This window comes from Streptomyces sp. NPDC032822, assembly GCF_055578825.1.
The window spans coordinates 55,702-112,908 of sequence record NZ_JBVIOL010000019.1 but is presented as its reverse complement, the minus strand read 5'-3'; the positions used below and the strand labels follow the sequence as shown (position 1 = coordinate 112,908).

Genomic DNA, 57,207 nt, shown 5'->3' with positions numbered 1-57,207 from the left:
AGGAACGCGGCGCCCGCGAGCAGCACCAGCAGCCCGCCGGTGATCGCCAGCGCGATCCCGATGCCGCCGGAGCCGCCCTCGGCCGTGGCGGACGCCACCGGCTTCGACGAGGCGTCCGAGGAGTCACTGGTGCCCCCGGCCTCCCCGGAGGCGTTCGCACCCGGCTGGGCGCTCGACCGCGCGGCGCTCTTGGGCGGCACCAGCTCGCCCACCGGAGTCACCTTGCCGGCCGCCTTGAAGCCCCAGTCGAAGAGCCGGGCGGTCTCCTTGTAGATCTCGTTGTGCTCGTCCTTCTCCGGGTTCATCACGGTGACGAGCAGCACCTTGCCGCCGCGCTCGGCGACACCGGTGAAGGTGGCGCCCGCGTTGGTGGTGTTGCCGTTCTTGACGCCCGCGATGCCCGGGTAGACGGTGACGTCGGAGTCGCCGGTCAGCAGCCGGTTGGTGTTCTGGATCTCGAAGGAGCTCCGGGTCTTCTTGCCCTTTTTCTTCTTCGTCTCGCCCGGGAACTTCGCCCTGACCGTCGAGCTGTACTCGCGGAAGTCCTTCTTCTGCAGCCCGGAGCGGGCGATCAGGGTCAGGTCGTAGGCGGAGGACACCTGGCCGGGCTCGTCGTAGCCGTCGGGGCTGACCGCGTGCGTGTCGAGGGCCTGGAGCTCCTCGGCGTGCTCGTTCATCTCCTTGACGGTGTTGGCGACGCCGTCGTTCATCGCCGACAGGACGTGCACGGCGTCGTTGCCGGAGCGCAGGAAGACGCCGAGCCACAGGTCGTGGACCGTGTACGTCTCGCCCTCCTTTATCCCGACCATGCTGGAGCCGGACCCGATGCCGGCCAGGTCGGTGGGGAGGACCTTGTGCTTCTCGGTCTTCGCGAACTTCGGCAGGACCGTGTCGGCGAACAGCATCTTCAGGGTGCTCGCCGGGGGCAGCCGCCAGTGCGCGTTGTTGGCGGCCAGCACGTCCCCGGACTCGGCGTCGGCGACGATCCACGACCGCGCGCTCAGGTTCTTGGGCAGCACCGGGACGCCACCGGCCAGATCGACCTGTGCCCCGGCCCGTCCCAGCCGTTCACCGCCGACGGCCGACATGGAGGCCGGGGGAGTGGCCGACGGGCTCGCGGACGCGCTCGGCGACGGATCGGGGGCGGCCAGGGTGACGGGCGCGGTCAGCGCGAGCGACGACAGGGCGGCGGAAACGACCAGCAGGGATCGCCTGGCGGTCTTCTTGGGAGCGGGCACGGTCAGGAACGTACATGGCACAGGGCGTGAAGTCCCGCCCACCTCCCCACCCCGGCCGAGGAACCGGACACGGGGCGGCGATACTGGACGCATGAAGCTCAGCCGCCCCGTCTCCTGGTTCCTGCTCGCCTTCGGGGTGTGGAGCTGGGTCATCTGGGTCACTTTCGTCAAAAACCTGATCAAGGACGGCAGCGGGCTCGCGTTCGACGACGGTCACCCGACGGCGTACTTCTGGGTACACCTGACACTCGCCGTCGTCTCCTTCGTATTGGGGACGGTCGTGGGGGGCATCGGGTTGCGCGGAGTCCGCGCATTGCGCCGCACGTCATGACCGACTCACCTGACAGCCCACACCGGGGGACACGAGGCCGTGGCCATTTTCTTCGTAGTGCTCGTCGTACTGCTGGTCCTGGCCGTCCTGGTGACGGCCAACTGGTACCTGTGGCGACGCCTGTTCCGTGACACGACCAGGGCCCCCGGCGCGGTGCGCCGTGCGGGTGCGGTCCTGATCGCGGGCGGCTGGGTGCTGACGGTCACGGCCCTCGTCGCCGAGCGCACCGGCGCCCCCTTCTGGCTCCAGCGCACCCTGGCCTGGCCGGGCTTCCTGTGGATGGCCCTGGCGATGTACCTGATCCTGGCCGTCGTCGTGGGCGAGGCCGTACGGCCGCTGCTGAGACGGGTGTTGCGGCGGCGGGACCGTCGGCCGGCGCCCGCCGGGATCGCCGTACCGCGCCCGGAACCCGTGCCGCAGCCGGAGTCCGTCCCGGCCGGGGCCCCGCCCGAGGAGCCGCCGGCCGGTGAGACGCCGGCCGACGAGCCGCCCCGCCCGGTGGCCGCCCCCTCCCGCCGGCTGTTCGTCTCCCGGGTCGTCGGTGGCGCCGCCGCGGTGGCCGCCCTCGGGACCGTCGGCTACGGCACCTACGGCGTCCTGAACGGCCCCACCGTCAAGCGCGTCACCGTCCCGCTCGCCAAGCTCCCGCGCGCGGCGCACGGTTACCGGATCGCGGTGGTCAGCGACATCCACCTGGGCCCGGTGCTCGGCCGCGGCTTCGCCCAGAAGGTCGTCGACACGATCAACTCCACCCAGCCCGACCTGATCGCCGTCGTCGGCGACCTGGTCGACGGCAGCGTGAAGGACCTCGGCCCGGCCGCGGCACCCCTGGCCGGGCTGAAGGCGCGGCACGGGGCGTACTTCGTCACCGGCAACCACGAGTACTTCTCCGGCGCCGAGGAGTGGGTCGAGGAGGTACGGCGGCTCGGCCTGCGCCCACTGGAGAACGCCCGTACCGAACTGCCGTGGTTCGACCTCGCGGGTGTCAACGACATCGCGGGCGAGAGCGAGGGCCAGGGCCCCGACTTCACCAGGGCCCTCGGGGACCGCGACACGGCACGCGCGTGCGTGCTCCTCGCCCACCAGCCCGTCCAGATCCACGACGCCGTCGAGCACGGCGTCGACCTCCAGCTCTCCGGCCACACCCACGGCGGCCAGCTCTGGCCCGGCAACCTCGTCGCCGTGGCCGCCAACCCGACCCTGGCGGGCCTGGAACGCTACGGCGACACGCAGCTGTACGTCAGCCGCGGCGCGGGCGCCTGGGGGCCGCCGACGCGGGTCGGCGCCGAGTCGGACGTCACGGTGATCGAACTGGCGTCGAAGCGGGCCTGACCGGCGGGCGAGGCGCGGTCGCCCCCTCGATGCGGCCGTCCGACGGCCATGCTGTGGGGGCGCTGTGAAACATGGCCGAAACCCCTTGCGGTAACGTCTTTCCCAACTCCCCGAATCTCTCTTCCCCCACGCGAAACAGCTGTGGTTAGGTGATCCGCGCCACCAGGGGGGTGGCCAGTTCGCTGCGGCCCCCAGGGGGCCTGGGGAGGCCACACCGATGCGATCGGTTCGCATACGGATACTCGCGACACTGCTGGTCCTGGCGGGCGTCGGCGTCGGCGGCTGGCAGTTGCTGCCCGCGCAGGGCGAGGAGCGGGCCATCACGGTCGGCACGACGGACGACGTCACCTCGCTCGACCCGGCCGGTGCCTACGACGCCGGATCCTGGGCGCTGTTCAGCAACGTCTTCCAGTCACTGCTGACCTTCGAACCGGGCTCCGCCACACCCGTCCCGGACGCGGCCAGGAGCTGTGCGTTCGTCGGCGGCGGGCTCACCACCTACCGCTGTGAACTGCGCAGCGGCCTCACCTTCCCGGGCGGCCGGGAGATGTCCGCCGAGGACGTGAAGTACTCCTTCGACCGGGTCAAGAAGATCAACTCCGACGTCGGTCCCGCGTCCCTGCTCGGCACCCTCCGCTCGGTCACCGCGAAGGGCCTCACCGTCACCTTCCGGCTGTCCTCGGCCGACGCCACCTTCCCCTTCAAGGTGGCCACCGGAGCCGGCGCGATCGTCGACCGCACCAAGTACCCGCCGAACGGCCTGCGCACCGACACCGGCGTCGACGGCACCGGACCGTACGAGCTGACGGCGTATACGAACGGCAAGAAGGCGGTCCTCACCCCCGACCAGCGCTACGAGGGCGCCCTCAAGGGCACCGGACGGCCGGTCGAACTGCGGTACTTCGCCGACGCCGACAAGCTCGACGCCGCCTGGAAGGCGAAGCGGATCGACGTCGCCACCCGGCAGTTGCCGCCCGGCGTCCTCGCCGGGCTCAACGCCAGCGACCCGAACCAGCGCGTGTCCGTCGCCGACAGCTCCGAGACCCGCAACCTGTACCTCGACACCCGCTCCGGCTCGCCGCTGCACGACCCCCGGGTCCGCCGCGCCATGGCCTGGCTGATCGACCGCGACCGGCTGGCCGCCACGGTGTACGACGGCACCGTCGACCCGCTGTACTCGCTGATCCCCACGGGCATCACCGGCCACACGACGTCGTTCTTCGACCTCTACCCCAAGCCGGACACCGACCAGGCGAAGCAGCTCCTCACCGAGGCCGGCGTGACCCTGCCGGTCCCCTTCACCTACGGCTACGCCGAGGGCCGCGGCGCCGCCGCCGAGGAGGCCGTCGAACTCAAGAAGGAGCTGGAGGCGGACGGCCTGTTCAAGGTCACCGTCAAGGGCTACGAGTGGACCGACTTCCAGAAGCGGTGGACGTCCGGGAAACTCGACGCGTACGCCGTCGGCTGGGTGGCCGACTATCCCGACCCCGACACCTTCGGCTCCCCGCTCGTCGGGACCGACGCCACCATGAACACCGGCTACAGCAGCAAGGCCGTCGACCGGCTGATCCGGGGCAGCCAGAAGTACGCCGACCGCACCGAGGCCACCGAGGACTTCCGCGAACTGCAGCAGGTCGTCGCCCGCGATGTTCCGGTCGTCCCGCTGTGGCAGGCCAAGGAGTACGTCGTCAGCACCGAGGACGTCGGCGGCGGCCAGTACCTCTCGGACGGCACCGGTGTCTTCCGTCTCTGGCGTCTCGACTGGATCTGACGTGATCGTGCGGTAGTGGCCTTCGCCCGAGTGACGCGTTCCAGCCATCCGACGCGGCACCATGTGGCGGGGCGTGTGCGGGGTGAGGAGCAGACGTGTTGAGACGCAACTCCTTCCGGTTGCCCCGGCATCCGGCCTCCGTGGGTCTGGCCCGGCGCCGGGTCCGGGACCATCTGGCCGACTGGGGCCATGCCCCGGACGACCCGGCGCTGGCCGACGCGGTGCTCGTGGTGTCCGAACTCGTCACCAACGTCGTACGCCACGGCCCGCTCCTGGAGCGGGAGTTCGAGGTGGCGGTGACCGCCCTCGCCGACGGCGCCTGCCTCATCGAGGTCTCCGACGAGGGCCGGATGGAGCCCCGGCTGCGGGTGGTCGGCGAGGCGGAGGAGGCCGGTCGCGGCCTCCACCTGGTGGAGCACCTCGCCGCGGCCTGGGGCGTGTGGAGCAGGGGCCGGTACGGCAAGACGGTGTGGGCGCTCGTCCTCGCCGACACCTGACGCGGAGCCGACCCCCGAGACGGCCCGTACCCGGCAACCTCCGACGCGGCCCGTGCCCGGCGTCGAACGGGCCTCTCACGTCCGTACGGCCGCCCCCGCCGGCAGGGTGACCGTCACCGCGAGCCCCTCGCCCGGCGCCGTCCGCACGCTCACCTCGCCCCCGTGCGCGTGCACCACGCCCTGCACGATCGCCATGCCGAGCCCGCTGCCCGCACCCCCGCCGGCCCGGAAGAAGCGGTCGAAGACCCGCGCCGCGTCCTCCGGGCAGAGCCCCGGCCCCTGGTCCGCGACACAGAGCCGGACGACCCCGTCCGCCCGCTCCACGCCGAGCCGCACCGGGACGCCCGCGGGCGTGTGCGTGCGCACGTTGCCCACCAGGTTGCCGAGCACCTGGCGCAGCCCGGACTCGTCGGCACGCACCAGCAGCGAACCCTCCGCGTCGACGGTGAGGGGCCGCCGCGGATCCTGCACCCGCAGATCCTCCGCGGCGTCCCGGACCAGCCGGCTCAGATCGACGTTGCGGAAGCGCAGTTCGGGCCGCTGGTCGAGACGGGCGAGGGTGAGCAGCTCGTCCACGAGCCGCCCCATCCGGTCGACCTCGGCGTTCATCCGGTCCCAGGCCCGCTTGCGCTCGCCCGGGCCGCTCAGCATGCCCTTGTCGTACAACTGGAGATAGCCGCGTATCGCGGACAGCGGGGTGCGCAGCTCGTGCGAGGCGTCACCGACGAAGCGGCGCAGCTGGGCCGCGCTGCGCTCGCGCGTGCGGTACGCCGACTCCACCTGCTGGAGCATGGAGTTGAGGGCGACCCGGAGCTGCTCGACCTCCAGGGTGGCCTCCCGGCTGGACGGGACACGCTGTGTCAGATCACCCTCGGCGATCGCCGACGAGGTCTCCACCATGTCCTCCAGCGGTCGCATCCGGCGCCGCACACTGAACATCGTCAGACAGGCCAGCACCGCCAGCAGCAGGGTGCCGATGGCCAGATCGAGCCTGATGGCCTTCGCCACTCCTTCATGGACGTCGTCGGTGGAGGTGGCGAGCAGGACGTAGGTGCCGTCGCCGAGCCGGGTGGCCGTCGCCCGGTAGGCGGCCCCGTGCACACTGACGTCGTGCGGCTCGGGGTCCTCGGCCAGCGTGCGCGGGGCGCCGACCTCCTCCGCCAGACCGCGCTGGGCCTCGGTCGGCGCGAAGCCGAGCATGCCGATCGCACCGCCCTCACCGTCGACGGCGGCGAAGATCGAGTCCGGCCTCGGCTCCTCGTCCGTGGCCACCGGGACGAGCCGTTCGCGCACGAAGCCCAGCGCGCTGAGCGAGTCGATGGCCCGCAGGGACAGCTGCGAACGGCCCAGCGAGTCCCGGGTCTGGGCCAGTTCCGTGTCGACCTGGTCGAGCAGGTAGTACCGCATGCCCATCACGCTCACGGCGGTCGCCGCGACCATGCCCAGGGCGAGCAGCGCCACGTTCGCCAGCGTCAACTTGGCGCGCAGGGAGTGGATGCCGTGCGTGCACGCGAACCCCGGGATCCTCATGCCAGCCCGTATCCCACACCCCGCCGGGTCGTGATCACCGGCGGCCCCAGGGTGTCCAGCTTGCGCCGCAGATAGCTGATGTACGTCTCGACGATCGTCGACTCGGGAGGGGTGTGCTCGTACTGCCAGACATGGCGCAGCAGTTGCTCCTTGGGCACGATCCGGCCGCCGTTGCGCACCAGGAACCGCAGCAGCGCGTACTCGGTGGGGGTGAGCTCGACGGAGCGGCCCGCGCGGTGCACCGAGTACGTCGTCTCGTCCAGCTCCAGCTCGCCGTACCGCAGGGGCGGGCGCTGGGTCAGTACGTCGGCCGGGCGGGTGCGGCGCAGGACCGCGGTGATCCGGGCGACGACCTCGTCGATGTTGAACGGCTTGGTGATGTAGTCGTCGCCGAAGCCGAGCGCGCCGACGACCTCGGCGGGGGAGTCCCGCGCGGTGAGGAAGACGAGCGCCAGATCGGGCCGCCGGGCGCGCAGTTGACGCGCCAGGGCCCTGCCGTCGCCGTCCGGCAGCATGACGTCGAGCAGCGCGGCGTCCGGGCGGGTGCGCTCGGCGAGCGTGAGCGCCTCGCGGACGGTGCCCGCCGTCATCACCTCGAACCGGTGGTAGCGCAACGCGATGGCGAGGACGTCCGCGATGCTCTCCTCGTCCTCCACGACCAACACGGTGCCCGGAGCCGTCGTCATGCTCCCCAGTATCGGTGCGCGCACCGACAGCCGGGCCGGTTCGCACTTTGGAGTTCCTTGAGAGTCGAGCGTGTCGCATGTCCAGGCACCCCTGCCGCCGCCAATTCTGTTGCCCAGGACCTGGGGGACCGACCGGACTACACCGGACTGATGAGGGGGTTGGGGCGTGGCGACATTGGCACGCTGGTGCTACCGGCACCGGCTGGTGGTCCTGCTGTTGTGGGTGGTGGCGCTGTTCGGCCTGGGCGCGGCGAGTTCGACCGCGGGCACGAACTACGCGGAGGTCTTCTCACTGCCGAACACGGACTCCAAGCGCGCGTACAGCTTGATGGAGAAGGCCTTCCCGGAGCGTGCGGGCGACACCGACACGGTGGTGTGGAAGGTGGACGGCGAGGACGGGACCTCGGTACGGGACGCGTCCGTACGGTCCCGGATCGAGCCCGCGCTGAAGGAGATCGGCGCGATGAAGGGGGTCGGCGCGGTCACCGACCCGTACGGGGCCGAGGGCGCGGCCCAGATCAGCGAGGACGGGCGGATCGCCTACGCCCAGGTCACCTTCGCCGCGCAGGCGGACGCCGTACCCAAGGACCTGGTCCAGGACGTCGTCGACACCGCGCGGGACGCGGGCGGCGACGGTCTCCAGGTCGAGCTGGGCGGCCAGGCCATCACACGCGTGCAGGAGCCGCCCACCGGCACCGCCGAGCTCGTCGGCATCCTCGCGGCGGCCGTGGTGCTGTTCCTGGCGTTCGGTTCGGTGTTCGCGATGCTGCTGCCGATCCTGGTGGCGCTGTTCGGCGTGGGCAGCGGCCTGTTCTCCACGCAACTGCTCAGCCATGTCACCAACATTCCGGAACTCGCCTCCCTGCTCTCCACGCTGATCGGCCTGGGAGTCGGCCTCGACTACGCCCTGTTCATCGTCACCCGCCACCGGCGCGGCATCGAACGCGGCCTGGACCCCGAGGACGCGGCGGTCGCCGCCCTCAACACCTCGGGACGGGCCGTGCTGTTCGCGGGCGGCACGGTGTGCATCGCCCTCGCCGGCATGCTGGTGACGAACCTGCGCTTCCTGGACGGCGTGGTCATCGGCACCTCGCTGACCGTCGTGCTGAGCGTGCTCGCGGCCATCACGCTGCTGCCCGCGATGCTGGGCATCCTGGGGCACCGGGTGCTCAGCCGCCGCCAGCGGCGCCGGCTGGCCGCGCGCGGCCCCGACGCGGACCGCCCGAGCGGCCTCGCGGCCCGCTGGTCGGCCACCGTGGAGCGCCGCCCGCGCTCGGTCGCCGTCCTCGCCCTCGTCGTGATGGCCGTCCTCGCCCTGCCTCTGCTGTCGCTGCGCCTGGGCACGGTCGACCAGGGCAACGACGACGCGTCGACGACGACCAAGAAGGCGTACGACCTGCTCGCCGACGGCTTCGGCCCCGGCTTCAACGGCCCGCTCCAGGTCGTCGTGAACGGTGACCCGGGGGAGAGCCTGGTCGCGACGATCAGGCAGACGGACGGCGTCGCCCAGGTCGTCGCGGCACCGCCCGCGAACGGCGTCACGGTCATCCAGGTGGTGCCCACCACCTCACCGCAGGCCGTGGAGACCGACCGGCTCATCGACACCCTGCGCGACCGGGTGATCCCGGAGGCGGGCGTCCAGGGCCATGTCGGCGGAGTGACGGCGGTCTCGAAGGACTTCGCGTCGGTGACGGCCGACCGGCTGCCGTACTTCATCGCGACGATCATCGGACTCGGCTTCGTCCTGCTGCTGATCGCCTTCCGCTCCGTCGTCGTGCCTCTGACGGCGGCCCTGATGAACCTCATCGCGGCGGCGGCCTCCTTCGGCGTCCTGGTCGCGATCTTCCAGTGGGGCTGGGGCCTGGACCTGCTCGGCCTCGGCACGGAGGGACCGATCGCCGCCTTCCTGCCGATCATCATGCTGTCCCTGCTCTTCGGCCTCTCCATGGACTACCAGGTGTTCCTGGTCAGCCGGATGCACGAGGAGTGGGTGCACACCAAGGACAACGCCCGAGCGGTCCGCGTGGGCCTGGCGGAGACCAGCCGCGTCATCAACTCCGCGGCCCTGATCATGGTCTGCGTCTTCATGGCCTTCGTCCTGAGCGGCGACTACGGGGCCGCGATGGCGGGCGTCGGCCTGGCCGCCGCGGTCGCCCTGGACGCGTTCATCCTGCGTACGGCCCTGGTGCCGGCCGCGATGCACCTCCTGGGCAACGCCAACTGGTGGCTGCCGGCCGGGCTGGAGAAGCGGCTGCCCCACCTGGCGGTGGAACCGAAGGAGGAGACGACGGCCGCCCCGGAGGCGCCCGCCGCACAGGGGCCCGCCTCGGCGGTGCACGGCTTCGTCCGGACGGCGGACGGCGAGCCGGTGGAGGGAGCCGCGGTGACGCTGCTCTCGCCGGGCGGCCGTCAGCTCGACCGGGTGGTGTCCCTGGCCGACGGCTCCTACATCGTGTCGGTGCCGGCCCCGGGGACCTACCTGCTGGCGGCGACGGCCTCCTCGTACGGCTCACGCGCCCGGCACGTCGTCGTCGGGGAGGGCCCCCTGGTGTGTGACGTAGAGCTGGCCGAGGGCGAGGTGGACGCGGTCAACTAGAGGCCCTCCGCGGGCTCAGGGGCGCTCGTCCTCGACGGGCGCCCCCGGCTTCCTCGCCGGGTCCGGGATCATCCTCGTCATCCCCGGCAGGAAGTCCGTGAACAGCTCGTGGACCTCCCGCACCAGCGGTCGCAGCACCCGGAACCGCGCCAGTGACACGCCCCGCGCGGTGAGCCGGGCACCCCGCTCGGCGAGCCGGTAACTCCGCTCGCGCCCCTCCGTACGGTCGAAGATCCAGTACAGGACGAGCCCCATCTGGGAGAGCCACATCAACTCGGGCAGGACGTCCCGCAGTTCCTCCGGCACCTTGGTCTTCGTCCCGGCGAGCACCTGCCGGTGGACGCTGATGGCCTCCACGCGCGCGTGCTCCGACTCGGGGGAGAAGGGGCTGAGGGGGCTGTCCGGGTCGGCGGCGTTCTTGAAGAACTGCACCGCGAACTCGTGGTAGGGGGTGGCGATGTCCAGCCACACCCTCAGGACGCCCGCGAGCCGCGCCTCCAGGTCGGTCTCCCGGGCCAGCACCTCCCGGACCGCCAGCTGGTGCTCGGCGGCGATCCGGTCGTAGAAGCCCTGGATCAGGTGCTCCTTGCCCGCGAAGTAGTAGTACGCGTTGCCCACGGAGACCCCGGCCTCCTGGGCGATGGCCCGCATGGTCGTCTTGTCGTAGCCGCGCTCCTGGAACAGCCGCATCGCCGTCTCCAGGATGAGCGCGCGGGTCTGCTCGGACTTGCTCGGGTTACCGCCCTCGTCGGGGCCGTCGTTGTTCGCAGGCACGGTAACGAGCCTAACGAGTGGCGCAGGTACCGCTGTCGCAGGCCGGTGGGCCGTACGTCCATCCCCGGGCGGGGTCGTACGTCCACCCGTCCGCCCGGCGGTACACCGCCCCGCCCCAGGCACCGTCGCCCGCCCGCGACCCACCCCAGGAGCCGTCGCCCGCCTGGGGCCCGCCCCACCGACCCGCGTTCCGCCCGGCCCCGCGCCACCTGGCCGCGGCGAGCACCGCGCCCTTGGCGAGCCGCGCCCCGGACGGTGTGCTCAGGCGGTGCGCGAGCGGCCGGTGCGCCCGCAGCGCCCACAGGGTGACGATCCAGGCGGCGCCGTCCCGGTAGACCTGCCCCGCGTCACCCACGGCGGTGATCTCGTCGAGGGTGGCCCGGTGGTCGAGCCCGGGAAACCGCCGGCGGGCCTCGTCGGACCCGGCGGGCACCAGGTCCAGCGGCACCAGTTGCGGCTGCCGTACGAGCCAGTCGCGCAGGAACGCGCACAGGGAGCACTCGGCGTCGTACAGGAGGGTGAGCCGGCGGACCGGGACACGCGTGGTGTCCCGGACCTCGGGCCCCTCCGGGGGCGCGGCGCTCACGCCTGGACCCAGCCCTGCGGCGCGACCGGCGGCACCTGCTCCTGCTCCAGGACGCTCCGCCGCCGGATCCGGTTGAGGACGTACACGTTGCCCAGGTGCATGACGCCGAGCACCAGCAGCACCACGCCCAGCTTGGTCGAGAGCGCCTCGAAGATCCCGCGGGTGTCCTCGATGGTCCCGTCGCCGCTCAGGTAGAGCGCCACGAAGCCGAGGTTGACGAGGTAGAAGCCCACCACCAGGAGGTGGTTGACGGCCTCGGCGAGGCTCTCGTTCCCGCGCAGTACGTCGGCGAGGAAGATGCGCCCGTTGCGGCTGAGCGTGCGGGCGACCCAGACGGTCAGCCCGATGCTGACCAGCAGGTAGATGACGTAGGCGATGACGGTGCGGTCCATGCCCCACCCCTTCTTGAACGCGTTCAAAACGCTGACAGGGATGACTGTAGCCCTGCTTTTGAACGTGTTCAACGCCTTGGTGCGGTCTTCCGAGGGGAGGGCGTGGGATCTGTGTCACACCGGTCGCACCCGGTGCTGCGCGGTCACGTCCGGCGCGCGAGCTCCGGTCGCTTGCTGTAGTCGGTGAACCCGACGACGTTCCCCCAGGGGTCGGCGAACTCGACGGTCCACCCGGTGGCCACGGAGAGGGGCTCGTCGAGCGGGGTGATGCCGGCGCCCGCCAGCTCCCGGGCCGCGCGCCGCGCGTCCGGCACCTCCAGCCACACACGCGAACAGGGCCACAAGGGCGGCCGGTGGCCGAACGCCTCCTCCTCCTTCAGCAGGATCCCGGGCGTCTCACCCCCGACCTTGAGCGACGCGAGGCCGCCCTCGTCGAACCGGAACCCCACCGTGAACCCGGCCCGCTCGTAGAATCCGACGGCCTCGGCGAGGTCCCCGACAGGCAGCAGCACGTTGTCGAAACCGAGCAGTTCGTACGACTCGTCATCTGACATGCCATCAGATTAGGTGGAGAGGGGCCGGAGAATACCGCGCGCCGGGCGGACTGGCCACCGGGTCACTCATTGAGCCCAGGCGACGCCCCTTCCGCCGCTACTCTGAGGCCTCGTCGGGCTGAGGCGCAGGGGGCGTGCATGGTTCCAGGGGTCGAGGTCTTCTTCACCGAAGTACGAGCGGCATGCGCCGACCTCGCGGGCAGACTGGGTCTTGAGGGGCCCGTCGAGGCGGAGTCGGGCCCGCCCCTCGCCGTCGCGACCTACACGGGCCCGGGCGTGACGTACGAGGTGGTCCTGGGTCTCTGGGACGGCTACGTCGAGATCCACGCCTGCCGCGAGACGCCGTCCACGCTCTGCAAGGTGAGCGTCGAGAAGCTGGCACTCGCCGCCGGCGTCGTCGACCGGCCCGGCGGTGTCTCGTTCAGCGCCCGCAGCCTCAGACAGATGAAGAAGTCACTGGCCGGCCAGCTCCGTTACGTCGAACTCGTGCACCCCCTGGTGAGTGGGGACGTGGAGGGCGCGGTGGAGCTGATGCGGCGGGCGGACGCCCGGGAGTGGAGTCGGCCGGCTGTGACGTGAGGCCGGTGCCGAGCAGGCGTCGCCCTTCCGCGTCGGCCGTCCGGCCGGTCCGCCGAGTCGGTCGCCGGGCCGTTCCGCGTCGGTCCCGGGCCGCTTCCCGCAGGCCGAGCGGCGGGCGTTGTCAGTGCCGGCTCGTACTGTCGACGGCATGGGAATCGTGACGTTCGTCGACGAGACGACAAGCGGGGGCCGTAGCGACGGCTGGGGGCTGGAGATCGCCGAGGAGCGGCTCACCGTGCGTGAGTTGATCCGGCGCCGGGTGTTCCAGGAGGTCGCCGAGTACAACGCGCGCACACCGGGTGCGGTGTTCCAGGGGCTGGTCCAGCCGCAGGACACCGAGCGGGTACTGAACGGTTACGCGCTGCGGACACCCCGGCGGACAGACCCCGAGACCCAGACCGAACTCGCACTCCGGGCCTTCGCGGGCAACGGCTTCCTGGTGCTGGTCGGAGACCGCCAGGTCACGGACCCGGACGAGGAGATCGACCTCCAGCTCGGCACCGAGGTCACGTTCCTGAAGCTCGTCCCGCTGGTGGGTGGCTGATGATCACCTCTCCCGCCGAGTACGCCCGGCTGACCCGCGAGATCCTCGCGCTGACCGACGCCGGGGACATCGACCGCCTCGTCCCCGAACTCCTCGCGCTCGCCGACATGGTCGACGACCACTGGGGCTGGGAGGGCCGGAAGGCCGTCGAGGCGGTGAGCGCCGCGGACACCGGGTTCCGGCGACGACTCGTGCACGCCCTGGCCGTCCAGTACCACGCCCGGGAGGCGGGCTCGGTCGTCCGCCGCCGTATCGTGCACCTGCTCGACGCCCTTCGGGGCGAGGATCTGCTCGAAGGGCAGCCGCGAGACACCCGGGCGGCACTGATCAGCCTGGCCGCCGAACAGGAAGTGCAGTACCAGCCGCAGCAGATGATCGCCCTCGCCGAGCTCGAACTCGCCGACGGCCGGGAACTCCCCGGCGACTTCGTCGCCCTGGTCCGCCGCTCACGCCTGATGCTGTGGAACGGCGGAAGCGCGCTGGGCCCCCTCGCCGACCGCCTCACCAGCCCTGTCCTCAACCCCGGTGAGGCCTGGTCCGACCGGGCACTCGCCGACCTCACCGGCCCTTCCGGTCGCGGCGAGGAGTGGACCCGGCTCCTCGCCCACGCCGCCACCGCCACCGCCGCCCGCCCCTCGGCGAAGTGGGAGCGGGCGGGGCGGGCCCTGATCGACGGCCTCGGTACCGAAGAGGTGCGCCAGCGGCTGCTGCCCTGGTTGCGGTTGGTGGGCAGGCCCCGCACCCGCCCCCTGCTGCCCGCGCACTACGGCACGGATCCCAACGCCACCTTCGACCCGTACAACGCCAACGCCCTGCGCGGCCTGACGTGGCTGCTCTCCTTCCTGCCCGCGGACGTCGAGACCGCCCGCGCCCTCGGCGCCCTCGTCGAAACGGCCCTGCGCAAGGTCCCCGGCGTCGGCCCGGTCAACCCCAAGGTCGCCAACGCATCGGTCACCGCCCTCGCCCGCCTGGACGGCGAGACCGCCCTCGCCGAACTCGCCCGCCTCGCCACCCGCGTCACCTACAAGGGCACGCTCAAACTGCTGAACACCGCCCTGGACGCGCGCGCCGAGGCGATGGGTCTCAGCCGTGAGGAGATCGAGGAACTGGCCGTCCCCGCCTACGGGTTGACGGAGGTCGGGCGCACCGAACAGCACCTGGGCGAGATCACCGCCGTGCTGGAGATCCGCGGCTCAAGGTCCGTGCTGACCTGGCACAACGCGACAGGCAAACCGGTCAAGAGCGTCCCGGCGTCCGTGCGCCGGGACCACGCCGACAACCTCAAGGAACTGAAGGCGGCGGCCAAGGACATCGACAAGATGCTCTCGGCCCAGACCGAGCGCCTGGACCGCCAGTTCCTGGCCCGCCGGATCTGGCCGTACGCCGCCTGGCGCGAGCGCTACCTCGACCATCCCCTGGTCGGCACCCTGGCCCGACGCCTCCTGTGGACCGTCGACGGCACCACGGTCGGGTACGCCGACGGAGAGCTGCGCACCCTCACCGACGACCCCGTCCGCGCGGGCGACGAGGTGCGCCTCTGGCACCCCGTCGGCCACGAACCCGCCGAGACCGTCGCCTGGCGCGACTGGCTCGAACGCCACGAGATCACCCAGCCGTTCAAGCAGGCCCACCGCGAGGTGTACCTCCTCACGGACGCCGAGCGCACGACAGCCACCTACTCGAACCGCTTCGCCGCCCACGTCCTGCGCCAGCACCAGTTCCACTCCCTGGCCGCCGTCCGCGGCTGGCGCAACAAGCTGCGCCTGTGCGTCGACGACGAGGCACCACCGGCGACCCGCGAACTCCCGGACTGGGGCCTGCGCGCCGAGTACTGGATCGAGGGCGACGGCCAGACCTACGGCGAGGACACCACGGAGTCCGGCAGCTACCTCCGCCTGCGCACCGACCAGGTCCGCTTCTACCCGATCGACGCCCCCGGGAACTCCGCACACTGCTGCGGCGGCGAGTACCGCATGTGGCTGCGCGACGGGGCGACCCCGGTCGACGCGCTCCCTCTCGACACCATCCCGCCCCTGGTTCTCTCCGAAGTCCTGCGCGACGTCGACCTGTTCGTCGGCGTGGCCAGCGTCGGCAACGACCCGACCTGGCAGGACGGCGGCCCCGGCGGCCGGTTCCGCGAGTACTGGACGTCGTACGGCTTCGGCGAACTGGGCCAGAGCGCCGAGACCCGCCGCGTCCTGCTGGACCGCCTGATCCCGAGGCTGGCGATAGCCGACCGCTGCACCCTGGAGGGCCGCTTCCTCCACGTGAAGGGAGAACGCCACACCTACAAGATCCACCTCGGCTCCGGCAACATCCTCATGACCCCCGACGACCGCTACCTCTGCATCGTCCCCAAGTCCAACGGGCCCACGCCCCAGGCCGGTTACCTCCCCTACGAAGGCGACCGGATGCTGGCGGTGATCCTGAGCAAGGCGATGATGCTGGCGGACGACCGAAAGATCACGGACCCGACGATCCTGAGCCAGCTGTAGGGGGCCGAGCCGCCGATACGGGCGAGGCCCGCCGGCCCCGCCCGTATCGACGGACCTCGCCCGAGGGGCCCTTCGACTCACCCGAGCCGCTTCACCCCAGCCGCCTCACCCGATCGCCATGCGCGCCGCCCAGTAGCCCGCCTTGCCGATGATCTCCGTACCGGCCCCCGACAGGGCGGTCCTGCTGCCCGGGTGGAAGCGCACGGAGCCGTCGGACCGGACGGCCCAGATGTCGGGGACGGAGTCGCCGTTGCCGTCCGGTGTGCCCATCAGCAACGGGACGGCGGCCCGGGACCAGCCGGAGACGCCGTACTCGGTGTCCGCGCCTCCGGAGGAGTTCGCGGCGGACGCCAGGGAGTTCAGGTCGACTCCGCCGCCGCTCGCGGCGACGCCCTTGCGCAGTATCAGCCGCCCGGACGAGTCCGACCGGTAGACGAGGTCGGCGGCGCCGTCGCCGCTGACGTCCATGACGGTCACCAGGTCGCGGTCGGTCCAGGCCGAGGAGGCGATCAGGCGGATCGCCTGGTCGACGGTCGCCCCGTGGTAGCCGGTGAGAGCCCACAACTCGGAGCCGGCGAGGGCGAGGAAGTCGGTGCGGCCGTCGCCGGTGATGTCGCCGGTGGCGACGATCTGCGTGAGGGCGGAGGGAGTGGGAGCACCGGCCGGCAGCAGGATCTCCCGGCGGCGGTCGATGTTGACGGCGCCGTAGCCGTCGCCCGGATACACCCAGAGCCGGTCCCCGACCCGGGCCACGAGGTCCTGGAGTCCGTCGCCGCCGTAGATGTCGCCGTTGTGGGTGATCAGCGCGTTCTTGAAGTGACCGCCCGGTGCGCTGACGTAGGGAGGCAGGTCGTCCCCGTTGGGATCCTTGTCGGGGTTGGCCCGGTACGCCCCCGGCATCGAGTACTGCAGGTCGCCGGTTCCCTTGCCCAGGGCCCCGGTGCCGGGGGCGACGGACGCCTGCGAGGGGTACAGGACGAGGTTGCCGAACTCGGTGACCACCATCATGTCCGGCAGTTGGTCGCCGGTGAAGTCGCCGGCCTGGTCGGCCTGGTCGCGCGGGGTGACGTAGAAGAAGTACTTGGTCGGCTCGGAGACGTTGTCCGCGCTGTCGACGGCGCGGACGTAGAGCACATTGGGTCCGGCCGCCGGTGGTCTGGCGTTGGCGATGGTACTCGGGACGCTGGTGGCCGAGCCGTTGGTGCGGCCCAGACTCCCCGTGTAGCTGGGGGCGTTGTAGCCGTACTCGTAGCGCACCACATCGGTGTTCTTGGCGCGCACGGTGAAGGAGCCGGCGGTGCCGAACTTCTTGGTGGACCAGGTGGCGTCCTCGGCTCCGCTGCCGAAGCCGTTCTCGCCGCCGTCCGCGTTGGGGAAGTCGGTGGAGGTGATGTGGGGCGGGCGGGGCGCGGTGGTGTCGAGGACGAACCGGCAGGGTGATTTCGGGTACCAGCCGGAGGTCGACCCGGCGTCGTCCAGTACCCGCACTCGCCAGGAGTACGTGGCGCCGCTCTTGAGCTTGCTCGTGGCGAACGCGTCGGTGGTCCCGAGGGCCGTGCCGCGTTCACTGCCCACCGAGACCTTGCCGATCGACTTCAGCAGGTCGCCGGTGGTGTCCCACTCGCCCGTCTGCCACAGATCGAAGTCGAAGTAGTCGAGGTTCTTGTCCTTGTCGGTGGCCTTGGCGGTGAACGTCAGGCCACCGGAGCCCATGCGGACGTACGGCTTGGTGGTCGTGCACTTGCCGTCCGGGCCGAGGTCCAGGGAGTTGGAGAGGATCGCCGGCTTGCGGTTGTAGACGAGTTCGAGCACGGGCGCGTAGTCGCCGTTGGCCTGGAACTTCTTCCACGCGTACTGGGCGTTCTCGTCCCGGGCCCGCATGCCGAAGGTGATCATGTCCTCGCCCTTGTCGGCGGCCTTCTGGGCGCCCTTCTTCACGTCGAACTTCTCGAAGGCGTCCCGGCAGCCGGACTTGTAGCCGTGGGCGAAGCTCTTGGTGGCCAGCTTGTTGCCGTCGTGCAGCTTGGGCGCGTTCTTCCAGTTGGTGTGCCCGTTGATGTCGCTGGTGAGGTGGACGCTCATCGAGCGGTCCTGGCAGGACCAGGAGTAGGTCTCCAGCACCTGCAGCTTGGCACTGGTGATCTTGGTGCCCTTGAGGTCCTTGTCGAACAGGATGTTGAAGAACGACCGTGAGGTGCCCCAGGTGTCGGACTCGAAGCCGACGCGGGCCTCGTGCGTGCCGCCCGCGTTGAAGCCTCTGCCGTTGTAGAACGTGGCGTTGGGATGCCGGTTGTACGCGGTGGTCCAGTTCTGGGTGTGCTTCTTGACGGAGGGGTCGATGAACACCGGGTAGGTCGTCGCCGGGTCGTCGAGGAAGTCCTGGTCGGGGGTGAGCAGCCACTTCCCCGTGGTCAGGTCGGCTTCGACGAGTTCGCCGCGCGAGTCGGGGGAGGGGCCGTCGAGGGCCGGCAGGCTCAGCGTGGCGGCCGAGCCCGTCTGTGTCGGTGCCGGGGTCGGCTCGGCCGGTGCGGACGGCACCGGGGACTCCGACACGGTGGGCGCCGGGCCGTCGGACGCCGACGGCAGCACCTCGATGTCGGTGTCGCTCTGCTCGTCCGACTCGACCTCCTCGTCCGTGGCGGTCGGGCTGTCACTGGGCTCGGGCTCCGCCGTGTCCGAGGGGTCGGGAGTCTCGGAGGCGGTCGGCTGGGCGGTGGCCCCCACGGATCCGTCGGTGACGGCCGGCTGCCCGCTGTTGTCCCACATCAGCGGGGTGGGGGACATCGCGACCTCTTTGTCGTCGGCGTTCTCGGCGCTGACGATCCCCGACACCGGGTCGAGGTGGAAGGTGAGGCGGGTGGAGTGGAGGCCGTACACCAACTGCCGAACGTGCGGATCGGCGGCGGCCTGACGGTTCTTCAGGACGACGAGCTGCCCGAAACCGTCGTCGTCGGCGGTGAGCACGAGGTCGGCGCCCGGGAAGATCTCCGGGTACAGCGCACGGTTGCCGTCGATGACGGGGGTCGGGACGGGGCCGGGCCAGGTGAGCTGTATCTCGTACTGGGCGGCATCGCCGACGTACAGCGTGACCAGGGGGGTTTCGGTGGCGTCCGCCGCGGTGCTCCGCATCGCTGCGGTTTCCCGCAGCAGGGACGCGCGCCGCACGGTCGAGCGGGAGGCGCGCTGTCCTTCACGCTCGGCGGCGCGTTGTCCGTCGCCCTCACCGGAACCCGCCGAGAAGACCATCCGGGTGTTGGTGACCGCAGGCTCCCAACCCGCCTTGGTGCGCCGCAGGTTCGGGTCGATCTTCTTCCACTCGCCGTCCACCTCGGCGCGCACGGGCGACGAGTGGAGCCGCTTCATCAGCAGGCCGTCGGGGCGGGCCCAGGTGGTGGTGCGCGCGGTGCGCGCGGCCGTCACCTCGACGCTGTCTCCGGTCCGCGCCGCCTCGGTGAGGGCGGCGGCTTCCGTGACGGTCTTCGAGCGCCGGTCCTGGCCGCCGCTGTCGTGGGCGGAACCGCCGTCCAGACGGAACCCGGCGTAGACGATGCCCGTGGTGGCGACCACGGTGGCCAGCAGTACCGCGCCGGTCCGACGACCGGGCGTCCGGCGCCAGTTGCGCGTCATCGGACGAGTCCCCTTCCCCCTGGTTCCCCTCGGCGCGGGCGCAGGACGGGCCGCGGCCGAGCCAGCCGATGATGACCCATGGAGGAACTGTCGTCACCCTGTGGAGATGGTGCGTGCCGCTCCGGGGGCGCGGGAGCGGGCACGTGGTGAGACACGCGGGGCAGGCGAATCATGGGCCCAAACGGGGCAAGTAGTGACAGGCGTCGGTGAGTTGAGGACGCTTTTGTTGAACTACCGGACCTTGGTGCCCTTCTCGACGCATTCGTAGCGTAAGAATCCGTTACGTACAGTGACGATCATCACATCACCTCGACAACTCTGGCGATTCTTTACAGCCTGATCACAGAATCTTTGCCGTCTGATAAGTCGTCACGCGTGGTCCTTCACCGGTCCCGCTTCAAGTGGTCCGGGGGACCCCGCCGTGTTCGATCGACTTCCGCATGCCCGCAGACGTCGCATGGCGCGTGCGGCGGTGCCGGTCACGGCCGCCGCGTTGCTGGTGGGCCTCCTGCCCGTGCAGGCCCTGGCGTTGCCACCGGATCCCGCGACGGCGGAGGTCGGGCGGGAGTCGCTTTCCCTGGAGGGACTCGACCAGGAGACGCCGGTTCCCGGCAAGGACTCCAGCCAGCACCTGGAGACGCTCAGGGCCGACGCCCCCGCCGACCTCCTCGCGGCACCGACCAGTACCACGACCACGCCGGCCGGCACGGGTTCGGTCGCGTTCGGCTCGACGGCGACGGCGACGGTGGCTGCGACCCGTACCGCCGCGGCGAGTGCGGAACAGGCAGCGCTCAGCCCCGCCGGGACCCTGCCCGTCAGCCTCGGCCGGGCCCCCGACCAGCCGGCGCCGACGGGCACATGGCAGGTCACCATCCCGGAACGCACCTCGGCGACGGGCCTGGGCGTGGACGGTGCCGTCCTGGTGGTGGAGGCACCCACCACCACTGCCGTGCCGGTCTCCGTCAAGCTGGACTACTCCAGGTTCAAGAGCCTCTACGGCGCCGACTGGGCCTCCCGCCTGCGTTTCGTGCAGTTCCCCGACTGCTACCTGACCACGCCGGACGACGAGGCCTGTCAGACGTACGAGGAACTGGAGACGACGAACGACACGGCGTCGAAGTCCCTCACGGCCACGGTCGACCCGGCGGCCGACGGCACGGTGACGCCCGCGTCGACGACGTCCTCGGCATCCCGGAACTCCGGCGTGGTCCAGGCAGCCTTCGGGCAGTCCGCCTCGGCGACACCGATCGCGACCGCCGGCGGCGGTACTGCCGTCGTCGGCGCCGTCGACTCCGGCAACGGCGGAGGCGGCACCTTCAAGGCGACGCCCCTCGCCTCGGACGGCAAGTGGGAGGCGGGCGGATCGTCGGGTGCGTTCACCTGGTCCTACCCGCTGACCGTGCCGACCCCGCCCGCGGGCCCGGGTCCCAAGATCTCCTTCAACTACAACTCGCAGACCGTGGACGGCCGTACGGGCGTCTCCTCGCCCCAGGCCTCCTGGATCGGCGAGGGCTGGTCCTACGACCCCGGCTACATCGAGCGCCGCTACCGCTCCTGCCAGGACGATCGCAAGACACTCAAGGCCGGCACCCCCAACAACACGGCCAAGAGCAACAAGACGTCCGACCTGTGCTGGGTGTCGTACAACGCGGTGATGTCGCTGGGCGGCAAGACCACCGAACTCGTCAGGGCCGCCGCATCCGGCAGCGACCCCGAGAAGGACACCGAGGTCTACCGTCCCCAGCAGGACGACGGCACCCGCGTGGAGCACCGCGTCGGCGGCACCAACGACGACGACAACGGCGAGTACTGGGTCGTCACCACCGCGGACGGTACCCAGTACTTCTACGGCCAGAACAGCGTCGGCGGCGGCCACGCCACCACCGACTCCGTCTCCACCGCCCCGGTCTTCGGCAACCACCCCGGCGAGCCCTGCCACGCCTCCGCGTTCGCCGACTCCCGCTGCGGTGCGGGCAAACAGCAGGCCTGGCGCTGGGGCCTGGACAAGGTCGTCGACGTCCACGGCAACACGATGATCGTCAACTGGACGCAGGAGACGAACTACTACGCGGTCCGCAAGAAGTTCAAGTCGCCCGAGCGGTACGACCGTTACGCCTACCCGGCCTCCATCGAGTACGGCATGCGCCCGGACAGCCTGACCAGGCCGTCGGCGACGGTGGACTTCGGCGTCAAGCAGCGCTGCCTGAAGTCGGACACGGCCTGCACCGCGGCCAACTTCGCCAAGACCGACGACCCCGGCGCCTACCGGCCCTGGTGGGACACCCCCGGCAACCTCAACTGCAAGTCCACGTCCAAGCTCTGCCCGCCGTTCCCGTCCTTCTGGACGCAACTGCGCCTGGACACGGTGACGACGAAGGCGGCCCGCGCGGGACAGACCGGCCTCGGCCCGGTCGACAAGTACACGCTGCGCCAGTCCTTCCCGCAGGACTGGTACGACACCTCGCCGGGCCTGTGGCTCAACTCGATCACCCGCACCGGCTACGCGCCCGGCGACACCACCGGCACCCTCCAGTCCAAGGACGGCGTCAGCTTCGCGCACTACACGGTCGGATCCACCTCACCCCTGAGCGGACGCCTGAAGGACCGCCAACTGCCCAACCTCGTCCTCACCGGCAAGAGCGACCAGCGCCCCGGCTTCACCCGCCCCCGCATCGGCATCGTCTCCACCGAGTACGGCGGCGACATCGAGGTCGAGTACACCGGCGGCTGCGCCACCGAGCCGGCCGAGGACAAGGGCAAGAGCAACGGCACCTGCTACCCGGTCCGTTGGTCACCGGACGGCGACGAGAAGACCCCCGCGAAGTCGTGGTTCAACAAGTACGTCGTCGCCTCCGTCACCGAGATCGACAAGGTCACCTCGCACGGCAAGCCGGTCGTCAGCCGGTACGCCTACTCGGGTCCGGCCTGGGCCAGGAGCGACGACGAGTTCAGCCGCCCCGCACTGCGTACCCACAACGACTGGCGCGGCTACCGCGAGGTCAAGGTCACCAAGGGCGGCAAGTCCACCTCCGAAGTCGGTGTCCCGCAGGTCCAGTCGCAGTCGGTGACCCGCTACTTCCAGGGCACCGGCGGCACGGTCAAGGACTCCACCGGCACCTACACACTCCTGTCCGACGACGCCCCGCAGTACGCCGGCATGACGGCCGAGGCCATCACCTACGTCGACTCCGACGGCAAGATCCTCAAGCGCACCCTGAACCACCCCTGGTCCCAGCAGACCGCGTCCCGCGCCCGGGAGAACGAGGACGCGACGGACGCGGACCCGCTGCTCGCCCACCGCACGGGCGTCAAACGCTCGGACGACGTCCAGACGGTCGGCGAGAGTTGGCGTGCCGTCCGCACCCTCACCACACCCGACGACACCTACGGCCTCCCCGTCCAGGTGGAGACGGCGGTCGTCAGACCGAGCGGCACCACCGAGGTGCTCTCCGACCAGACCTGCACCAAGACGTCGTACCTGCACAACACTTCGGCCTGGCTGATCGGCCTGCCCAAGGAGCAGCGCACCACGGGCACCTCCTGCGCGGCCCACGCCACGGCAGACCCCGGGACCCAGCTCAAGTCGTCGGTCCAGAACACCTACGACGGGCTGGCCTACGGCGCGACACCGACCAGGGGCCAGATCACGTCGATGGCCGACATCAACGGGGCGGGCACGGCCCACTCCGTCGTCACCGGGACGACGTACGACACCCTCGGCCGCGTCCGTACCCTCACCAAGCCGGGCGCGGGCACCACCGAGACGCAGTACACGCCCGCGGCGGGTGGCCCGGTCACCGCGACGAAGACGATCAACGCCAAGGGGCACGCCGTAGTCGCGTCCTACGACCCGGGGCGCGGCATGCCGCTCACGGTCACCGACGCCGACAACCGCGTCACCCGCACCGAGTACGACGCCCTCGGCCGCCTGGTGAAGGGCTGGTCAGCGTCGCGTTCCTCGGGCGGCAAGACGCCGAACGTGATCATCGACTACCGGCCGGCGACCGCCACATCCAAGGAGAACCGCCCGGCCGCGGTGATCGTCGACACGCTCAAGGACGACGGCTCCTACGCCCGCGGCATCACCCTCTACGACGGTCTGACGCGTGAGGTCCAGCAGCAGACCGAGGCCCACGGCCCCGGCCGGATCGTCGTCGACACGGACTACAACGACCACGGCCTGGTCGTGAAGAAGACCGGCGGCTACCTCGCGAAGGGCGAGCCCAGCACCGAACTCTTCGCCCCGAGATCCCTGTCGCTGATCCCCAGCACGACCCAGTACCGCTACGACGGCCTGGAGCGCGAGCACCGCGCCTCGGTCTACCACGGCGGCGCGTACAAGTACGCGACGTTCACCACCCATGACGCCGTCAGCACGACGGTGAACCCACCGGGCTCCACAGCGCCCAAGACCAGGACGTACACCGACGCCCTCGGCCGGGTCACGTCCGTCCTCCACTACACCCAGGACGCCAACAGCTCCACCGCCGGCCGCACCACCACCTACGCGTACGACGCCCGGGGCAACCGCAACAAGGTCACCGACCCGGCGGGCAACGCCTGGTCCTACACCTTCGACACCCGAGGCCGTCTGACGTCCTCCGCCGACCCCGACACCGGCACCACGGACACCTGGTACGACACGGCCGACCGCCCCAACCGCGTCAAGAACGCCCGCGCGCAGGAGATCTTCACCGAGTACGACGTCCTCGGCCGCGTCCGGTACGTCCGCGAGGGCTCGGCGACAGCGACACCGGTCAAGGAGTTCAAGTACGACGAGACACCGGGCGGCCTAGGCAGGCCGTCGGAGTCCATCCGCCACACGGACACCGGCGACTACGTCAACCGTGTCACCGGCTATGACGCCGACTCGCAGGTCACCGGCAGCGAGACGACCATCCCGGCCAACGCGATGACGACAGGTCTCTCCGGCACGTACGCCTACTCGTACACCTACACCCCCACGGGCAAGCCGCAGTCGGTCACCCTGCCCGCCATCGGCGGCCTCTCCCAGGAGAAGGTCGTCACCCGCTACAACGCCGACGGCCTGGCGGAGTCGACCTCGGGCCAGTCCTGGTACACGGCCGACGCCACCTACTCGCCCTACGGCGAGGTCCTGCGCACGGTCTCCGGCTCCCAGCCCCACCGCGTCTGGACGACGAACTTCGTCGACCCCCACACCGGCAGTCTCCAACGCACGGTCGCCGACCGCGAAACCGCCGACCCGCACCGCATCACCGACAGCTACTACTCCTACGACGCCTCGGGCACGATCACCTCCAACGCCCGCCAGCTCAGCGACACTTCGGGTACCACCTGGGACACCCAGTGCTTCACCTACGACGTGATGGGCGAGCTGGCACACGCCTGGACGTCGACCATCACCCCGACCGGCGCCGGCACCGGCTGCAAGTCGGCAAGCGGCACGACCTGGGGCCCCCGCACCACGCACGCGACCTCCTCGGGCCCGGTGGCGGACGCCCCCGACGCGGCATCGGACGCCCTGAGCCCCGACGCCTCCCTCACCTCGACCCTCGCCGCGGCAGCCCCGGACCAGGCAACCGTCTCCACCGGCGCCACGGCCTACCGCCAGTCGTACACCTTCGACTGGATCGGCAACCGAGCGTCGATGACGGAACACAACCCGGCGGACGCCACAAAGAACGTCACGTACAAGTACGGCTACGGCAAGACAGTCACGGCCGACACCCTCACCCAGCCCCACACCCTGACGTGGACCACCTCCACCCCGACCGGCCAGGACAGCGCGTACACCTACGACGCGACGGGCAACACCACGACCCGCGACCTCTCCACCACCACCCAGACGCTGGCCTGGTCCCCGGACAACAAGCTCGACTCGATCACCGACGACGGCACGAAGACGACGTACGTCTACGACGCCGACGGCAACCGACTCCTGGAGAACTCGGCGACGGGCTCAACCCTGTACCTGGGCGATGCCGAGCTGACGACGGACACGGCAGGCAGCATCACCCGATCCTCCCGCTCCTACGCCCAGCCCGGCGCCCCGACGGTCGTCCGCACGACGAGCAACGGCGCGACGACGGGCCACAAGCTCAACGTGATGATCGCCGACCATCTGGGCACGGCGAACACAACGGTCGAGCTGTCCGGCACCCAGCCGATTACGCGCCGAGCCTTCAAGCCGTACGGCGACCTGCGCGGACCGAAGCCGGTGAACTGGCCCAACAAACGCGGCTACTTGGGCGTGGGCATCGACGACGAGGCCACCGGGCTGACGCATATCGGAGCCCGCGAGTACGACCAGAGCTCGGGCCGCTTCATCTCCGCCGACCCGATCATCGACATCGCGGACCCGCTGCAGATGAATGGTTACGCGTACAGCAACAACAGTCCGATCAGCATGAGTGACCCGACTGGACTCAAACCCGTCCACGACGGTGGCGGTGGCGGCGGCGGGACGCCTCAGGATGACGAAGAAGACGCGAACGTTAACGCGGACTGGGTAGCGAGCCAGACGCCGGTCACGAACGATACCCAAAGCCTGATGAACCACATGGCGGAGTCCAGTCCGAACGGGCAGAACCCTGACGGAAATTACTGGTCCACTCCCATCATGGAGAACAGTGGCCCGAGTAATGCATGTTTCGGCCGACTGGCTTGCTCCAAGGCATACAGGTTCTTGGTGCAAGGCGGTGACGCGGCCGGGGCCAAGCGTATAGCCGCTACGTACTGCATCGAGAACTACAGCAAGTGTGAGGACGACGCCCGAGCGTATGAACGGGGGATGCTCATCGAAAGCTTCGTCGCCGCTTTGATCGGTGGCGGCAGGGCTACGAGGGGTGGCAAAGGGCTCATCGGCTGTAAATGCTTCCTGGCCGGCACTGACGTCCTCATGGCCGACGACACCACCAAGAACATCGAGGAAGTCAAGGTCGGCGACGTAGTCAAGGCCGCCAATCCGGAGACCGGAGAGGTCGGCCCTCGGACAGTGACTCGGCTCATCCGCACCGAGGGCGACAAGTACTTCAACGAGTTGTCCATTGCCACCGAGAACGGCCTCGAGAAGCTTACCGCGACACACGAGCACCCGTTCTGGTCTCCATCCGAGCATGGCTGGGTTCCAGCAGGGAAGCTCAAGTGGGGCATGAGCGTACTCACCGATGAAGGTGACACGGTCACCGTCAGCGGCAACAGGGCATTCACGATGCGGGCGCGTACTTACAACTTCACCGTTGATCACCTGCACACGTACTATGTGCTTGCGGGGGCCACGCCGGTCCTGGTCCATAACTGTGACGGCGGCGTTATTTGGGCCAATGAGAACGCCAATATGAGTTCTGCGGCACGTGCTTATGATGCCGGAGCGGTGGGCTCCAGGACTGGTGTAGCTCCGGCGCTTCAGTATTATAAATCTGGCAAGAATAGCCTGTCTCAGATCAAGTTTGACGGGTTTGATGCAGCCAACGGGGTGATGATCGACCGAAAGGTAAGCGTCACGACCTTCAATAAGACATACCGGCAGGCTATGAATCAATCTCTAGCGCTTGAGCAGAACGGTTACACGGGTCGGTGGGAGGTCCCCACTGCAGCCGAGGCCGCGCGGGCCCGAAAAGTCCTAGGCGGCCTCCTGATCACCAACATTCGAGTAAGGGTTGTGCCCTGATGGACGTAAAAAAGATCCTGGTTTGTGCATTCGTGAGCGTCGTCGTCTCGATCGACTTGACGGACGATGAAGATATTGATCCGGATATCGCAACCGATATCCTTGAACCTGCTGCCGCTGTCTTCCGTGACCTTTCGGAAGAGGGGCGTCGGGAAGTTACTTCCCTGATTCTCGAGTGCGCCGAAAGGGAAGATAATCCGGAGCGCATGAGGGCAATCATGGGACTTCCGGAAGCCATCGGGATTCTTAATGAACAATGATTCATGGGCGTCGTCTCTGCGAAAAGGCTGAACGTGCATGAAGCCCTCCCTGGAACGGCCAGGGAGGGCAGCCGAACCCTCTGAGGTAGTCAGGGAATTGCGGGCACCCCTGGAGCAGATCGTAGCTTCGGGCATGAGGGAGGACGGCTTGGCTGAGGCTTGGCTTGAGACAGCCGGCGCCTCGTATGATCCGCGTCAGGATGGGATCGCTATGTCCCTCTGGTTTCACCAGATGATCGATGCGCTGGTGTAGCTCTACCCGGAGCTGAGCGTCTGGGTGTAAGCACAAAACTGAAAACTCGTCAGAGCATCTCTGTCGAGGCTTCCAGAGATCAGGCGGAAGCCCTTCCGGTCTGACCCGCTCACCAGCAGGTCGGGAGGGCGCCCGCGAAGCCGTCGCGGGCTCGTGCCGTGCGTCGGCGCTCGGGCCGAGCAACCGTACCGGCAGCCTGGGCCCGATGTCTGGCTGGGGGCGTGACGGCGGAGATAACTGGGCTGGTCCCGGTGCGGGTTGAGCCGAGACACACGTGGCGGGTGATCGGTCGGCGCGCCCGTCGTCGTGGCCGACTCTCTGTGGCTGAGGCCAGAAACTCATGGCGATGGGCACGGCACGCATGTGAGGGACCGTTCCCGCCGAAGCTGACGAAGGTGGGGAGCCTCGATCGGCTGCGCCCGGCAGGGACGGGAGTTGGGTAGATCAGCGCGGTGCGGCGCATCGGAGGACGGGGCGGGTCAGGTCTGCCGCCAGGCCCGCCAGGGCCGGGCGATGATCTCCCGGTAGGTGTGGTGGGACGGGTTTTGGCCGCAGTGCCGCAACACCCATTTCTGCGGGGTTTGCTTCGCGGGGGATGGTCGGTCGTGGGGGAGGTGGACGAATTGGAATCGACGGAGTGGCCAGTTCCTGTTTTCTGTCGCAACGGGGAAGTTCTCGTGCCATACGATGATCCGTCACTCTCTGTAGCGAATGAAGGGCGAATTGGATCGCAGGACACCAGTGACTACCCGGAAGATGAACTTGGAGGTTCAGGCTTTGTGGAGATCAAACTCACGCGGCTCGTCGTGTTTCTTCAAGGTCGGCAACTGTGCAGCACTTGGCCGGTGGTAGTGCCATTTGTGTCGTGATCGACCCGAACGAAGAGCCCTATGTGTGACGGGAGCGGTTCCAGTTCAGACCTCACATGATCGACGGCTGCCTCACTGGAACCAGCCTGATCATCGAACCCTCGTGATCACTCGGGCAGACACTATGAGTTCAACCTGAGTACTGCCCCCAACCTGTGTTCGAGCAGAGGCTGAAGAGCTGGCCTCGTGTGTAGGCCAGTTGCACCCAGGACGAACGCAGCACGCACGAGGCTTGTCCCAGGTGGGGCCTCGGTCTAGCAGGTTGGCCAGATCCGGTCCATGCGACGTGGGCGCCAAGTGTCTGTGCGTACTTGTCCACGCGCCTTGCGTGGCACCCCATGTTGTTGTGGATCAACCGTATATCGGGCATCTGGCAGCGTGTCCCGATTCGCGGTTCACGCGAGTGGTTGGGATGGAACGGCCGTTGGTGCCACGTACGTTGGTCTATCCCATTCCGCCGTCAGACCGCCCCAGGTACCCTGGTCTACATGTGGCCGGAGGGGGCGGTGCATGGCCGACGCGACTGATTCGTGGGAGTACGACACCTTCATCAGTTACGCACGATTCGACGAACAGACGCGTGGCTTCATGCCCGACTTCACGAAGGCATTGGGTGAAACGTTTCGCTCGTTGACGGGTCGACCGCTACGGTTGTTCGTCGACACTGCCGATATTCCGTTCTCCGCGTTGTGGGAGACGAGGCTTCTGCAGGCTCTCCGGCGAAGTGCGACGCTCATTTCCATCCAATCGCCCTCGTACGCCTCTTCCGCCTGGTGCTCACGGGAGTGGGACACCTTTATTGCCCTTGAGAAGGAACGCAGGCTCGAGTACGACCTGCTGCCTCACGAATCTCTTGTCTTCCCGGTCCGCTACATTTCCACGGGGTCCGGTTCTGCCACCGGACCGGACGCGGCCCGCAGAATCAAAGAGGCGAAGGCCAGGCAGAGCGTGGACCTGACCGACGTCACACCGCAGGAACCCGGTTTCGCCGTACGCCTCTCGGGGCTGAGCCGTGACCTTTCCAACATGCTCGACGCTTTGCCCCGGAAGCGGCGGCCTTTGACACGGGAGCAAGATGAGTCATCGTTTCGTCCCGGTGTTTCACCGGAGGCCGAGTTCCCGCTCGTCAACACGCATCGCGGCCAGGACCAGCGCCGGTTCGTTGAACTCCTGAGCCAGGCCCGCTCGGTGACCGTCATCACGGTGTCCGACGAGACGTTACCGGATCTCCTGGAGGAAGCAGCGCTGCGGAAGTCCCGGACTGCTGAGGGGTTCTGGGATCACCTGCACATCGTCTTCCCGGATGATTCCGTCCTGCCGTTCATCAATGACGGTCTCAGCGCGAGATTCCCCGACCGGAACACCGCGCTCGCGGAACGTAAACGCCGCGTCTGGCAGGCACGCAGGCGTCTCATGTCCCTGTTGCTACGTTACGGCCGGCTGGGTCATTGGACGATCTATGTTTCCCCCTTTGTCGCACCTTTCACTGGAGCGCTCTTCTCAATGCCGAACGGCGACAAGAGTATCCAGCTCTCGATTTCTCGACCGAAACTCGAATCTCGTGAAGACCTGCGGGTGAACTTTCTCGACCGCGTGGACGACTATTTCGAACAGGCCTTCAGGGAGGTCGTCGAGTCGAGTCGCGAGGAACATGAGATCGTGCTCTTCGGTGAGCCCTCGCCGAGTACCCCAGAATTCCGTTGCCGTGGTGCCCGGTTCAGGCGCAGTGTCCTGGTCGACGGTCAGGAAACCGGAGACTGGCTGGCCGCTCTGGTGGCGATAACGTGGAGAACCGGAAGATCGGGTGCCGAGCCACTTCTGCAAATCAATACCCCACGTACTTCGACTCGAGAGATGGGGAAGATATCCCATGTGAGTGGATATATTAACCAGCGGGACTGCGCCGTCCAAGAGGACGGCGCCGCGGTACTCTCTGGTGACTCCGGTTTCATTGTTTCCGAGTTCATGGGTCGGACCGCGCTCGGCCGAGAACTCCTGCAGGACTTCGGAATATCGGAGTTTCCCGAGGCGGCCAGCCTGGTGGATGTGCTCAATTTTTATTATCCGGACAAGGAGAATTTATTCTTCTATCTCTTTGAGCAGCAGCTGCCCAGTGAGGCGAGATATACCACCGAGTCGCACATGCTTCCCTGGAAGATGGATGATCTCGTGACCATCAGGGAGCACCAGGTGCACTCCAACGTCCTCGCTGTCTGCGGGAACGAGTCACTGGAGCCGTCTCAGCGTGACGCCCTCACCCATGTTCTCTGCCTGAACCTGCGTCTCCATGGCAGATCCGATGCGGCAGAAGCGCTCGCCAGGGAGTCGTCGTGCGGAACCGGAGTGTCCGAGGCGCTGCTCGCCCGGTTCTCCGAGGCCGCGGAGAGAACGAAACGTTCGAGGCGCTCTGGCCACAAGGCGATCTATATCACCGGAATCGCAGGACTGCAGTACCGTGCATTCTTCACGCATCTGGTGCCGACATACTCCAGGATAGGTGTCGCAAACGCATCCCAGTTAATCGATGAAATTCGGAACGACGCATCAAGAGCGAAAGCGATGGCGGAACTTTCCGAAAGTTATGGCGACCATGAATTCATGGAATCTCTTCCTTCGGAAGTCTAGAAGGCCAGCGGTGAGGAGGGCTTTATGACCGAGATAAGAGAATTTTTCGACGCCGCCTACGAGGGTTCGGAGAGGTACTGGTGGCGGCATACGCACCGGTACTCAACCGATCCCGACAGCCACCCGGCATCGCTCATGACTCAGTCGATCTTGCGCTGGGCGCAGCGAAGACGGCCTGGCCGTGCTCTCGACATAGGCAGCGGGGAGGGTGTGGACGCCATCAGACTTGCCCTTCTCGGATGGAAGGTCGAGGCTGTGGAATTAAGTCATGTCGGGGCCACCAAGGTCCGCCGCTTCATGCGCGAGGCCGAGGTCGAGGTAACGGTGCATCACGCGGATATCCGTGAATTCAAGCCTGCCAGCACGTTTGATCTCATCGTGTGCAACGGAGTTCTGCACTACATCGAGGACAAGTTCGCACTGTGCAGGCAGATGCAGGACATGACAATACCGGGTGGCATGAACGCTGTGTCATTGTGGAGTACGTTCAGCCCGGTTCCTCAACCTCACCGAGTGGTGCCGACTTTCCCGGACGATGAGGACGGCGCCGTCGTGGCGGCCTACGGCACGTGGCAAAAAACTCTGCTCTACCTGGAACGGAGGAAGCAGGAGGCCGCCCACGACGACATGGAGGCGCACGCCCACAGTTACATCAAAATGATCGCCGAGAAACCGTTCGATTTGAACGGATCATGAGGAGCTCTTTTACGCGCCCATCGCCTTGGTGACCAAAGGGAGCGACCGGTCGACGAAGCTCGTCACCTGCATTCCTTCGCGCTCTTCGCTGAGCCGGTCCAGGCTGAAATACTCGACGCGTTCGACTTCGGCCTCCTCGATCTTGATGGGGCCATCGTACTCGCCGAGGAAGACGCCGACCATCTCGCGATCCGCCTCCGAGTAGAACTTTCCCACCCACTGGCACTTCGTCTCGATTCCCAGCTCTTCATGGAGTTCCCGATGGGCAGCTTCTCCGTAGGTCTCACCCGCGTTTACGTGGCCGGCAGCCGCGCCCGACCAGTACAAGGGGTAGAATCGCTTGGTGGCGGCGCGCTGGTGTAGCAGCAACTCACCGCGGCCATTGTGCAGCATGACAAATGCGACGCGACAGATTAATCCCTTTTCCTCGATCTCGGTCTTTTCGGCTTTTCCAATTACTTCATCGTCCGTGTTGACGATATCTCGCATAGACTCTCTCCGAAATGGTGAACCCGCGTTGCTCGGGCCGTGTCCGATACGGGGCAGCTTAGCATTGTGCGCTACGTGGATTTCATGGAAGGCAGCTATTTGCCGGGGTCTTGTCGCATCTCGTGCGCGGGCGCGCGCAACATGTTCGGTGTACTCACGGTAGGCACTCAGGTTTAACTCGTAGAGCCTGTGGGGTGGTGACGGTCCGTGATCCCTGCGGTATGACGGGATCATGAGGTACGCGCAGAGGGGCAGGTATACGCCCGTCGAGCAGGAGAAGCGGGAGTTGCTGAAGTGGAGGAGGCCAAGCGGTTCGAGCGCGGTGATGATGCCGTGGTGGCGAAGGACCTGCGGGTCACGGAGCGGAAGGTGCGGCGGCGGCGCGAGGGCGGGGCCGCGGCGTTGAAGTCGAAGGGGGAGCCGCGGGAGCGGTTGTCGGGCCGGGAGGTGGGAGCGGCTGGAGGCGGAGCTGAAGCGGGGGCCGCTGGCCCATGGCTTCAGTGATAACCAGCGGTCGACGCTGGGCCGGATCAAGATCCTGATCGGCAGGCTGTTCCACAAGGGCTACACGATCCAGGGGGTGGCCAAGCTGCTGAAGCGGCATGGCTGGTCCTGCCAGGTCCCGGTGCGCCACGCGATCGAGCGGGACGAGGAGACGATCGAGATGTGGACGGACGAGGCGTGGCCGCTGTTAGAAGGACAGCGGAGGACCTGGGCGCCTACATCTGCTCCGAGGACGAGGCGGGTCAGGGGCTGAGGCCGCCGAAAGGCCGCACGTGGGCACCGAGCGGAGCGCCGGGCAGCCGTGGCGGGCCGACGCTATCGTGGGAGGCGCGACACGCTCTGTAATCAATGGAGGACCGTGGTGACCATCATGACCGAGCGTCCGACGGCCATAGATGCTCCTGAGCCCGGAGCCTTCGCGGACATGCTCCGGATCGTCGAGGAGATGGACACACCTGTCGGCTACAAGGCCGAACTCATCCGGGGGAAGATCGTCGTGTCGCCGTGGTCGAAGCTGCGCTACAAGAAGGTGATGAAGTCGCTTCGGTTGCAGCTGGAGCCTCACACCCCGGAGGGGCACGACGTGGATGTGGCGCCCTTCCTCTTCACGTTCCCGGGATCCGAGCGCGGCTTCGGCCCCGACCTGCACGTCGCCGACGAAACCGCCTTCGACGCCGACGGCCGTCACGCCGACGGTGCCGCGCTCTCGCTCGTCGCCGAGCTGACCTCCGACTCCACGAAGGACGTCGACTGGCTCGACAAGCTGGACACCTACGGGCGGGTCGTCCCCGTGTATCTGCTGCTCGACATGAAGGTCCAGGAGATCTCCGCCTTCTGGGACCCGTCCCCCAAGGGCTACCGCTCCCGCACCAACGTGCCCTTCGGGCGGCCGTTGCGTGTTCCCGCCCCGTTCGACTTCGACCTCGACACGTCGGAGTTCGTCGTCCTGGCGCCGGACGACGACTCTGGGGCGGACGGCGCGGACGAGGAGCCCAGGGCGCAGGCCTGACGCCGGACGTGTAGGACATCCGCCTGGCCGGGGGACCGCTCAACCGCTCTTCGGCTGCCCCGCCTTGAGGATCTCCGCCACGTCAAGGGTGACCTTGGCGCCGATGGACTCGGGGAGAGTGACGAGTTCGCCGGAGGCGTGGACGCGGTGGTTGGCGTACTCGCCCTGGCTCGGCTCGGTGAGGACGTGGAGGCGCTGGTGTTTGCGGTCGACGATGACGTACACGGGCACATGGGCGCCGGCGTAGGCGGCGACCTTGGTCCGCAGGTCGGCCTGGTAGTTGCTGGACGTGACTTCCAGGACGAGACGGAAGGCGAGGGGCTCGTAACAGTTGTTCTCGACGAGGTGTTCTTGGAAGTCGGCGTCCACCAGCGTGAGGTCCGGGACGGCGTAGTCCTCGGTACCGGTGGGAAGCCAGAGTCCGATGCCCTGGAGCACCTGTGACTCCGCTCCGTGTAGTCCGGCGGTGAGGAAGGGCACCATGAGGCTGGTCAAGGCACTGGCGTGGGCACCGTCCGGGGGCGGGGACACGAGGATCTGGCCCCCGATGATCTCGACGCGGTAGCCCGGGTTGCGGTCCATGAGGCGGTTGGCCTCCGCGATCAGCGGACGGTCGGCGTGCGGCCGCTCGACGGATGCTGCGGACATCGCGTGCCTCCCGTGGGCTGGTGTCGAGAGAATCATCGTAGGCCGGACGGGCTGCCGGCGTCCGTTCATGGCGCTTCACCCGAACGTGGCCCCACGCCCACCCCCGCCCCCACGAGGGCCCCTGCCGACGTGCGTCGCCGAGGAACGGGCTCACATGCTACTGAGCGACCGCGCGTAGTTGATCTGCCCCATGACCGCGGGGAACGTGTGCGGGCCCTGGGCCGGGATCATCGTCGAGTGGTGGCGGCCCGCGCTCGTCACGGTGATCTGGATGTAGCCGACGGTCCGCTTCTCCTTCATCAGGAGGAAGAGCAGGCCGAGGAGGCAGAAGATGAAGAAGAGGATGGCCAGCACGATGGCGTGCGGGGGCATCTTCTCCTCGGTGTGGGACATGTCGGTGGCGTTCCACACGGCGCCGCGCAGGGGGAGGGGGCCGGCGGGCGTGATGATCTGGTCGCCCATCACCGTGATGTCCCCGATGGCCAGCATCGGGGCACCGCCCATGGCGGCCGGGACGTGGACCGGGAGCGGGGCCGCCGGTTGCTGGGGGAAGCCGTACGCCGGAGCCGTCGGAGTCGCCGGTTGCTGGGGAAAGCCGTACGCCGGTGTCGGATTGGGGTATCCGTAGCCCGGCATCGTGGGCGGCTGGGCGGGCGGTTGCCCGGGGCCCCACTGGTTGGGGCCGCTCTGGTGGGGCCCGCTCTGGTACGGGTTCGGCTCGGTCATGGTCTGGTCCCCCGAATTGCGACTGTGTGTTGGGTGATCGGGCTCTATCGCCGAAGGGCCGTGCCTCCCGTCATCGGGAGAAACGGCCCTTCGTACTGTCTCAGACGTCCCGCCGCCTCAGCGGCGTCTTGTCGGAAGCGACGTCGGACGCGGTGTCAGAAGCGACGCGTGATCAGCGCCCGCTTCACTTCCTGGATCGCCTTCGTGACCTCGATACCGCGCGGGCAGGCGTCCGTGCAGTTGAAGGTCGTGCGGCAACGCCACACGCCGTCACGGTCGTTGAGGATCTCCAGGCGCTGCTCCGCCGCCTCGTCGCGCGAGTCGAAGATGAAGCGGTGGGCGTTGACGATCGCGGCCGGGCCGAAGTACTGGCCGTCGTTCCAGAAGACCGGGCACGAGGAGGTGCAGGCGGCGCAGAGGATGCACTTCGTCGTGTCGTCGAAGCGCTCGCGGTCCTCGGCGGTCTGGAAACGCTCGCGCGTCGGCTCGTTCGTGTCCTTCGTGATGAGGAAGGGCATGACGTCGCGGTACGCCTGGAAGAACGGCTCCATGTCGACCACGAGGTCCTTGAGGACCGTGAGGCCCTTGATCGCCTCGACCGTGATCGGCTTCTCGGGGCTCAGGTCCTTGATCAGGGTCTTGCAGGCGAGACGGTTCTTGCCGTTGATCCGCATCGCGTCCGAGCCGCAGATGCCGTGGGCGCAGGAGCGGCGGAACGTCAGGGTGCCGTCCTGATCCCACTTGATCTTGTGGAGGGCGTCGAGGACACGCTCCTTCGGGTCGATCTCCAGCTGGAAGTCTTCCCAGTTCGCTTCCGCCGAGACCTCGGAGTTGAAGCGGCGGATGCGGAAGGTGACCGTGATGTACGGGGAGTCGGCGAAGCCGGGCTCGGGGGTGCCGGCCGTGTCGGCCTTGTCCAGGGTGGGGGTTGCCATCAGTACTTACGCTCCATCGGCTGGTAGCGGGTCTGGACGACCGGCTTGTAGTCGAGACGGATGGACTCGGTGCCGTCGTCGCCCACCTCGCGGTACGCCATGGTGTGGCGCATGAAGTTGACGTCGTCGCGGTTCGGGTAGTCCTCGCGGTAGTGACCGCCGCGGGACTCCTTGCGGGCCAGCGCGGACACCGCCATGACCTCGGCCAGGTCGAGCAGGTTGCCCAGTTCGACGGCCTCCAGGAGGTCGGTGTTGAACCGCTTGCCCTTGTCCTGGATCGAGACGTTGAGGTAGCGCTCGCGCAGCTCCGCGATCTTCTCGACCGCCGTCTTGATCGTCTGCTCGGTCCGGAACACCATCACGTTGGCGTCCATGCACTCCTGCAGCTCCCGGCGGATGTCGGCGACCCGCTCGGTGCCCGTGGAGTTGCGCAGCCGCTCGACCTGCGAGACGACCAGCGACGCGGGCTCCTCCGGCAGCTCGACGTAGTCGGCCTTCTGGGAGTACTCGGCCGCCGCGATGCCGGCCCGCTTCCCGAACACGTTGATGTCCAGGAGGCTGTTCGTGCCCAGGCGGTTGGCGCCGTGCACGGAGACACAGGCGACCTCACCGGCGGCGTACAGGCCGGGGACGACGGTCGTGTTGTCGCTCAGCACCTCACCCTCGACGTTCGTCGGGATGCCGCCCATCGCGTAGTGCGCGGTGGGCTGGATCGGGATCGGGTCCGTGTACGGCTCGATACCGAGGTAGGTGCGGGCGAACTCGGTGATGTCGGGCAGCTTGGCGTCCAGCTGCTCCGGCGGGAGGTGCGTGAGGTCGAGGTAGACGTGGTCGCCCTCGGGGCCGCAGCCGCGGCCCTCGCGGATCTCCGTGTAGATGGAGCGCGAGACGACGTCACGGGACGCGAGGTCCTTCATGACCGGCGCGTACTTCTCCATGAAGCGCTCGCCGTCCTTGTTGCGGAGGATGCCGCCCTCACCGCGGGCGCCCTCCGTCAGCAGGATGCCCATGCGCCAGATGCCGGTCGGGTGGAACTGGAAGAACTCCATGTCCTCCAGCGGCAGCCCGCGACGGTAGACCGCGGCCTGGCCGTCACCGGTCAGCGTGTGCGCGTTCGACGTCACCTTGAAGAACTTGCCGGTGCCGCCGGACGCGTAGATCACGGCCTTCGCCTGGAAGACGTGGATCTCGCCGGTCGCCAGTTCGTAGGCGACGACACCGGCCGACCGCTTGACGCCGTCGACCTCGGTGATCAGCTGGTCCAGGACGTAGAACTCGTTGAAGAACTCCACGCCCTCCTTGACGCAGTTCTGGTACAGCGTCTGGAGGATCATGTGGCCGGTGCGGTCGGCCGCGTAGCAGGAGCGGCGGACCGGGGCCTCGCCGTGGTTACGGCTGTGACCGCCGAAGCGGCGCTGGTCGATCGTGCCGTTCGGGGTGCGGTTGAACGGCAGGCCCATCTTCTCCAGGTCGAGGACCGAGTCGATGGCCTCCTTCGCCAGGATCTCGGCGGCGTCCTGGTCGACCAGGTAGTCGCCGCCCTTGACCGTGTCGAAGGTGTGCCACTCCCAGTTGTCCTCCTCCACGTTGGCCAGCGCGGCGGCCATGCCGCCCTGCGCGGCGCCCGTGTGGGAGCGGGTGGGGTAGAGCTTGGTCAGCACGGCGGTGCGGCTGCGCTTCGTCGACTCGATCGCGGCGCGCATACCGGCGCCGCCCGCGCCGACGATGACGGTGTCGTACTTGTGGATCTTCATGAGTGGTTGCCTCAGCCCCGTGCCTAGCGAATGTTCGGGTCGAAGGTGAAGATCACCAGCGTGCCCAGCAGAATGGTGAACACCGTGGCGGTGTAGAGCAGGCCCTTCAGCCACAGCCGGGTGTTCGCGCGCTCCGCGTAGTCGTTGATGACCGTGCGCAGGCCGTTGGCGCCGTGCAGCATCGCCAGCCACAGCATCAGCAGGTCCCAGACCTGCCAGAACGGGGACGCCCAGCGGCCCGCCACGAAGGCGAAGCCGATCTTGGAGACGCCGCCGTCGAGCACCAGCTGGATCAGCAGGTGGCCGATGACCAGGACGACCAGGACGATGCCCGACAGGCGCATGAACAGCCACGCGACCATCTCGAAGTTGCCACGGGTGGACTTCGGGGTCTTCTTGGTGCGCTTGCGCGGGGCCTCGATGAGGGGGGCCGGGTTGTCGACGCTGTAGAGGGACTCGCCCTCGACGGGGCCGATGCCGGACGCGGTGGTTTCAGTGGTCGACATCGGCGTCAGCTCCCGAACAGTTCACTGGCGGCGTGGCCGAGCACGGGGTAGATCGCCCCGAGCATCAGCACGACCCACACGCCGACGACGGTCCAGAGCATCTGCTTCTGGTAGCGCGGGCCCTTCGACCAGAAGTCGACGGCGATGACGCGCAGGCCGTTGAGCGCGTGGAAGAGGATGGCGGCGACGAGGCCGTACTCCAGCACGGCGACGATCGGTGTCTTGTACGTGGCTACGACCTTGTCGTAGTCCTCGGGGGAGACACGCACGAGAGCGGTGTCCAAGACGTGTACGAACAGGAAGAAGAAGATGAGGACGCCGGTGACTCGATGAGCCACCCAGGACCACATTCCTTCCCGGCCGCGGTACAACGTTCCAGCCGGCACGGAAAACCCTCCGGGAGCGGGGATTGGGGCCGCCGGCTTCGGCGTCGGACGGGCCCGGCCGGGTACGGTCCACCGGCCCCCAGCATCGTAGCGACGTGTTGTCGGGATGCTGACGGGGGCCCTGCCGGTGTGATCAAACTGGCACGCGGATGGGGGAGCGCTGGGGGCTACTGGGGTGGGGTGCCCCGGTTTGTGCCGGGCGCGGCGGCGTCGTGGCTGGTCGCACCCCGCGGCGGGGCCGCCGTGTCACGGCCCTGTGCCCCGAGCACCTCGACCAGACGTCCCCTCGCCAGGCGCCGGAGTTCCTCCGCGGCCACCACCCGCTCCTCCTCGGGATCGTTTGCCAAACGTGACCGGATGCCCGCCAGAACGTGGTTCAGGGCCTCCCCGGCGGCCAGACCGTCCAGGCAGATGACGAACTGGTGTCCGAATCGGGCCTCGTAGGCGGCGTGCGCCGCGCCCAGGGCCATGTGGGCGGCCTCGTAGGCGTCGTCCGGCAGGGCCGGCAGGGTCTCGCCGGCCAGGGCTTCCGCCAGGTCCGTCGTGGTGAGGTCGTACGCCGCCTCGTCGGAGGCGGCCAGCAGGGAGTCCAGGTTCGGGTAGGGGCGGTGCGCGGCGATGCGGGTGGCCCAGCGGAGGCTGCGGAGACAGCTGAGGAGGGTGTGCCGGATCTCGTCGGCGGGAGCAGAATTGAAGTGCTCCAACGGGGCGGGCGAGCCGGGCGTGTCCCGGGTCTGTCCGGGCAGCGACGGTATGGCCACTCGGCCAGGGAGATGTGTGGGCGTCACGTGGGTTTCGGCAGAGAGTGATGTGAGAGAGGTGATGCGAGAGATGTGGCGTCACGTTATCGAGAGCGGACATCGAGTGTCCGACAGATGCCCGAATTTCATCCGAACGGGAGAGTTTCGGAACGTGTGGTGGACGCGACCCCCTCTCCGAAGGGCCTAGGTTGGCGCTGTGAGTCAGCACGGACGGAGTCAGCACAGGCGGAGTCAGCACCGGCGCCGGACACCGGCGAAGAACGCGTTGACGCAGACGTGGGTGCTGATCGTCGCCGTGGTGGTCGTGACGGTCGCGGCCGGGGTGAGCCTCGGGCTGCTGGCCGCCGGTGGCGACGGTGACGGCGACGGCGGTGAGCCGGCGGGGTCGGCCCAGGAGCAGACGTCGTCCCAGGGCGCTTCGGCCGCCTCGAAGACCCCGAGCCCGACCCGCTCCTACCCGCTGTCCAAGACCCCCCGTACCGTCCCCGCCGTCCGCTCGCACACCCCGGCGCGCGGTCCCGGCTGGCAGCCCGACAAGGGCGAGCGGGTCGTGGTCAGCGACGGGGACCTCGCCGACGAGGGGCGGCTGCTCGCCGGCGAGCTGGGGCTGACCTACGCGGGCGAGAAGGACGACGTGCGCGCCGGGGACGTACGGCTGGCGCTGGGCGACGACGAGGGCGCGGACCCGGAGTCGTACACGATGACCGTGCGCGGCGGCCGGGTGACCATCAGCGGGCCCGCGGACGCGGGCGTCTTCTACGGCACGCGCACGCTCAAGCAGGAGGTGCACGGCGGCGGCAGGGCGCCGGAGGGTGTCGTGCGGGACGAGCCGGCCAAGCCGGTGCGCGCCTTCATGCTGGACATCGCGCGCAAGCACTTCACGGCCGACTGGATCGAGGACCGGGTCCGTGAGCTGGGGGACCTGAAGTTCAACCAGCTGGGGCTGCACTTCTCCGACGACCAGGGGTTCCGGATCGCGTCCGACTCCCACCCGGAGATCGTGTCCAAGAAGCATCTGACCAAGGCGCAGGTCGAGAGGATCGTCGCGCTCGCGGCGAGCCGGCACATCACCGTGGTGCCCGAGATCGACTCGCCGGGACACCTGGGCGCGGTGATCGCCGCCCACCCGGACCTCCAGCTGCGCAACGCGCGGGGTGTGGCGACGCGCGGCGCGGTCGACATCTCCGACCCGGACGCCGCCGAGATCGTCGACGACCTGCTGAACGAGTACGCCGACCTCTTCCCCGGCGGCCAGTGGCATCTCGGCGGCGACGAGTACCAGGCGCTGACGGTGACCGACCCCGAGGCGTCCTACCCCCAGCTCGCCACCGCCGCCGTCGAGGCCCACGGCTCCGGCGCGAGCGTCGCCGACCTCACCACCGGCTGGCTCAACGACCGCGCCGACACGGTCCGCGCCCACGACAAGAGTCCGCGGGCCTGGAACGACGGGTTCTTCGCCGGTACGTCCGTGCGGGCCGACAAGGACATCCAGGTCGCCTACTGGACGGGCAAGGAGATCGGGGCGCGGCTGCCGGCCGAGTATCTGAGCGCGGGGCGCGAGCTCGTCAACTACAACGACGAGTTCCTGTACTACGTCCTCGGGCAGCCGCAGACCTTCGTCTATCCGACCGGGCAGCGGATCTACGAGCAGTGGACGCCGCTCGTGGTGCGCGGCACGCAGGCGGTGCCCGCGCAGTACGACGACCAGATCCTCGGCGGCTCCTTCGCGGTCTGGTGCGACCTGGCGGACTCACAGACCGAGGAGCAGGTCGCGGCCGGCATCCGGATGCCGCTCCGGGCGACCGTGCAGAAGCTGTGGGACTCGGGTCGGCCGGAGCTGTCCTGGACGCAGTTCAAGGCCCTCGCGGACCGGCTGGGCTGACCGGCCGGGCACTCGGAGGCGTACCCAGGGGCGCGTCGGGGGCGGATTGCCCCGTCCGGCTGCGAACGACCGTACGAATGTGGTGTATTCGGGCCGAGCCGTACGGAGCGCAGCCAGGGGGAACCGGAATGGGGTACTGGGGATATTTCGTCGTGGGCCGCGGGGAGCGTCCGCTCGCCGAACGGGAGGCCCTGGCGGGCGTCGAGGGCATGGCGCGGCGGGCGTCGGCGCCGGGCGGGTGGCAGGTCTGGGAGTACCCGAGCGGCGACGGCGAGATCGGGAGCATGAACGCCCTCGCCGTCGAGACCGGGGCGCCCGCGCTCTTCGGGTACGTCATGGACAGCGCGGCCGTGGTCGTGGAGGCGGCGGCGCCGGAGAGCGGGGCGTGGACGACGTGTCTGGCCCGGGAGGCCATGGCCACGTATCTCGGGGCGGGCCAGGAGGGTCCGGCCCTGGAGGACTACTTCCTGGAGCCGCGGGACGCCGCCGAGCGGGCCGTCGCGTGGGCGGCGGAGGCGGGGCACGAGGTCTCCGCCGAGCCGGTGTTCGACGTCCTGACCGCCGACCCCGACCCCGCGGCGGACCTGTCGGCCGAAAACCTGTTCTTCCGGCTGCTCGACCGGCTCGGCGTGGTGCCCCTGTGACACTCCCGGGCCCTCGCGCGCAGTAGGCGCAGTAAGGGAGAGCGCGGGCTGCGCGCGGTGGTGTCGCGGCGGGCCCGGGGACGCGGGCGGGGCTGAGCGTCCGGTCCCGCGCTCGCCACGGGCGTAAACCCCGTTTCCTGAGAGAGTCCTGTGACCGTCCTGGGGCGGGGTGGGGCGGTGGTGGGGTGGTCCTGCGCCGGTTCCCGGCACCCCCCGGATCCGGGTGACGAAACGGAACGCGATCACGCTTTTCTCAGGTGTGACCACTGTGACGACACATCAGGAAACGACCAGGCCTTCCGCCGCCGCCAAGCCCGTGCGGTGGGCTGCGGACGCGGTGGTGACCCTCCGCGAGGGCGCGCGGCTGCGGCTCGACTACTCGGCGCAGAGCCTGTGGAGCGCCGACCGGATGGTCGAGGAGATACGACGGGAGGGCGCGCCGTACGCCGCCGTGGAGGTGGTGCTGCGCGGGCTCGGGGCGTACGCCGGTGAGGTGATCGTCCGTGAGGTCGGCGCCGAGTGGTGGGCGTCGGGCGGCGAGCACTGGATCCGTACCCCCGACGGCCGCCTCTGGGACCCGATCGACGAGGCCCGCCGGTGCTTCGCCGGGGACGGGTCGCTGCGGCTGCTGTGCCGGGACGCGACGGGGACGGGGACGGCGCGACGGTAGCGGCGGACTGTGCGGGGTACCGGCCGTGGTGACACTTCGGAGGGGTCCGGCGCTGAGCACCGTGGGGGGCGTGGACAGGGGCGGCCGGATCGGCACCGCGCGGATCCGCCGCCGACCGCGGCAGGGACGAGGACGGTTCTTGGGCCAGGGAGGGGAACCCCGCCGGGTGCAGGCGTACGACGGGGAACTGGGCGCGGCCGTCGCGCGGGCCCAGCAGGGGGACGAGGCGGCCTTCGCGGTCGCCTACCGGCTGGTGCAGCCGGGGCTGCTCGGGTACGTGCGCGGACTCGTCGGCGACGACGCCGAGGACGTGGCGTCCGAGGCCTGGCTGGAGATCGCCCGGGACCTCGGCCGGTTCAAGGGCGACGGGGCGGGGTTCCGCGGCTGGACCGCGACCATCGGCCGGCACCGGGCTCTGGACCACCTGCGCCGCCGACGGGTGCGGCCCCGGCCCGCGGTGCTCGAACAGGACGTACTGGAGCTGCCCGATCCGCACAGCACCCACGACCAGGCGCTGGAGGCGATCTCCACGGAACGCGCCCTCGAACTGGTCCGCGGCCTGCCGCACGACCAGGCCGAGGCCGTCCTGCTCCGGGTCGTCGTCGGTCTCGACGGACCCACCGCCGCCCGTGTCCTCGGCAAGCGACCGGGCGCGGTACGCACCGCCGCGTACCGGGGACTGAAGCGACTGGCCCACCGACTGGGCGCCGACGGCGTGGACGGCGACGGGACTTACGTGACCGGTACGACCGGTACGGTCGGCATCGCCGACACGACCGGCACGGACCTGGACGGCACGGGCCAGGACCCGCGGCCTCTGGGGGAGCCGACATGACGGGTGGGCGGGACGGCGATGACGCCGGGTCCCTGGAGGGGCTGCTCGGCGCCGCCATGCGGGAGGGCGGCGTCGATGCCGAGGCCGAGGGGCGGGCGGTGGCGGCTTTCCGGGTGGCCCGGGACGAGGGGGCGCATCGGGCGCGCACCCGGCGCCGGGACGACTGGCGGCCCCGCGCGTAGCGGAGGGCCGGGGGCGGGGGAAGCGGCCGGGATCCGTCGAGCACCCGGGGGCGTGGAGCGAGCCGCCAAAGCAACGGCCGGAGCCGCCACCCCCCACAGGAGAGGCCCCGGCCGTCGCGCGGCACGGGCCGCGCGGCGGCCCGTACTTCCTTCAGCGCCGAGAGTGCGTTTTCTGTCACACCCCCGCCGAGTACCCGTGCGCGCCCCCTTCGTGTTCCGTGGGGCATCACGAGGTTGTTGCATCTTGTACGGACATGGACGAGCAGCGGTTTCAGGTCGTAACGTGCCTTTCGCGCCGGGCGCGGAAGTTGCACGACCACTGCAACGATCGGCGGCTGGCAGCCGCGACCAACGACTGAGGAACCACGGTGCTGGGGGACGACGCGGAGCTGACGGCCGCCGTGCTTGCCGCACAGGACGGGGACGAGACCGCGTTCCGGACTGTGTACCGCACGGTGCACCCGCGGCTGCTCGGGTACGTGAGGACGCTGGTCGGCGATCCGGACGCCGAGGACGTGGCGTCCGAGGCCTGGCTGCAGATAGCCCGGGACCTGGAGCGCTTCGGCGGGGACGCGGACCGGTTCCGCGGCTGGGCCGCCCGGATAGCCAGGAACCGCGCGCTGGACCACATACGCATGCGGGGACGCCGGCCCGCGATCGGCGGCGACGAGGCCGAGCTGACCGCCAGACCCGCCGACTCCGACACCGCGGGCGAGGCCATGGAGTCCCTGGCCACCGACAGCACCCTCTCCCTCATCGCCCGGCTGCCCCAGGACCAGGCCGAGGCGGTGGTCCTGCGGGTGGTGGTGGGCCTGGACGCGAAGACCGCCGCCGAGACGCTCGGCAAGCGGCCCGGTGCCGTACGGACGGCCGCGCACCGCGGTCTGAAACGGCTCGCCGAACTCATCGACGAGGACGCGGAATCGGTCGGCGGGCTGGATGCCCTGCCGCCCCAGTGGGAGCCGCGAGAACCGCGGGGACACGCGGTGACGTCCGCGAGTGTGACGCAAAGCGTCGCGCGGACGCAGAAGGACATGTGATGGCCGACGAGCAGTACAGGTGGCTGGACCGCGAGACAGCGGAACGTCTGCTGAGCGGGGAGTCCCTCGAAGCTGTCGACACGGCCGACCGGGACCGGGCCGAACGCCTCGCCAAGACCCTTGACGCGCTCTCCGTGGACGCCCCGCCGACCGGTGCCGAACTCCCCGGCGAGGCCGCCGCGTTGGCCGCCTTCCGCAAGGCCCGCGCCGACCGTGTGGACGACTGGGTCGGCGACGGGGCCGGTGCGGACGCCGCCGCCCGGACCTCCCCGGGCAACCGGTCCCGCGGCCGTTCCTCCGACGCCGGGCTCGTCCGCATCGGCGGCGAGTCCCCCGACCCCGGCGGCGCACCGGGCCGCCGCCGGGCCGGCCCCGCACGGTTCGCCCTGGCCGCCGCGCTGGCCGTCGGCATGGTCGGCGGGATCGCCGCCGCGACCGGCGCCGGACTGCTGCCCTTCGGTGAGGGCGAACCCGACCCCGCCGCCTCGGTCTCGGCCGCGGTGACCCCGGACCGCCCGCTGGTGTCACCCTCACCGCGGACCCCGGACAGCGTGCCCACGCCCGACGGCGAGACCGGCGACACCGGGCAGGGCTCCTCGGACGACACCGCCCGCGGCGGCTCGGTCACGCCGGACGACCGCGACGGCGCCGACGGCCGGGACGACCGTGGCGGCGGCGCGTGGAGCGGTGCCGCCTCCGCCTGCCGGGCCGTGCGCGACGGCGACGAGCTCAGCGCCGGCCGTAGGCGCACCCTGGAGGGCGCGGCCGGGGGCTCCCGGAGGGTGTGGACGTACTGCAAGGGCGTACTGGCCACCGGCGCCTCCGACGAGAACGCCACGAGCGACGGCCGGGGCGGCAAGGACGGCCGGGGCGGCAAGGGAGATGCGGACGCCCGGGACACCCGGGACGACAACGACGTCAAGCGGGACCGCGACAACCGGGACGACCGCGACGACCGGGACGACCGGGACTCGCATGGCTCCGGCTCCGGCTCCGGCGACTCGTCCTCCGGCGGTCACGGCAACGACCACCACGCCGACGGCGGCCTCACGACCCTGCACGGCTCGACGCCCGGCCCCACATACAGCGCGCTCTGACCGGATCAAACGCCTGACCTGCGCTTTTCCAGGGGCGAGCGATGCCCGCAGGGGCCGGTTCGCGGCCGGTGTGACGTTTTCGGACGCGGTGACGCAGTACTGAGTGAGCCGACTGGTCATCGGCCGACGCACAGAGCCGGGGTTCCCCCCGTACCCACGGCTCGTGCACCTCGGCGCGGGCGGGACACGTTCCCCCGGTCCCGCCCGCGCCCCGCACGTCCTCCGCCCGCCTCACCAGTGGACGACGACCTTGTCGCCGTTGCGCACCTGCCGGTACAGGTCCGCGACCGCCCGCTCGTCGCCGACGTTGACGCAGCCGTGCGAGGCGCCCGCGTAGCCGCGGGCCGCGAAGTCGGACGAGTAGTGCACCGCCTGGCCGCCGCTGAAGAACATCGCGTACGGCATCGGCGAGTCGTAGAGCGTCGACACATGGTGACGGGACTTCCAGTAGACGCTGAACACGCCCTCGCGGGTGGGGGTGCCCTGGGAGCCGAAGCGGACCGACATCGTCGACACCGTCCGCCCGTCGATCATCCAGCGCAGGGTCCGGCTCGACTTGCTGACGCACAGCACCCGGCCGGTCAGACAGCGCGGGTCGGCCGCGTCGGCCGGCTGCCCGCCCATCAGGTACAGCTCCCAGTGGCCCGGTTCGTGGGTCATCCGCAGCAGCCGCTGCCAGGTGACGGTGTCGGTCGTGCCGGTCCTCGGCAGGCCGCGTTTGCCCTGGAAGCCCTTGACCGCCTGCGCGGTCAGGTCGTCGTAGGACCCGGTCGGCCCGTCGAAGAGCCAGGCGACCTGCCGCAGCCGGGCCTGGAGCTCCCGCACGTCCCGGCCGCTGTCGCCCCGGGACCAGAGCACGGCGGGCGCGGGCGCGGGTTCGGCCTCGGAGTCGTCCTCGGGATCCTTCTCGGCGGGAGTGGCGCTCGCCTCGGCGTCGTCCCGGGGTGTCGAGGGCGTGCCGCTCGGGAGCTCGATGCGCACCGGCGCGCGCTGCTTCCCGTCCTCGCCGCCGTCCGCGGACTGCACCGTGCAGGCGCAGAGCGCGGTCAGGGCCAGGACCGGGGCCAGTACCGCGACGACCGATCTCCCCATACCCGTAGTACGCATTACCGACCCCCGCCGTCTCACCGAGGAGCACCGAAACCACCAGGGATGGATTCCCCGGAGGACAGCGTACGAACAGCCGAGGTGACGGGTCGCCGGTGGCGCGGCATCGTGGTCCCCACGGGTACCCAGCGAGTCACTGCTCAGCGGGAGGCGACACCATGGTGCGGGAGTCGGAGTCCGGGCGGCCGATCGAGCCGGTCTACGGGCCGGATGCCCTGGCGGGCTGGGATCCGGCCGGGAAACTGGGGGAGCCGGGGGCGTACCCGTACACGCGGGGTGTGTACCCGTCGATGTACACCGGGCGGCCCTGGACGATGCGCCAGTACGCCGGTTTCGGTACGGCGACCGAGTCCAACGCCCGCTACCGGCAGCTCATCGCCCACGGCACCACGGGTCTGTCCGTGGCCTTCGACCTGCCGACCCAGATGGGCCACGACTCCGACGCCCCGATCGCGCACGGCGAGGTCGGCAAGGTCGGTGTGGCCGTCGACTCGGTCGACGACATGCGGGTGCTGTTCGACGGGATCCCGCTGGACAAGGTGTCGACGTCGATGACGATCAACGCGCCGGCCGCGCTGCTGCTGCTCCTGTACCAACTGGTCGCGGAGGAGCAGGGGGTGCCCGCGGACCGGCTGACCGGCACGATCCAGAACGACGTGCTGAAGGAGTACATCGCGCGCGGCACGTACATCTTCCCGCCGAAGCCGTCGCTGCGACTGATCGCGGACGTCTTCCGGTACTGCCGGGCCGAGATCCCGAGGTGGAACACGATCTCGATCTCCGGCTACCACATGGCCGAGGCCGGTGCCTCGCCCGCGCAGGAGATCGCGTTCACCCTCGCCGACGGCATTGAGTACGTACGGACGGCCGTCGCCGCCGGCATGGGCGTGGACGACTTCGCCCCTCGCCTGTCCTTCTTCTTCGTGGCCCGTACGACGATCCTGGAGGAGGTCGCGAAGTTCCGTGCCGCCCGCCGGATCTGGGCCCGGGTGATGCGCGAGGAGTTCGGCGCGCGGAACCCCAAGTCGCTGATGCTGCGCTTCCACACCCAGACGGCCGGGGTCCAGCTGACCGCGCAGCAGCCGGAGGTGAACCTCGTCCGGGTGGCCGTCCAGGGCCTCGCGGCGGTTCTCGGCGGCACCCAGTCCCTGCACACCAACTCCTTCGACGAGGCCATCGCCCTGCCGACGGACAAGTCCGCGCGGCTCGCCCTGCGCACCCAGCAGGTCCTGGCCTACGAGACGGACGTGACGGCCACGGTCGACCCCTTCGCCGGGTCGTACGTCGTCGAGTCGATGACCGACGACGTCGAGGCGGCCGTACTCGCGCTGATGCGGCGGATCGAGGATCTCGGCGGGGCGGTCGCGGCGATCGAGCAGGGCTTCCAGAAGGGCGAGATCGAGCGTTCCGCGTACCGCATCGCCCAGGAGACCGACTCCGGCGAGCGGGTCGTGGTCGGCGTCAACCGCTACCGGCTCGACGCGGAGGAGCCGTACGAGCCGCTCCGCGTCGACCCCGCCATCGAGGCGCGGCAGGCCGAACGGCTGGCCGCACTGCGCGCCGAACGCGACCAGGGGGCGGTGGACGCGGCCCTGACCGCCCTGAAGAAGGCGGCCGAGGGCACGGACAACGTCCTGTACCCGATGAAGGAGGCGCTGCGGGCCCGGGCGACGGTGGGTGAGGTGTGCGACGCGCTGCGGGGGGTCTGGGGGACTTACGTGCCGAGCGATACGTTCTGAACTGGGCGATTACTCCGAATGAGTGATCGCGAGCTGAACCTGCGTGCCTCCGGCGACGCTCCTTGCAGAGCGGGCCCCGAAAAGGAGGACGCCATCGCCGTACTGCAGCAGGAGCTGACCCTGGTCGAGGCTGCCGACCAGCTTGCCCGTGCGCTGCCTGGCCACCGCGTGGAGATTCTCCAGGGGAGGCTTACCGTGGCACCGCCACCGGACGGCTCGCACGCGCTGGTGCTGACGAAACTGGGCAGGGAATTCGATCGCGCGGGGATCGTTGCAGCAGGGCACGAATACGTGCAGGGCATCGGCCTCTGACTGCCGACCATGCCCGAGGACTTCGCGATCCCCGACTTCTCCGTCGTCGACGCCGGCTTCCGCGACACCCACGTCACGAAGAACCACTACGCCCCGAACGTCTTCCGCCTGGTCGTCGAAGTGACCTCGTCGAACTGGTCCGACGGCCTCGGCCCCGAGGTCGAGTGCTACGCCCAGGCAGACATCCCTGCCTGTCTCATCGCCGACCGCAAACACGACGAGGTCCTCCTGTACCAGGACCCCGCCGACGGCGAGTACCCCGATCCCGTCCGCTACGAGCGAGGCCAGGCCGTCCCCGTTCCCGAGTCCGTCGGTGTCACCCTCGAACTCTCCGTCGACACTCTCCTCGACGGCGACGACCAGCGAAGGCCGAAGCGGGCCAGGTAGTCCACGACCCCGGTCGCGGTGTCTCCTGCCCAGCCCACGTAACCGTCCGGGCGGATCAGGAACAGCCCCGTTCCGTACGCCTCGTGCGCGGGACCGGCGACGACCCGTACCGACTCGCCGACCACCACCGGCGCCTCCACTCCCAGCGCCAGCAGCGTCCAGTGCGGCCCCCTGAACGCGTCGAAGAGGCGCGCCCCTTCCACCGTCGCGTCCGGGGCGCGGTCGCCGGCGCGCACGGGGCCTCCACCCGCCCGGGTGTCCTGCGTGAGTGACGAGTCCCGGTAGCCCAGGCCGAGTTGGCGGGTCGCGTCGCCGCGCCGGACCTCACCCCGGTGCACGCTCGTCGACAGGCCCAGCATCTGCGCGGCGACGGGGCGGCGTTCCTCCTCGTAGGTGTCGAGCAGGGTGGCCGGGGCGCTGCCGCTCAGGACCGCGCCGAGCTTCCAGCCCAGGTTGTAGGCGTCCTGGACGCTGGTGTTGAGGCCCTGCCCGCCGGCGGGGGAGTGGATGTGGGCCGCGTCCCCGGCGAGGAAGACCCGGCCGGTGCGGAAGCGGTCGGCGAGGGCGGCGCGAGGGCGGAAGTCCGAGGCCCAGCGCACTTCGGTGATGTCCTCGGGGGCGAGGTGGGAGCGGGTGGCGACGACCTCGCGGATGCCGTCGGGGGAGAGGTCGACCGTGCTGCCCTCGGGGAACCGGGCGAGCAGCTGGAAGTCCTCCGTGCCCGCGAGCGGGCAGAGCGCGAGGTAGCCCTCGCCCTCCCCGGCCGGCGGGAAGATGTGCCAGTTGTCGCGGTCCAGGCCGGTGATCCGGAGGTCCGCCACAAGGGTGGGGTAGGGGTCGACGCTCTCGCCGGTCATGGCGATACCGAGGGCCCGGCGGACGGCCGAGCGGCCACCGTCGGCGGCGACGACGTACCGGGCGCGGATCCCGGTGCCGTCCCCGCACCGCACGGTCACGCCGTCCGCGTCCTGATCGAGCCCGGTCACCTCGCGGCCGAAGGCCACCCGCCCGCCGAGCTCCTCCAGCCGCGCGCACAGGATCTCCTGCGTGCGCCACTGCGGGACCATCCACGGCGTGGTGCACGGGGCGTCCTCCGTCGCCTCGGCGGCGTCGAACATCCGGTGCTCGCCGACCCGTCGGCCGTCCTTCCAGATCATCCCGACCGGATAGTCGCCGCCCGCCGCACGGATCGCGTCGAGGACGCCGAGGTCGTCGAACACCTCCATGGTGCGCGGCTGGATGCCCTTGCCGCGGGAGCCGGGGAAGAGTCCGCCGGCCCGCTCCACCACCAGGGCGTCCACCCCGCGCCGGGCGAGGTCGACGCCCAGGGCGAGACCGGTGGGGCCCGCGCCCACGATCAGTACACCGGTGTCCATGACCACTCTCCTTAACGTTGTTAAGTGCCGTTGTTCCCGACCATGCCCTTAACGCCGTTAAGCTGTCAAGTGTGAACACGGAACGCCGAGCGCCTCTCGACCGCGAACGGGTCGCCGACACCGCCCTGAAGCTCCTGAACGAGGTGGGTCTGGACGGCCTGACCCTGCGGGCCATCGCCAAGGAGCTGGACGTCAAGGCACCCGCCCTGTACTGGCACTTCAAGGACAAACAGGCACTGCTCGACGAGATGGCGACGCAGATGTACCGCCGGATGGTCGCCGGCACGCCCCTCGACCCCGACGACACCTGGCGGGACCGGCTGCTCAAGTCGAACCGCGGACTGCGCGCGGCGCTCCTCGGCTACCGCGACGGCGCCAAGGTCTTCAGCGGCTCACGCTTCACCGGCATCGAGCACGCCGAACAGATGGAGGACAACCTGCGCCTGTTCACGGCCGCCGGCCTCACCCTCGCCCAGGCGGTCCGCGCGACCTCGACGACGTACCTCTACACGCTCGGCTTCCTCACCGAGGAACAGGGCGTCCAGCCGCTGCCGGGGGAGCGCCGCGAGGGCTACGACGTCGACGAGCGCGCCCGCCTGATGGCCGACTTCCCGCTGTCGGCCCGGGCGGGCGCGGAGATCTTCCAGGACTACGACCGGCACTTCGAGGAGGGGCTCGCGCTGGTGATCGCGGGGATCGGGCTGCGCTACGGGGTCGACTGAGGTCCGGCGCCGGGGCCGCGCGTCAGCGCACCTTCGCCAACGCCGTCCGCAGCCTCGGTGTCAGCGGCTTCTCCACGAGCCGGTTCAGCAGCCACGCCAGCACCAGCATGGACACGATCGTCAGCGCGAAGGTCGCCGCCGAGGGCAGGCCGAGGCCGATGTGCAGGGCGTGGATCACCACCCAGCCGAGGTGCTCGTGGACGAGGTAGAAGGGGTACGTCAGCGCCCCGGCGACCGTCAGCCAGCGCCAGTTCGCCCAGTGGAACCAGCCGAGCGCGATGGCGGCGACCGCCACGAAGCCGAAGGCCACGACGAGGACGATGCCGAGCGAGGTGCGGTGGGCGAAGGCGTTCGGGTCGGCGGCGTTCCACAGGCTGCGGACCGCGTAGTGCTGTCCGATCAGGAAGCTCACGGCTACGATGCCCCAGGCGTACACGTCCCGCCGGTCGCGGTGCACGAGGTAGAGACCGACACCGCCGATGAAGAACGGGGCGTACTCGGGCATCAACACGACCTCCAGCAGCGGCTGGTGGGCGGCCTGCGCGAGGGCCGCGGCCAGCGTCCAGCCCGCGCAGAACAGGATCACCCGCCGCCGCGAGGCCCCGGGCAGGACGACACAGAGGGCGAACAGCGCGTAGAAGCGGACCTCCGCCCACAGCGTCCAGCACACCCCGAGCACCCGGTCGACGCCCAACGGCTGTTGCAGCATGGTCAGGTTGACCAGGGTGTCACTGGGGGAGAGGGCGTGATAGGCGACCATCGGCAGCGCGAACACCGCGGACACGACGATGACGGCGGCCCAGTAGGCGGGCAGCAGCCGGGAGGCGCGGGAGGCGAAGAACGCCTTCAGGGGCCGGCCCCAGCCGCTCATGCAGATCACGAATCCGCTGATCACGAAGAAGACCTGCACACCGAGGCAGCCGTAGGCGAAATACTCGTGCAGCGTGGGGAACTGTCGGTCCGGTGAACTTCCCCAGGCCGCGGTGACCTCTCCGCCCCGGCCGCCGTAGTGGTAGAGCGCCACCATCAGCGCGGCGACCAGCCGCAGTCCGTCCAGGGCGCGCAGCCGGGATTCCCGGCGGACCGGCCGCGGGGCCGCGGGCGCGTCGGAATCCGGCCGGACGGTCATGCTGGTCACGAAGAAATCCCCTTGGTCGGCGCGCGGGAACTCACGCGGGCACTCGTGCGGGTACTCGCGGCACATTAGTCCGAATCACAGGGTTTTCAGGGGCGTCGAGCCAACGGTTGTCCGGGTGGACTCCGTGAATTCACCTGGACTTCGCCTTCGTTTCCTAACTTTCTCTGGACCTCCCCCCACGTGCTAATAAAGAGCAAATAGCGCACAGCTTCGGCAAAATCAGGAGTGCCATGACGAGGGTCCAGAACAGACGGGCACGTGCGCGCGGAGGGGAGCTCGACGACTGCTTGCGCGCCTGCGCGGTGCACAGCGGCAAACTCGTCGGCAGTGTCGACCGCCGCCGCGTCGAACTCGCCGAGCAGCTGAGGAAGTTGCTCGTCGCCTGGGGCACCGCCTCGACCGGCGCCGCACCGCCCGCCCCGGCCGGTGCCACCGCCCTGCTGAAGCGGGCGGTCAAGGGTGCCGCGACCCCCTCCGCCGGCCTCGGCAACGAACTCCTCGACGCGCTGCTCGCCGTCGCCAACAAGGCGCTGGAGTGCGGCTACGACGACGAGTTGAACCTCGCGCTGGTCATCAGCGACACCGTCCTCGCCCAGCGCAGGAACTCCCGCGCCGGCTGGCGGCTGCGCGCCCGCCTCCTGGAGGTCCTCGGCGAGGAGACCGAGGCGGTGGAGGCCTACGAGCGGTATCTCGCCCTCACCGACGACGACGGCTTCGGCGTCCGGGCCCGGATCGCCGGCCTGCGCGCCGCCCGCGAGACGGAACGGGAACTGCTGAGCCTGCTCGGCCGACAGTGCCCGCGCGCCGAGGAGTTCACCCGCGGCGCCGCCACCGCCGTCTGGGCCGAGGGCCTGGCCGCGCACGCCGTCGGCGACTGGCAGGCCGCCGAACCCCGGCTCGTGGCGGCGCTCCTGATCCAGGCCGCCGAGGACGCCCCGGTCCCCGACCGGCAGGAACTCCTCAGCCAGTACCTCGACCTGCGCACCGCCGAGCCCACCGGGAACGGGGACCTGCCCGCGCTCACCGAGGCCATCGCCCTCTACGCCGAACAGCGCCGCACGCGGATGCGCGGACCGGTCGACGACCCCACCGTCGGCGGCGTCCAGTGGATCAGCCTCGGCGAGTTCCGCAACCGGATCGCCGGCAAGTCGATCTGCCTGATCGCCAACTCCGGGCGGGTCGGCGCCAGTTCGATGGGCGCCGAGATCGACGCGTACGACCTGGTGGTGCGCTTCAACTCGTACCGGATCGACCCGAAGCACACCGGCAGCCGTACCGACATCCACGCCACGATCCACAAGCACGGCTTCAACTGGGACCAGCGGGTCGACACCCGGCTCGTCTTCGGCGGCATCTCCGGCGACTGGAAGTACTCGCTGCGCAACCGCCTGGTCCCCGGCGCCCAGACCTGCCTGGGCGACGAGTCGCTGCGCTGGCCCGTGCGCAACATCGGCAAGCTCGGCACCGACGTCTGGTCGGGCATCCCGACCACCGGCTTCAACATGCTCTTCCTGCTGGACTTCCTCGACGTCAGCCCGACCCTCGACCTGATCGGCTTCGACTTCTACGAGAGCGGCGCCTACCGCGTCCAGGAAGCGATGAAGCTGGCCATCACCTCCGTGCACGAATACACCAGCGAGAAGGCATGGGTCATGCAGCGGGCCCAGAGCGTGACCGACATGAGGATCTCCCTACGATGACCACGACCTCCCTGACCGGGGCCACCGCCCCCCTCGCCCCGGCGACCGACGCGCACGCCCTGACCGGCAAGCGCCGTATCGCCTTCGCGAGTTACGTCGACGAGAACTACCTCCCCGGCTTCCTCGTCCTGCTGCGCAGCCTCGCCCTGTCCAACCCGGGCGTGTGCGAGGACTTCGTCGTCCTCTACGACGACCTGCGCCCCGGCTCCATAGCCAGGATCCGCGACCTGCACCCGCGGATCGTGCTGCGCCGGGTCGATGACACCCACTACGACGCGTACAAGAAGGGCGACCAGGACAACTACCTGGTCCGCAAGGCGTACTTCATCCTCGACGTCTTCCGGCTGCGCGAGTACGACACGATCATCACGCTCGACACCGACATGGTCGTCCTCGGCGACCTGAGCGAACTGCTGGAGCTGCGCGAGGGGCTGGCCGCGGTCTCGCAGTTCTTCTACGGCCAGCACAAGCTCAACTCGGGCCTGCTGGTCATCCAGCGCGAGTACCTCTCCGACGCGTTCTGCGCCAGGCTCGACGCCACCGGCCGCAGCGGCGACTACGAACTCGACAAGCACGACCAGGGCATCCTCAACGCCGTCCTGGACGGCGACTTCGTGCGCCTGGACCCGCGCTACAACTTCGTCAAGCGGCGCCTGTCCGGCGACCTCCCGGTCCCCGAGGACACCGCGATCCTGCACTTCACCGGCCGCCACAAGCCGTGGCAGGGCGGCGAGGCCGGCTACAGCCAGGCCGAGGACCGCTGGCGCGAGTTCGACCTGGACGACGCGGACTTCCACGCCGAGTACCTCGCGAAGCAGGGCGGCCTCCACCACGACCTGCTCGTCCACTACGGCACCCCGCACGTCGCCCGCACCTCGGACGTCGAGGTCGCCCGCAAGGTCGCCGCCGCGCACATCTCGACCGGCGACTACCAGGACGCCGTGGACGTCCTGAGCAGCGTGCGCATCCCCCTCGACGCGGCCTGGCCGCACGAGGTCCTCGGCCACGCCCTGATGAGCGTCTCCCGCTACGACGAGGCGAAGGCCCAGCTACTGCTGGCCACCGCCGCCCCCAACCGGGCCGCCACCGCCTACGCCCGCCTCGCCCAGATGGCCTGGGTGCACGGCGACAACGCCGAGGCCCTGCGGCACGCCACCGCCGGGCTCGCCGTCGACATCACCCACCGCTCCAGCCGGCTGTGGGCGCAGCGCGCCTCCGGCCTGCCCTCCCAGGAGCGGGGCGCCGCCGAGGAGCAGCTCGCGCACGTCGCGTTCTACATGGACCGGCAGGGCAACGCGGGCGACAAGCTGCTCCCGGAGACCGTCCGGCTCGCCTTCGGCCCGGACACCACCTCCCGCCGCTGGCACTCCGTGCACGCCCACCGGCTCTTCGACGAGGCCGCCCTGGAACGCGTCAACGCCCGCCGCGGCCTGGTCATCGGCGGCGGCGGCCTGTTCATCCCGGACACCATGCCCAACGGCAACAGCGCCTGGCAGTGGAACGTCCCGGACGAGCTGCTGAACCGCGTCGACGTGCCGATCGCCGTCTTCGCCGTGGGCTTCAACGCCTTCGACGGCCAGTCCTACCGGGCGGGCCGGTTCCGGGACTCGCTGCGGCTGCTCGTCGAGAAGTCCTCCTTCTTCGGCCTGCGCAACCACGGCTCGATCGAGAAGGTCCGGGCCATGATCCCGGACCACCTGCACCACAAGGTCCGCTTCCAGCCCTGCCCCACCACCGTGATGCGACAGCTCGTCGACGGCTGGCAGGACCCGGCGACGCGCGACGACACCATCCTGATCAACGCCGCCTACGACCGCGCGGGGCTGCGCTTCGGCCACGACTACGGCTACTTCCTGGCGCAGATGGCCCAGGCCGTACGGGACCTGGGCGAGCTGGCCGAGGTGAAGTGCGTGGCGCACTCGCTCGACGACGAGAAGATCGCCTTCGACCTGCGGCGCGAGCACGGCATCTCGCTCCCCGTCATCCCGATGTACGACTTCGACAACGACGAGATCCGCGACCTGTACGCGCGCACCAAGCTGGTGATCGGCATGCGCGGCCACGCCGGGATGATCCCGTTCGGCGTCGGCACACCCATCATCAGCCTGATCTCGCACCCGAAGATGGCGTACTTCCTGCGCGACATCGAGCGCCCCGAGTGGGGTGTCTCGGTGCACGACCGCCACCTCGCCGCCCGCCTGGTGGAGCGCGCCAAGGAGCTCCTCGCCGACCACGCGGCGACCGTCGCCGACGTGCACGGCCGGCAGCGGGAGCTGTGGAAGGCCACCGAGGCCAACGCGGCCGACCTGCGGGCCATCCTGGGCGGCTGACACGGGGGTGGTCGCCCCGGCTGACGCGGGGGCGACCGCCCCGCCTCGCCCCCTGCCCGCCTCACCCCCTGCGGAGCAGCCGCCCGAGCCGGGTCACCGGCGACACCCGGGCGGCTGCCCCGCGGTCGGCCCCGTGGGCCTCGGCGGCCTTCCGCAGCTGCTCGAAGTGGTCGGCGCGGGTCCGGCTCAGGTACGCGTCCGAGGTGAGGGGCTTCGCGATCGACCAGGCCCGCCGGTGCTCGCCCGCGTAGTGGGCGACGTACGCCTTGGACAGTTCCAGGACGGACTTGAAGGGGATGCCGCCGGTGTGGTCGCGGTCGACGCGGTCCTGCACGGCGGAGATCAGGGCGAGCTTCTCGTCCAGCGTGTACGCGTCCTCCGAGACGGACCTCAGGACGTTCCCGGGGATCGGCCGGGTCACCTCGAAGGCCAGCGTGGAGCG

The 57,207-nt window shown here is 69.6% G+C and carries 48 protein-coding genes (2 of these 48 cut by a window edge); 27 read left to right on the top strand and 21 right to left on the bottom strand.

Features of this window, described 5'->3' with window-relative positions; genetic code table 11:
- Nucleotides 1-1,238, bottom strand: partial view of a D-alanyl-D-alanine carboxypeptidase family protein gene (locus tag ACZ5VD_RS36720; RefSeq protein ID WP_468547507.1) — the 5' portion only. It extends 55 nt beyond the left edge of the window; the window shows 1,238 of its 1,293 coding nt (coding positions 1-1,238); its start codon is at nt 1,236-1,238; its stop codon lies off the left edge, out of view.
- Between the two features lie 91 nt (nt 1,239-1,329).
- Here ACZ5VD_RS36720 and ACZ5VD_RS36715 point away from each other — a divergent pair, with 91 nt between their 5' ends.
- The 4 genes from ACZ5VD_RS36715 to ACZ5VD_RS36700 all read left to right on the top strand — a co-directional run bounded on the left by ACZ5VD_RS36715 (nt 1,330) and on the right by ACZ5VD_RS36700 (nt 5,169).
- Nucleotides 1,330-1,569, top strand: coding sequence for an SCO4848 family membrane protein (locus ACZ5VD_RS36715; protein ID WP_468547506.1), 240 nt, complete (start codon nt 1,330-1,332; stop codon nt 1,567-1,569).
- 39 nt (nt 1,570-1,608) lie between these two features.
- Nucleotides 1,609-2,901 carry a metallophosphoesterase gene (locus ACZ5VD_RS36710; RefSeq protein WP_468684807.1) on the top strand — a complete coding sequence of 431 codons (1,293 nt, stop codon included), beginning with the start codon at nt 1,609-1,611 and terminating at the stop codon, nt 2,899-2,901.
- A 217-nt stretch (nt 2,902-3,118) separates the two neighbouring features.
- Nucleotides 3,119-4,672 carry an ABC transporter substrate-binding protein gene (locus tag ACZ5VD_RS36705; RefSeq protein WP_468684806.1) on the top strand — a complete coding sequence of 518 codons (1,554 nt, stop codon included), beginning with the start codon at nt 3,119-3,121 and terminating at the stop codon, nt 4,670-4,672.
- Nucleotides 4,673-4,767: 95 nt separating this feature from the next.
- Nucleotides 4,768-5,169, top strand: a complete 402-nt coding sequence (locus ACZ5VD_RS36700; RefSeq protein ID WP_468684804.1) for an ATP-binding protein — start codon at nt 4,768-4,770, stop codon at nt 5,167-5,169.
- 75 nt (nt 5,170-5,244) lie between these two features.
- Here the strand turns inward: ACZ5VD_RS36700 and ACZ5VD_RS36695 are convergent, their stop codons facing one another.
- Nucleotides 5,245-6,699, bottom strand: coding sequence for a sensor histidine kinase (locus ACZ5VD_RS36695; RefSeq protein WP_468684801.1), 1,455 nt, complete (start codon nt 6,697-6,699; stop codon nt 5,245-5,247).
- Nucleotides 6,696-7,385, bottom strand: coding sequence for a response regulator transcription factor (locus tag ACZ5VD_RS36690; protein ID WP_468547501.1), 690 nt, complete (start codon nt 7,383-7,385; stop codon nt 6,696-6,698). Before ACZ5VD_RS36690 ends, ACZ5VD_RS36695 begins: the two co-directional genes overlap by 4 nt.
- 175 nt (nt 7,386-7,560) lie before the next feature.
- Here ACZ5VD_RS36690 and ACZ5VD_RS36685 point away from each other — a divergent pair, with 175 nt between their 5' ends.
- Entirely contained in the window at nt 7,561-9,981 is a 2,421-nt protein-coding gene (locus ACZ5VD_RS36685) for an MMPL family transporter (RefSeq protein ID WP_468684828.1), read from the top strand.
- A 15-nt stretch (nt 9,982-9,996) separates the two neighbouring features.
- Here the strand turns inward: ACZ5VD_RS36685 and ACZ5VD_RS36680 are convergent, their stop codons facing one another.
- From ACZ5VD_RS36680 to ACZ5VD_RS36665, 4 genes are all read right to left on the bottom strand, one after another.
- Nucleotides 9,997-10,755, bottom strand: a complete 759-nt coding sequence (locus ACZ5VD_RS36680; protein ID WP_468684798.1) for a TetR/AcrR family transcriptional regulator — start codon at nt 10,753-10,755, stop codon at nt 9,997-9,999.
- A gap of 10 nt (nt 10,756-10,765) precedes the next feature.
- Nucleotides 10,766-11,341 (bottom strand): thiol-disulfide oxidoreductase DCC family protein, encoded by a 576-nt coding sequence (locus tag ACZ5VD_RS36675; protein WP_468547499.1) that lies wholly within the window; start codon nt 11,339-11,341, stop codon nt 10,766-10,768.
- A complete protein-coding gene (locus ACZ5VD_RS36670) occupies nt 11,338-11,733 on the bottom strand; it encodes a hypothetical protein (RefSeq protein WP_468547498.1) in 396 nt (131 codons plus the stop codon). The genes ACZ5VD_RS36675 and ACZ5VD_RS36670 overlap by 4 nt, the downstream gene beginning before the upstream one ends.
- A gap of 143 nt (nt 11,734-11,876) precedes the next feature.
- A complete protein-coding gene (locus ACZ5VD_RS36665; protein ID WP_468684796.1) occupies nt 11,877-12,287 on the bottom strand; it encodes a VOC family protein in 411 nt (136 codons plus the stop codon).
- A gap of 138 nt (nt 12,288-12,425) precedes the next feature.
- Here ACZ5VD_RS36665 and ACZ5VD_RS36660 point away from each other — a divergent pair, with 138 nt between their 5' ends.
- The 3 genes from ACZ5VD_RS36660 (at nt 12,426) to ACZ5VD_RS36650 (ending at nt 15,905) form a co-directional block, all read left to right on the top strand.
- A complete protein-coding gene (locus tag ACZ5VD_RS36660; RefSeq protein WP_468684795.1) occupies nt 12,426-12,866 on the top strand; it encodes a hypothetical protein in 441 nt (146 codons plus the stop codon).
- A 148-nt stretch (nt 12,867-13,014) separates the two neighbouring features.
- A complete protein-coding gene (locus tag ACZ5VD_RS36655; protein WP_468547495.1) occupies nt 13,015-13,410 on the top strand; it encodes a hypothetical protein in 396 nt (131 codons plus the stop codon).
- Nucleotides 13,410-15,905 carry a DUF4132 domain-containing protein gene (locus ACZ5VD_RS36650; RefSeq protein WP_468684793.1) on the top strand — a complete coding sequence of 832 codons (2,496 nt, stop codon included), beginning with the start codon at nt 13,410-13,412 and terminating at the stop codon, nt 15,903-15,905. Before ACZ5VD_RS36655 ends, ACZ5VD_RS36650 begins: the two co-directional genes overlap by 1 nt.
- A 105-nt stretch (nt 15,906-16,010) precedes the next feature.
- On the opposite strand, the gene ACZ5VD_RS36645 is transcribed toward ACZ5VD_RS36650, so the two are convergent.
- On the bottom strand, nt 16,011-19,532 hold the full coding sequence (locus tag ACZ5VD_RS36645) for a DNRLRE domain-containing protein (RefSeq protein WP_468684792.1): 3,522 nt from the start codon (nt 19,530-19,532) through the stop codon (nt 16,011-16,013).
- A gap of 457 nt (nt 19,533-19,989) precedes the next feature.
- Here ACZ5VD_RS36645 and ACZ5VD_RS36640 point away from each other — a divergent pair, with 457 nt between their 5' ends.
- Both ACZ5VD_RS36640 and ACZ5VD_RS36635 read left to right on the top strand, forming a co-directional pair.
- Entirely contained in the window at nt 19,990-27,183 is a 7,194-nt protein-coding gene (locus ACZ5VD_RS36640) for a polymorphic toxin-type HINT domain-containing protein (protein ID WP_468684790.1), read from the top strand.
- Nucleotides 27,184-27,215: 32 nt separating this feature from the next.
- Nucleotides 27,216-27,443, top strand: a complete 228-nt coding sequence (locus ACZ5VD_RS36635; RefSeq protein WP_468684789.1) for a hypothetical protein — start codon at nt 27,216-27,218, stop codon at nt 27,441-27,443.
- 732 nt (nt 27,444-28,175) lie between these two features.
- Here ACZ5VD_RS36635 and ACZ5VD_RS36630 read toward each other — a convergent pair.
- Entirely contained in the window at nt 28,176-28,385 is a 210-nt protein-coding gene (locus ACZ5VD_RS36630; RefSeq protein WP_468684826.1) for a DUF7848 domain-containing protein, read from the bottom strand.
- Between the two features lie 690 nt (nt 28,386-29,075).
- Between ACZ5VD_RS36630 and ACZ5VD_RS36625 the strand changes: the two genes are divergently transcribed.
- Together ACZ5VD_RS36625 and ACZ5VD_RS36620 are read left to right on the top strand one after the other, a co-directional pair.
- Nucleotides 29,076-31,190, top strand: coding sequence for a toll/interleukin-1 receptor domain-containing protein (locus ACZ5VD_RS36625; protein ID WP_468684787.1), 2,115 nt, complete (start codon nt 29,076-29,078; stop codon nt 31,188-31,190).
- A 24-nt stretch (nt 31,191-31,214) separates the two neighbouring features.
- Nucleotides 31,215-31,886, top strand: a complete 672-nt coding sequence (locus tag ACZ5VD_RS36620; RefSeq protein WP_468684786.1) for a class I SAM-dependent methyltransferase — start codon at nt 31,215-31,217, stop codon at nt 31,884-31,886.
- Nucleotides 31,887-31,895: 9 nt separating this feature from the next.
- Here ACZ5VD_RS36620 and ACZ5VD_RS36615 read toward each other — a convergent pair whose 3' ends face one another.
- Nucleotides 31,896-32,375: an NUDIX hydrolase gene (locus tag ACZ5VD_RS36615; protein ID WP_468684785.1), complete on the bottom strand. Its 480-nt coding sequence runs from the start codon at nt 32,373-32,375 to the stop codon at nt 31,896-31,898.
- Nucleotides 32,376-32,832: 457 nt separating this feature from the next.
- On the opposite strand from ACZ5VD_RS36615, the gene ACZ5VD_RS36610 reads away from it, so the two are divergent.
- On the top strand, nt 32,833-33,132 hold the full coding sequence (locus ACZ5VD_RS36610) for a helix-turn-helix domain-containing protein (protein WP_468684824.1): 300 nt from the start codon (nt 32,833-32,835) through the stop codon (nt 33,130-33,132).
- Nucleotides 33,133-33,249: 117 nt separating this feature from the next.
- The gene (locus ACZ5VD_RS36605; RefSeq protein WP_468547836.1) at nt 33,250-33,888 is read left to right on the top strand and encodes a Uma2 family endonuclease; all 639 of its coding nucleotides are present in this window, start codon (nt 33,250-33,252) and stop codon (nt 33,886-33,888) included.
- A 39-nt stretch (nt 33,889-33,927) separates the two neighbouring features.
- Here ACZ5VD_RS36605 and ACZ5VD_RS36600 read toward each other — a convergent pair whose 3' ends face one another.
- The 7 genes from ACZ5VD_RS36600 to ACZ5VD_RS36570 form a co-directional block, all read right to left on the bottom strand.
- Nucleotides 33,928-34,536 (bottom strand): Uma2 family endonuclease, encoded by a 609-nt coding sequence (locus ACZ5VD_RS36600; RefSeq protein WP_468547482.1) that lies wholly within the window; start codon nt 34,534-34,536, stop codon nt 33,928-33,930.
- 150 nt (nt 34,537-34,686) lie between these two features.
- A complete protein-coding gene (locus ACZ5VD_RS36595; RefSeq protein WP_468684783.1) occupies nt 34,687-35,262 on the bottom strand; it encodes a hypothetical protein in 576 nt (191 codons plus the stop codon).
- A 155-nt stretch (nt 35,263-35,417) separates the two neighbouring features.
- Entirely contained in the window at nt 35,418-36,197 is a 780-nt protein-coding gene (locus ACZ5VD_RS36590) for a succinate dehydrogenase iron-sulfur subunit (protein WP_468547480.1), read from the bottom strand.
- Nucleotides 36,197-37,951, bottom strand: a complete 1,755-nt coding sequence (sdhA, locus tag ACZ5VD_RS36585) for a succinate dehydrogenase flavoprotein subunit (protein WP_468547479.1) — start codon at nt 37,949-37,951, stop codon at nt 36,197-36,199. The genes ACZ5VD_RS36590 and sdhA overlap by 1 nt, the downstream gene beginning before the upstream one ends.
- Nucleotides 37,952-37,974: 23 nt before the next feature.
- Nucleotides 37,975-38,457, bottom strand: coding sequence for a succinate dehydrogenase hydrophobic membrane anchor subunit (locus ACZ5VD_RS36580; protein ID WP_468547478.1), 483 nt, complete (start codon nt 38,455-38,457; stop codon nt 37,975-37,977).
- Between the two features lie 5 nt (nt 38,458-38,462).
- Nucleotides 38,463-38,843 carry a succinate dehydrogenase, cytochrome b556 subunit gene (gene sdhC, locus ACZ5VD_RS36575; RefSeq protein WP_468547477.1) on the bottom strand — a complete coding sequence of 127 codons (381 nt, stop codon included), beginning with the start codon at nt 38,841-38,843 and terminating at the stop codon, nt 38,463-38,465.
- A gap of 167 nt (nt 38,844-39,010) precedes the next feature.
- The gene (locus ACZ5VD_RS36570; RefSeq protein WP_468684781.1) at nt 39,011-39,631 is read right to left on the bottom strand and encodes a 2-oxo-4-hydroxy-4-carboxy-5-ureidoimidazoline decarboxylase; all 621 of its coding nucleotides are present in this window, start codon (nt 39,629-39,631) and stop codon (nt 39,011-39,013) included.
- Between the two features lie 238 nt (nt 39,632-39,869).
- On the opposite strand from ACZ5VD_RS36570, the gene ACZ5VD_RS36565 reads away from it, so the two are divergent.
- From ACZ5VD_RS36565 to ACZ5VD_RS36535, 7 genes are all read left to right on the top strand, one after another.
- Nucleotides 39,870-41,486 (top strand): beta-N-acetylhexosaminidase, encoded by a 1,617-nt coding sequence (locus ACZ5VD_RS36565; protein ID WP_468684779.1) that lies wholly within the window; start codon nt 39,870-39,872, stop codon nt 41,484-41,486.
- A gap of 128 nt (nt 41,487-41,614) precedes the next feature.
- Nucleotides 41,615-42,130 carry a hypothetical protein gene (locus tag ACZ5VD_RS36560; RefSeq protein ID WP_468547474.1) on the top strand — a complete coding sequence of 172 codons (516 nt, stop codon included), beginning with the start codon at nt 41,615-41,617 and terminating at the stop codon, nt 42,128-42,130.
- 268 nt (nt 42,131-42,398) lie between these two features.
- The gene (locus tag ACZ5VD_RS36555) at nt 42,399-42,800 is read left to right on the top strand and encodes a hypothetical protein (protein WP_468684777.1); all 402 of its coding nucleotides are present in this window, start codon (nt 42,399-42,401) and stop codon (nt 42,798-42,800) included.
- Between the two features lie 139 nt (nt 42,801-42,939).
- On the top strand, nt 42,940-43,635 hold the full coding sequence (locus ACZ5VD_RS36550) for an RNA polymerase sigma factor (protein WP_468684775.1): 696 nt from the start codon (nt 42,940-42,942) through the stop codon (nt 43,633-43,635).
- Nucleotides 43,632-43,817 (top strand): hypothetical protein, encoded by a 186-nt coding sequence (locus tag ACZ5VD_RS36545; RefSeq protein WP_468547471.1) that lies wholly within the window; start codon nt 43,632-43,634, stop codon nt 43,815-43,817. Before ACZ5VD_RS36550 ends, ACZ5VD_RS36545 begins: the two co-directional genes overlap by 4 nt.
- Before the next feature lie 368 nt (nt 43,818-44,185).
- Nucleotides 44,186-44,857, top strand: coding sequence for an RNA polymerase sigma factor (locus ACZ5VD_RS36540; protein WP_468547470.1), 672 nt, complete (start codon nt 44,186-44,188; stop codon nt 44,855-44,857).
- A complete protein-coding gene (locus tag ACZ5VD_RS36535) occupies nt 44,857-45,954 on the top strand; it encodes a hypothetical protein (RefSeq protein WP_468684774.1) in 1,098 nt (365 codons plus the stop codon). Before ACZ5VD_RS36540 ends, ACZ5VD_RS36535 begins: the two co-directional genes overlap by 1 nt.
- Before the next feature lie 231 nt (nt 45,955-46,185).
- Here the strand turns inward: ACZ5VD_RS36535 and ACZ5VD_RS36530 are convergent, their stop codons facing one another.
- The gene (locus tag ACZ5VD_RS36530) at nt 46,186-47,046 is read right to left on the bottom strand and encodes a L,D-transpeptidase family protein (RefSeq protein ID WP_468684772.1); all 861 of its coding nucleotides are present in this window, start codon (nt 47,044-47,046) and stop codon (nt 46,186-46,188) included.
- 173 nt (nt 47,047-47,219) lie between these two features.
- Between ACZ5VD_RS36530 and ACZ5VD_RS36525 the strand changes: the two genes are divergently transcribed.
- Genes ACZ5VD_RS36525 through ACZ5VD_RS36515 form a run of 3 tightly spaced genes read left to right on the top strand, consistent with a single transcriptional unit; the run spans nt 47,220 to nt 49,499 of the window.
- Nucleotides 47,220-48,800 (top strand): acyl-CoA mutase large subunit family protein, encoded by a 1,581-nt coding sequence (locus tag ACZ5VD_RS36525; protein WP_468684771.1) that lies wholly within the window; start codon nt 47,220-47,222, stop codon nt 48,798-48,800.
- An 18-nt stretch (nt 48,801-48,818) separates the two neighbouring features.
- On the top strand, nt 48,819-49,112 hold the full coding sequence (locus ACZ5VD_RS36520; RefSeq protein WP_468684769.1) for a hypothetical protein: 294 nt from the start codon (nt 48,819-48,821) through the stop codon (nt 49,110-49,112).
- A 9-nt stretch (nt 49,113-49,121) separates the two neighbouring features.
- Nucleotides 49,122-49,499 carry a Uma2 family endonuclease gene (locus ACZ5VD_RS36515; protein ID WP_468684767.1) on the top strand — a complete coding sequence of 126 codons (378 nt, stop codon included), beginning with the start codon at nt 49,122-49,124 and terminating at the stop codon, nt 49,497-49,499.
- Here ACZ5VD_RS36515 and ACZ5VD_RS36510 read toward each other — a convergent pair.
- Nucleotides 49,385-50,875 carry an FAD-dependent oxidoreductase gene (locus ACZ5VD_RS36510; protein ID WP_468684765.1) on the bottom strand — a complete coding sequence of 497 codons (1,491 nt, stop codon included), beginning with the start codon at nt 50,873-50,875 and terminating at the stop codon, nt 49,385-49,387. The two genes, ACZ5VD_RS36515 and ACZ5VD_RS36510, sit on opposite strands and share 115 nt — an antisense overlap.
- A 71-nt stretch (nt 50,876-50,946) precedes the next feature.
- Here ACZ5VD_RS36510 and ACZ5VD_RS36505 point away from each other — a divergent pair, with 71 nt between their 5' ends.
- The gene (locus ACZ5VD_RS36505; RefSeq protein WP_468547465.1) at nt 50,947-51,597 is read left to right on the top strand and encodes a TetR/AcrR family transcriptional regulator; all 651 of its coding nucleotides are present in this window, start codon (nt 50,947-50,949) and stop codon (nt 51,595-51,597) included.
- Nucleotides 51,598-51,619: 22 nt separating this feature from the next.
- Here ACZ5VD_RS36505 and ACZ5VD_RS36500 read toward each other — a convergent pair whose 3' ends face one another.
- Nucleotides 51,620-52,726: an acyltransferase family protein gene (locus ACZ5VD_RS36500; protein WP_468684822.1), complete on the bottom strand. Its 1,107-nt coding sequence runs from the start codon at nt 52,724-52,726 to the stop codon at nt 51,620-51,622.
- 239 nt (nt 52,727-52,965) lie between these two features.
- Between ACZ5VD_RS36500 and ACZ5VD_RS36495 the strand changes: the two genes are divergently transcribed.
- Together ACZ5VD_RS36495 and ACZ5VD_RS36490 are read left to right on the top strand one after the other, a co-directional pair.
- Complete coding sequence (locus ACZ5VD_RS36495) at nt 52,966-54,435, top strand: glycosyltransferase family 29 protein (protein ID WP_468547464.1); 1,470 nt, start codon at nt 52,966-52,968, stop codon at nt 54,433-54,435.
- Nucleotides 54,432-56,765, top strand: coding sequence for a glycosyltransferase (locus ACZ5VD_RS36490; protein WP_468684763.1), 2,334 nt, complete (start codon nt 54,432-54,434; stop codon nt 56,763-56,765). The genes ACZ5VD_RS36495 and ACZ5VD_RS36490 overlap by 4 nt, the downstream gene beginning before the upstream one ends.
- A 61-nt stretch (nt 56,766-56,826) precedes the next feature.
- On the opposite strand, the gene ACZ5VD_RS36485 is transcribed toward ACZ5VD_RS36490, so the two are convergent.
- Nucleotides 56,827-57,207, bottom strand: the final stretch of a protein-coding gene (locus tag ACZ5VD_RS36485) for a hypothetical protein (RefSeq protein WP_468684761.1). It continues 615 nt past the right edge of the window; 381 of the gene's 996 nt are visible here — the last part of the coding sequence; the start codon falls outside the window, past its right edge — the gene reads right to left on this strand; the stop codon is at nt 56,827-56,829.

Excerpts from the sequence above, each read along its gene's own strand:
- ACZ5VD_RS36530 (WP_468684772.1), bottom strand. The coding sequence starts at position 47,046 with ATGGGGAGATCGGTCGTCGCGGTACTGGCCCCGGTCCTGGCCCTGACC.
- ACZ5VD_RS36590 (WP_468547480.1), bottom strand. The coding sequence starts at position 36,197 with ATGGCAACCCCCACCCTGGACAAGGCCGACACGGCCGGCACCCCCGAG.
- ACZ5VD_RS36595 (WP_468684783.1), bottom strand. The coding sequence starts at position 35,262 with ATGACCGAGCCGAACCCGTACCAGAGCGGGCCCCACCAGAGCGGCCCC.
- ACZ5VD_RS36515 (WP_468684767.1), top strand. The coding sequence starts at position 49,122 with ATGCCCGAGGACTTCGCGATCCCCGACTTCTCCGTCGTCGACGCCGGC.
- ACZ5VD_RS36525 (WP_468684771.1), top strand. The coding sequence starts at position 47,220 with ATGGTGCGGGAGTCGGAGTCCGGGCGGCCGATCGAGCCGGTCTACGGG.
- ACZ5VD_RS36580 (WP_468547478.1), bottom strand. The coding sequence starts at position 38,457 with ATGTCGACCACTGAAACCACCGCGTCCGGCATCGGCCCCGTCGAGGGC.
- ACZ5VD_RS36500 (WP_468684822.1), bottom strand. The coding sequence starts at position 52,726 with ATGACCGTCCGGCCGGATTCCGACGCGCCCGCGGCCCCGCGGCCGGTC.
- ACZ5VD_RS36695 (WP_468684801.1), bottom strand. The coding sequence starts at position 6,699 with ATGAGGATCCCGGGGTTCGCGTGCACGCACGGCATCCACTCCCTGCGC.
- ACZ5VD_RS36670 (WP_468547498.1), bottom strand. The coding sequence starts at position 11,733 with ATGGACCGCACCGTCATCGCCTACGTCATCTACCTGCTGGTCAGCATC.
- ACZ5VD_RS36690 (WP_468547501.1), bottom strand. The coding sequence starts at position 7,385 with ATGACGACGGCTCCGGGCACCGTGTTGGTCGTGGAGGACGAGGAGAGC.
- ACZ5VD_RS36660 (WP_468684795.1), top strand. The coding sequence starts at position 12,426 with ATGGTTCCAGGGGTCGAGGTCTTCTTCACCGAAGTACGAGCGGCATGC.
- sdhA (WP_468547479.1), bottom strand. The coding sequence starts at position 37,951 with ATGAAGATCCACAAGTACGACACCGTCATCGTCGGCGCGGGCGGCGCC.
- ACZ5VD_RS36495 (WP_468547464.1), top strand. The coding sequence starts at position 52,966 with ATGACGAGGGTCCAGAACAGACGGGCACGTGCGCGCGGAGGGGAGCTC.
- ACZ5VD_RS36645 (WP_468684792.1), bottom strand. The coding sequence starts at position 19,532 with ATGACGCGCAACTGGCGCCGGACGCCCGGTCGTCGGACCGGCGCGGTA.
- ACZ5VD_RS36655 (WP_468547495.1), top strand. The coding sequence starts at position 13,015 with ATGGGAATCGTGACGTTCGTCGACGAGACGACAAGCGGGGGCCGTAGC.
- ACZ5VD_RS36600 (WP_468547482.1), bottom strand. The coding sequence starts at position 34,536 with ATGTCCGCAGCATCCGTCGAGCGGCCGCACGCCGACCGTCCGCTGATC.
- ACZ5VD_RS36705 (WP_468684806.1), top strand. The coding sequence starts at position 3,119 with ATGCGATCGGTTCGCATACGGATACTCGCGACACTGCTGGTCCTGGCG.
- ACZ5VD_RS36490 (WP_468684763.1), top strand. The coding sequence starts at position 54,432 with ATGACCACGACCTCCCTGACCGGGGCCACCGCCCCCCTCGCCCCGGCG.
- ACZ5VD_RS36625 (WP_468684787.1), top strand. The coding sequence starts at position 29,076 with ATGGCCGACGCGACTGATTCGTGGGAGTACGACACCTTCATCAGTTAC.
- ACZ5VD_RS36535 (WP_468684774.1), top strand. The coding sequence starts at position 44,857 with ATGGCCGACGAGCAGTACAGGTGGCTGGACCGCGAGACAGCGGAACGT.
- ACZ5VD_RS36545 (WP_468547471.1), top strand. The coding sequence starts at position 43,632 with ATGACGGGTGGGCGGGACGGCGATGACGCCGGGTCCCTGGAGGGGCTG.
- ACZ5VD_RS36620 (WP_468684786.1), top strand. The coding sequence starts at position 31,215 with ATGACCGAGATAAGAGAATTTTTCGACGCCGCCTACGAGGGTTCGGAG.
- ACZ5VD_RS36605 (WP_468547836.1), top strand. The coding sequence starts at position 33,250 with ATGACCGAGCGTCCGACGGCCATAGATGCTCCTGAGCCCGGAGCCTTC.
- ACZ5VD_RS36510 (WP_468684765.1), bottom strand. The coding sequence starts at position 50,875 with ATGGACACCGGTGTACTGATCGTGGGCGCGGGCCCCACCGGTCTCGCC.
- ACZ5VD_RS36715 (WP_468547506.1), top strand. The coding sequence starts at position 1,330 with ATGAAGCTCAGCCGCCCCGTCTCCTGGTTCCTGCTCGCCTTCGGGGTG.
- ACZ5VD_RS36520 (WP_468684769.1), top strand. The coding sequence starts at position 48,819 with ATGAGTGATCGCGAGCTGAACCTGCGTGCCTCCGGCGACGCTCCTTGC.
- ACZ5VD_RS36640 (WP_468684790.1), top strand. The coding sequence starts at position 19,990 with ATGGCGCGTGCGGCGGTGCCGGTCACGGCCGCCGCGTTGCTGGTGGGC.
- ACZ5VD_RS36665 (WP_468684796.1), bottom strand. The coding sequence starts at position 12,287 with ATGTCAGATGACGAGTCGTACGAACTGCTCGGTTTCGACAACGTGCTG.
- ACZ5VD_RS36560 (WP_468547474.1), top strand. The coding sequence starts at position 41,615 with ATGGGGTACTGGGGATATTTCGTCGTGGGCCGCGGGGAGCGTCCGCTC.
- ACZ5VD_RS36615 (WP_468684785.1), bottom strand. The coding sequence starts at position 32,375 with ATGCGAGATATCGTCAACACGGACGATGAAGTAATTGGAAAAGCCGAA.
- ACZ5VD_RS36650 (WP_468684793.1), top strand. The coding sequence starts at position 13,410 with ATGATCACCTCTCCCGCCGAGTACGCCCGGCTGACCCGCGAGATCCTC.